We start from the raw sequence: 56,677 nt of genomic DNA, 5'->3' as shown, positions 1-56,677 counted from the left end.
AATCTTACGGGAAAGTACTGTCGTAGCATCCAAGTGAGCGAACGTTGTCGCTGGAGCCGGGTCAGTCAAGTCATCCGCAGGTACGTAAACGGCCTGTACAGATGTAATGGAACCACGTTTAGTAGACGTGATACGCTCTTGCATGGCACCCATCTCTGTTGCCAGCGTTGGCTGGTAACCTACCGCTGATGGCATACGACCAAGAAGGGCCGATACCTCAGAACCCGCCTGTGTGAAGCGGAAGATATTGTCGATAAAGAACAGGATATCACGACCAGCACCGGTACCGTCACCATCACGGAAGTTTTCAGCGATTGTAAGACCAGACAGGGCCACACGTGCACGCGCCCCAGGAGGCTCGTTCATCTGACCGAACACAAGCGTTGCCTGCGATTTCTCCAGCTCAGCCATGTCCACTTTTGTCAGGTCCCATCCGCCAGCTTCCATAGAGTGCTTAAACTCTTCACCGTAACGGATAATGTCAGATTCTAAGAATTCACGAAGCAAGTCATTTCCTTCGCGGGTACGCTCACCTACACCGGCAAACACAGACAGACCAGAATAGGCCTTGGCAATGTTGTTTACCAGCTCCATGATCAATACCGTTTTACCTACACCGGCACCACCGAAAAGACCAATCTTACCACCTTTTACATAAGGGGCCAGCAGGTCAATTACTTTGATACCAGTATAAAGGATTTCAGAAGAAGTAGCCAGGTCTTCAAAACGTGGCGCTGCACGGTGAATTGGCAGACGCGTAGTCGCAACAGGCTGTGGAATACCATCAATCGCTTCGCCAATTACGTTGAAGAGACGACCGTTGATAGAATTGCCAGTAGGCATCGTGATTGGGCCGCCCAGGTCGTTTACCTGTGCACCACGGGTAAGGCCTTCGCTGGAGTCCATCGCAATGGTACGTACACGATCTTCGCCGAGGTGCTGCTGCACTTCCAGCACGATACGCTGGCCATTTTCTTTAATTACCTCAAGCGCATCGAGGATGTTTGGTAATTTTGCGTTTTCACCCGCAAAGCTAACGTCCACAACCGGACCGATAACCTGGGTAATTCTGCCAATATTCGCCATTTGACTTTTTATATTGATTAACTGTATAACGGAGTTATTTCAAGGCGCAAAACTAAGGTATATTGAGGACAATTCCACGCAACACTCTAAAAAGTTTTAACTTACTCAAAATCAAACCTTAGCCTCCTCTTCCTGAGACTCCTTTTTAGTAAGGCCGCTGTTACACACAAAAAATGCACAGCACTGCGCTAAACACTAAACTGAGCCCTCAACTGGTCGCTCTCCAGAAAGTTACTCGCACCAGCTGGTCTGTAATCGGGACTGACTTAATTGCGCTCTAACACCAGCCGTACTTCCTTGGTTTTGCTGGTTTTGTCCTTATGGCTTGGCAGTGGGGTCACGTCCAGCAGTCTTATTTTATAAGGTATAGCGCCTACCATTACCTGCGCTACATCATCAGATTGGCTGCCGCCGGCGCAACCGCCCAGGCATATCGTAGTGGTATCTCCTATACCTTCTCCTGTTTCCAGCCTGAGCGTCACCTCTACCCTGCCATAGGCAACGCACACCACATCGCTCGGGCACCTGCTGTCTCTCACATCCTCTATCTTCAACCTGACAAGGCGCACGGCGTCAGATTCGCTATTATTATACAAAGCCGCTTGCCTTTTTTAAGCTTTATTTCCTGCCCCAGGTATGCATTAACTGGATCGAGGTCAGCTTTTGAGCAGGAAAGGAGAAGGCAGCAGAATGCAGCGACAAACAGAATGTTCTTCATGGAATAGCGCTATTTTTATTATTTGACCCTAAATTGCGGCAAAGTGTTGCATACGCGATACTTTGTGCTCCTTTACCAGCCTGCTTACTCTCCTGATATTGTATGCTGAAAATAGCTATATTTTATAATTACACTATTTAAACTTTTCAGTTTTTTGTCAGTCTATACCTACCGAGCGGCTTATACCTGTTCACCTGATCTATTCAACCAAACTAACCTTTTCATGAAGAAAATTTACCTTCTCGCTATGCTGCTGATAGCGGGCATCAGTGTACAGGCGCAGCCGTCTGGCACGCCGACTAAGGGGAATTACCAGCTGGCTTCCCGCTTCTCACCTAAAAAGCTGGAGAAACTTATTTTTACCACTAACCTCGATCCGCACTGGCTTAAAAACTCCGACCGCTTCTGGTACGAGTACGAAACCAGTAATGGCAAGAACTGGTACATCGTGGACCCGGCTACCAAATCCAAAAAGCAGATCTTTGACAATGCCAAGGTAGCCTCTGCCGTGACCATGATTGTGCAGGATCCTTTTGATGCGCAAAACCTGCCTATCCAGAATCTGAAATTCACTGAAGACGAAAAGAGCGTACAGTTCGAGATCAAGAGCTCGATCGACCAGGTGAAGAAAGACCGCCTGGACAAAAAAGCCGCTGACTCACTTGAAAAAAAGACATTCTTCTTCCGCTACAACCTCTCTACGGGTCAGGTAGTGGAGCTGAAAGATTTCGAAAAGCCGAAGTCTAAGCCGCGCTGGGCCTCAATTTCCCCGGATCAGCAGGTGGTGATATTTGCCAAAGAGCATAACCTCTACTGGATGGACAAGGCCAATTACGAGAAGGCTTTGAAGAATGAGAAAGACTCAACCATTGTAGAGCACCAGCTCACCAAAGACGGTGTGGAATACTATACCTACGGCGACTCGCGCGGCGAAACTAATGTGGAGCGTGCGAAGAACAAGAAAAACCGCAAGCCTGCTTTTGTCCTTTGGTCACCGGACTCCAAGCAGTTTGCCATGGTTCGCACCGACGAGCGCAAAGTGAAAGACCTGTGGGTACTGCACCATACGGCCAATGGTCGTCCTGCACTGGAAACCTACAAATACCAGATGCCAGGCGAGAAAGAAGCGCCAAAAAGAGAGTTGATGATCTTCGACTTTGCCAACAAGACACACCGCAGAATCAACACAGCTGCTTTCAAAGATCAGGAATTGTCACTTTGGTCTGCGCCAGCCCTGCAAACGCAACGCGACGATGAGCACCGCCCTAACCTGTGGCATGGCACCAAAGACAAGCTATACTTTACCCGCACGAGCCGCGACCTGAAAAAGATCGATGTATGCGAACTGGACATCGCTTCGGGCAAGGTAACTCCTGTTATCGAAGAGCGCTTCAACACCTACATCGATATCAACCGTATTGGTCTGGTGAAAGGTGGCAACGAAATTATCCACTGGTCTGAGCGCGATGGCTGGGGCCACTTCTACCTGTACGACGGCAAAGGCAACCTGAAAAACCGCATCACTAGCGGCTCTTTCCATGCCGAAGACCTGGTAGGTATAGACGAGAAAAACCGTGTGCTTTACTTCACAGCCAATGGCCGCGAAAATGGCGAGGACCCATACCTGATGCACCTCTACCGCGTAAACTTTGATGGTAGCGGCCTGGCCCTGCTGAACAAAGGCAACTTCGACCACCGCGTGAGCCTGAACGACAACAATACGTACTTCGTGAACACGGCATCGCGCGTAAACACTGTACCGGTATCGGCGCTCTACGACGTGAAAGGTCGCAAAGTGATGGACTTGGAAAAAGCTGACCTGGACCGTTTGATGACGACCGGCTATAAATTCCCGGAGCCGTTTACAGTAAAAGCAGACGATGGCATCACCGATCTCTATGGCGTGATGTACAAACCATTCGACTTTGACTCTACCAAGACCTACCCGATCATTGCTTATGTATACCCAGGTCCGCAGACCGAGGCAGTTAACAAGTCTTTCGGCCGCAGCATGGACCGTATCGACCGTCTGGCGCAGCTGGGCTTTGTGGTAGTAACGGTTGGTAACCGCGGTGGCCACCCTGCCCGCTCCAAATGGTACCATACCTACGGCTACGGCAACCTGCGCGATTATGGCCTGGCTGACAAGAAAGCTGCCATTGAGCAACTGGCCGACCGTCACCGCTTCATCGATGCCGACCGTGTAGGTATAACCGGTCACTCCGGAGGTGGCTTTATGTCTACGGCTGCCATGCTCGTATACCCTGACTTCTTTAAAGTAGCCGTGTCAGGTGCAGGCAACCACGAAAACAACATTTACAACCGCTGGTGGAGCGAGAAACACCACGGTGTGAAAGAAGTGGTAACGCCTAAAGGAGACACTACTTTTGTGTATGCCATTGAGAAAAATCCGGATCTGGCGCGTAACCTGAAAGGCCACCTGATGTTGGCAACCGGTGACGTGGACAACAACGTGCACCCTGCCGGCACCATCCGCATGGCCAATGCACTGATCAAAGCCAACAAGCGTTTCGATTTTGTGATGCTGCCTGGCCAGCGCCACGCCTTCGGCGACATGACAGAGTATTTCTTCTGGATGATGGGCGACTATTTTGTGAAACACCTGCTCGGTGACTTCTCGCAGCCAGTTGACATCAAGGAGATAAACCGCGAAATAGAAAACGTGGGCAGCAAACGACGGTCTGGCATTATAGCTGCTCCGGATGAGGAATAAGGTATAAAACCAGCAATTTTAAAATGCAGAACAGCCGCAGCAAGAGTAATCTTGCTGCGGCTGTTCTGCATTTAGGGCTATACCTGTTGGGTGCTATACCTGCATAAAGCATAAAGCTATACTTGGCTAAAGATCAACCTTAAGCACCAGCGCCCTTTCCTTTATATTAAAGCTTATTCCACAATCAACAATGGCTGTCACTTAAAAAAACAATCTCTGCCATGCACAGCTCATTTAAAAACAGTGCATGGCAGAGATTGCCTGTTATTTTAGAAGTGGTTCTTAAAATTAAAGTATCTGAGCCCAGATGGCCCGGAATAAGCGGAAGGCTAAAAATTTAAACATAATTGTAAGCGTAATCTTATTAAAAATGTGCGTGCAGGAAACCCCGTATTCGAGAGTTGTGCTATAAATGTTTCAGCATTTCGATCTGCTCGTCGTTCAGCAGGATGTAGCGGTTGTTAAAAGGGTTGGCAAAGAACTTCTCAGCTATCACATACTCGCCGGTATCCATTTTGTGGATGTTATAACTAAAGAGGCTGTTGGAGCGCTCAATAATCAGTTCCGTGCGACTCAGGTCGAGCTCACGACCGCAAGTAGTCGTAATGATGTCAGTGTTGACCGTCATGTTAGATACATACATAATTGGAAGATTTAGCATGGTTCTTTACGCAGACCCTGCCAGTTGGTGACATGTAATGACCATAAAATCAGTTAAACTTATCCACATCACCTCCGAGAGCCTTTGGTTTATACCTTATACCTCAGCACAAAAGTCGATTTGGTCGCGATCAACCAGGAAAAGTGCACACTAAATGAACAAGCTGCTTTACCAGATTTGCGGGGGGCCGACGCACCAATCCTCGTTGTTTCCTCTACCCTTTCCGAAAAAAAACGAAGTCAGGCACATTTTTTTATATACAATGCCAAGGCTTTCTTGTGGTTTCTACTGAACCGGGAAAGGAGCCGGATTTTGAAAAATAACAACAGAATAAGGTCATGAATTTCACTTAATTAGGCATAGCAAAGGGCCCTTATACTCATCATCAGAGATAGGTTTTGGAGTGGGTTCCTACCACAAAAAAGCACGAGGACACGGCGCTAAAGCAGATTTTGGACTACTATTTTCAAAAAAATTTTGAAACAAATGTTTGCAGTTTAAAATAGCCTGCCTATCTTTGCATCACTGAACGACGAAGGGGCTTCCACCCTGAAATCTAGTAGGTAGCTTGTCCGATGGTGTAACTGGCAACACGTCTGATTTTGGTTCAGAAGAGTCCAGGTTCGAAACCTGGTCGGACAACTTAAAAAGGCAACCCACAGCAATGCGGGTTGCCTTTTTTGCTATTCACCCTCCCTCCTAACTAATTAAAAATCAGAAATATCAGGTAGCATATTTGTGGAATTTCGTAGCTTTGCAGGCATAATAAACTAAACCAAACCCTACTAACATTTAGCATTATTATGCCACAGGTAAAAATTTTCGCTGGCTCCGCCTCCAAGTACTTAGCCGAAAAAATTGCTACTGCATACGGTACGCAACTCGGTGACCTTGAGCTTTTACGTTTTAGCGACGGGGAGATGGCACCACACTTCAACGAATCTGTTCGCGGTGCAGAGGTATTTCTGGTGCAGTCCACGTTTCCGCCAGCCGACAACCTGATGGAGCTGATGCTGATGGTAGACGCCGCCAAGCGCGCCTCAGCCCACAAAGTAATTGTGGTTATGCCCTACTACGGCTACGCCCGCCAGGACCGCAAAGACAAGCCACGTGTTTCCATCGGCTCTAAAGTGGTGGCCAACGCCATCCAGTCAGTAGGCGCTGACCGCCTCATGACCTGCGACCTGCACGCTGGCCAGATCCAGGGCTTCTTTGACATTCCGGTAGATCACCTGGATGGTTCGGCCATTTTCGTACCATACCTGCGCAGCCTCAACCTGGGCAACGACCTGATCTTCGCTTCTCCTGACGTAGGGGGTGTGGTAAGAACAAGAGCCTTCGCCAAAAACTTCGGTGCTGAAATGGTTGTCTGCGACAAACATCGCAAACGGGCTAACGAGATTGCCTCGATGCAGGTGATCGGTGACGTGGAAGGTATGGACGTGGTGCTCGTGGATGACATGGTAGATACGGCTGGAACGATTACGCAGGCCGCTAAGCTTTTGAAAGACAAAGGTGCCAAAACCGTTCGCGCCATTGCAACGCACCCAGTGCTGTCTGGTCCGGCTTATGAGCGCATCGAAAATTCCGTGCTGGAAGAGCTGGTGGTTTCTGACACCATTCCGTTGCGCCAGGACTGCTCCAAGATCAAGGTGCTTTCGTTCTCTGAGCTTTTCGCCCGTGCCATCAACAACGTAGTGACACACGAGTCTATCAGCTCGCTGTTTATATAAAGTAAATTGTTAAATGGCTGAATGGTTAAACTGTTGATTCTCTTGAAGAAATAAATCTCAACAATTAAGCAATTTAGCCTTCAACAATTAAAATAAAAGGCATACCTTTGCTGCCTGAAAATTTTAACAAAATTCATTTTATGAAAACTTTAGAGATTATAGGGTTTAAAAGAGCAAATCTCGGTAAAGCACAGACGAAAGAGCTGCGCAATGAGTCTTTTGTACCAGGTGTATTGTATGGCGGTGCTGAGCAGATTCACTTCTACGCCCCAGCTATCCTGTTCAGAGACTTGGTTTATTCTCCAGAAGTATACGAAGTTGATCTGAATATCGAAGGCACGCACCACAGAGCAATCCTTCAGGACGTACAGTTCCACCCAGTAAACGAAATGCTGTTGCACGTTGACTTCCTGCAGCTAGACGAAAGCAAAGAAGTGAAGATCGACGTTCCGGTTAAGTTTGTTGGCAACTCTCCAGGCGTAATGGCTGGTGGTAAACTGGTGACTAAACTGCGTAAGCTGAAAATCAAAGCGCTTCCTGCTAACCTGCCAGACTACATCGAGGTGAACATCTCTGATCTGGAACTTGGTAAGTCTATCAAAGTAAGCAAAATTGTGAAAGGAAACTACGATATCCTGACCAACCCGCTTGCTCCTGTAGCAACCGTTACAATTCCACGTGCTCTTAAGAGTGCACAGACAGAAGAAGCTCGCGGCAAGAAATAATTTTTGCTGCTTCAATAGCAACAAGATCCTGTCCTGCTCCGAGCAGGACAGGATTTTTTGTTTCTTCTAAATAGCCGAATTGCTAAATTGTTGATTGGCAGATCAGGTAGACCGCCAGCATTCCGCATGCTATACCTTATGCCATAAATCAAAGTATGTTTTTCAACAATTTCACCTTAAGTCATTTAACCATTTAGCTTTGAGCGATTCGACCTTTAATAAAATAAAACACTGGCTGGGTCTTACGCAAAAGACGGAAGCCCCAACTGAAGACACAAGTATGAAATACCTGATCGTGGGCCTAGGCAATATTGGCCCGGAATACGCGGAGACGCGCCACAACATCGGTTTTATGGTGCTCGACTACCTGGCAAATAAGTTTGATGCGAAGTTCGACACAGGCCGTCACTCCTTCGTGACCGAGATCAAAAGCAAGGGCCGTACCTATGTGCTCGTGAAACCCACTACTTACATGAACCTGAGCGGTAAAGCTGTGAGCCACTGGTTGAGCAGCTTGAAGCTGACGCCCGACCAGATGTTGGTGATTACCGATGACATTGCCTTGCCTTTCGGTAAAATCCGGATTCGTGCCAAAGGAAGTGCCGGCGGACACAACGGCCTGAAGCACATCGAGCAGACGCTGGGCCATAACAACTACCCGCGCCTGCGCTTCGGAGTTGGCGATACCTTCCATAAAGGCAAGCAGGTAGATTACGTGCTCAGCAATTTCAGCGACGACGAAAAGATCGATCTGCAGGGCATCATCGAAAAAGCAGCGGAGTCCGTTATTGCTTTTGGCAGCATCGGGCTGGAGCGCACCATGAACCAGTTCAACACCAAGTAAGTAGCTGCTATGGTCAACTTCCTGCTCAGCCGCAAGACAGACTTCTTCTTCTGGACAGGTATAGCTTTGGGTATAGCTACAACGGCAAATTTCGGAGCTGCCTATACAGAGGTCGACTACATGCAAGGCCTCTTCCCATTGGTGTCTGTTCTCCTGTTCTTGCTTTCCGGCATGTTGGCAACCTTCTTTTTTGGAGCCAAAACAGAGTCGCTGGCAAGCTGGAGAGCGGCTGCTTTGGAGGTATAGCTACTATAATTGTGCTGTTCAACTTCAGTTATAATCTGTTTTTAGTGATTGCTGCGCTGTAGCGTTGTACTGTAAATCAATTCATACTATCAGGGGCAAATAATGAAACGCCTGTTCCTCTTATACCGCAATGCCTTTGGCGGACTTTCCCGTCCTGCCTGGATGCTTTCACTGGTTATGTTCATTAACCGAAGCGGCGCGATGGTGATCCCTTTCCTGGGCGTATACCTGACCGAGTCGCTTGGGTTTACTATGAGGGAGGCAGGCATCATCCTGAGCATTTACGGGCTTGGAGCGGTGTGTGGCGGCTTTCTGGGTGGATGGCTTACCGATAAGATCGGGCATTTTAAAGTGCAGTCCTTCAGCCTTACGGTTGGTGGCAGCCTCTACTTTATGTTTCTGTTCCTAGAGAAGTTCGAGCATATTGCGGCGGGTGTGTTTATCCTGAGTCTGGTAAACGACATGCTGCGGCCTGCCAACTCAGCTTCCATTGCGCATTATGCCAAACCCGAGAACGTTACCAGAGCCTTTTCGCTGAACCGAATGGCCCTGAACCTGGGCTTCTCTATCGGACCTGCCCTGGGCGGTATGGTGGCGGCTATCTCTTACAAATTCCTTTTCATTGGCGATGCACTGGGTTGCATGATGGCTGGGGTGTTCTTTTACATTTACTTCCGGAAAAGGCAGGGGCACAGAACTCAACCAAAAGCTAAAACAGAGACAATCGCGCAGGAAGCAAATTCCGGCAGCACTGAAAAAGTCCGCTCTCCTTATAAGGATAAGTTATACCTGGCTTTCGTTGTGCTGAATTCAGGCTTTGCGATACTGTTCTTTCAGCTGCTTTCTACCCTGCCGCTCTATTACCGCCAGGTATACGCACTGCCGGAGCAGGGCATCGGCGGGCTGCTTGCCCTGAACGGTTTTATCGTATTTATGCTGGAGATGATTTTTGTATACCTGATCGGAGATAAAATAAAAAAATCGTGGCTGATAACGGTGGGCGTTCTGGTCTTGGGCCTTTCTTTTGTGACCCTGAACCTGGGCCAGCATCTTTTTCTGCTCTATATTGCCATGACGCTGCTTAGCTTTTCTGAGATTCTGGTGATGCCTTTTATGGCGACCATTTCGGTAGAGCGTTCCAATAACAGCAACCGCGGCTCCTACATGGGCCTGTATACCATATCATATGCTGCAGCACACGTAGTGGCCCCTTATATGGGCACCACCATAGCTGCACGCTACGGTTTTGACACCCTATGGTGGGGACTCGGCGCTTTTGCCATTGTGGTAAGCGTGGGGCTGTACTTTGTGGTCAGAAAAATAGACACGGCCTTGCCGAAAGCAGCAATAGCAGCTGGAGAGGCAGAGGGAATTGCTGCGGCATAAGTCCAAAACCGCTCTAAAGACCCATGCGGCCTGTAAGGTTGGTGGGATATCTGCCTTAAAACATAAAGCCCCGCCTGCCAGACGACAGACGGGGCTTTGCTATACCTGTCGGTACAAGCTTAGCTTACAGTACCCCCATTTCTAACAGCCTTGCTCGGCTGCACAAAAGCAAGTGAACCGTCCGCATTTTCGGCCATCAGGATCATACCTTGGCTGGTAATACCTTTGATCTCACGCGGCGCCAGGTTCACCAAAATGCTTACCTGCTGACCTACGATCTCCTCCGGATTGAAAAACTCAGCTATACCGCTCACCACCGTGCGCTGGTCTATACCTGTGTCGACCTTCAACTTCAGCAGTTTTTTGGTTTTAGCCACTTTCTCGGCTTCTATGATCGTACCGATCCGGATGTCCATCTTCGAGAAATCCTCAAACGAGATGTTTTCCTTGGCTGGCTCTACGACGGCATTGGCCGCTTCATTAGCTTTTTTGGTATCGAGTAGTTTCTGTACCTGCGCTTCTACGGCAGCATCTTCAATCTTTTCGAACATCAGCTCCGGGGTACCGATCACATGGCCAGTAGCCAGTAAATCTGCTGAACCGGCAGCCTTCCAATTGCCAAGCGGCTGGTTGAGCATGTTGCCTAGCTTTTGTGCTGATGTTGGCAGGAACGGTTCCATCAGGATGCTCAGGCTGGCAGAGATCTGCAACGCAATATTCATGATGGTTTTCACGCGCTCCTCGTCTGTCTTGATCAGCTTCCAGGGCTCAGTGTCAGCCAGGTATTTGTTACCCAGACGGGCCAGGTTCATCAGTTCGCTCAGGGCATCGCGGAAGCGGTAGCGCTCGATGTAGGTGGCAATCACCATCGGCATACCTTCCAGCACACCCAGCACTTCTTTATCATAGTCCTGCAGCTCACCGCGGGCCGGTACTTCGCCGTTGTAGTACTTTTGAGTAAGCACTACGGCGCGGTTGATAAAGTTGCCCAGAATGGCTAATAACTCGTTGTTGTTGCGCGCCTGGTAATCCTTCCACGTGAAATCGTTGTCTTTGCTCTCCGGTGCGTTGGCGCACAAGGTATAGCGCAGCACATCGCCTTTGCCCGGGAACTCCTCCAGGTACTCGTGCAGCCACACTGCCCAGTTGCGGGACGTGGATATTTTGTCGCCTTCCAGGTTGAGGAACTCATTGGCCGGCACGTTGTCGGGAAGCACGTAGTCACCGTGGGCCTTGAGCATGCTCGGGAAAATAATGCAGTGGAACACGATATTATCTTTCCCAATAAAGTGCACCAGTTTCGACTCCGGATCTTTCCAGTAAGTTTCCCAATCCGGGGTGAGGTCTTTGGTAGCTGAAATGTAGCCGATCGGCGCATCAAACCACACGTAGAGCACCTTGCCCTCTGCTCCAGCTACCGGTACAGGCACACCCCAGTCGAGGTCGCGGGTAACGGCGCGCGGCTGCAGTCCCTGGTCGATCCAGCTTTTGCACTGACCATACACGTTCGGTTTCCAGTCGCCTTTGTGGCCCTCCACGATCCACTCGCGCAGCCATGGCTCGTACTCGTTCAGCGGCAGGTACCAGTGTTTGGTCTCACGCATTACAGGCACAGCGCCGCTCAGCGTGCTTTTCGGGTTGATCAGGTCGGTGGCATTCAAGGAAGTTCCGCAGCTCTCACACTGGTCACCATAAGCGTTTTCATTACCACACTTCGGGCAGGTACCCACGATGTAGCGGTCAGCCAGGAATTGCTGCGCCTTCTCGTCAAAATACTGCTGCGTAGTCTGTTCAATGAACTTACCGTCGTCGTAGAGCTTCAGGAAAAAATCAGAAGCTGTTTCGTGGTGCGTCTGGGAAGAGGTGCGGGAGTAGATGTCAAAGGACACCTTGAAGTCCTCAAACGACTTTTTAATCAGTTCGTGGTACTTGTCCACGGCCTGCTGCGGTGTGATGCCTTCTTTCTTGGCCCGGATCGTGATTGGTACGCCATGCTCATCGGAGCCGCAGATGAACTTCACATCCCTGCCCTGCGAGCGCAGGTAGCGCACATAAATGTCGGCAGGCAGGTATACGCCCGCTAGGTGACCAATGTGCACCGGACCGTTAGCGTAAGGCAGGGCCGCCGTTACTGTATATCGTTTATAGTTTTCAGCCATAGTTCTCGTAAAAACGCAAATATACAAATACCGGTCGGATTGAATGGCTACACACGCCCCATTCAGAAAAAATGGCAGGTATAAACTGACCAGTGCGCCACTTTTCCGTAAATGGTAAACCAAACGATCAGGAACCCCATCATCCAAAGTATATGAAGAACCAAGATAATTTTCACGAGAAGAAGCGTGACAGCGGCCACCTGGGAAAAGAAAGCGACAAGAAGAAAATCAGCGACAAACCTGCTCCCAAAAGTGCCGACCGCGAGTCAGAAACCACCTCACCCGACAACGAAGTATACGTAAATCTGGAACCGGATGAGCTGCACATCGGCGACGAAGAGATTGACATTGAGGACGTAAGTGACCTAAGTGACAAAGACGAAAGAAAAAATAAGAAGAAAAAATAAACAAGAAGCGCTGCCCGGTGAGGCAGCGCTTCTTGTTTATACCTTAGTTGTTTCCAACTGGCGGTTTGGTGGGGAGTATGCGCAGGATGTGGTGTCGTGTAGAGTCTACAGGGGCATTGGGCAATTGCTGAGGTCGTATTTCGGGCGGCAGATTAACCGGCGCATTGCGATCGTATACTTCCATACTGCGCTTGCGGTTAATGTCGCTTGCCTGCTCATACATTTGTTTACGCACCGGATCTCCCTCGCTATACCTGACACGCTGTGAGTGGTTCGGATCAGGAGGCAATGTACCTCCGCCTCCTTCCGAGAGCGAAGTGCAGCCCATGGCCCCCACCAGCATAATCCCTCCTATCCAGCTTCTATACCTTTTCATCTCGTTTCAACTTAAAATAGTAAAATAAGGACACCGATTAAAATGCCCTATACTAGGTATACGGATGAAAAAGTATAAAAGAACGTGATCTTAGTTAGTATCCTTCAGGTTTTCCTGCCCCACTTGTGTGAGCATCAGTCCTTCAGGTGCCGGTGTTACCCAGGCTAGCTTAGCTAGGTGGTGCTCAGCTTCCTTCTGCACATCTTTATACTTCGGGTAGCGCTCCTGCAGGTATGGGTATAGCTCCTGGTAAGACAACACGCTGCCCGCTTCTATACTATGCTCTCTGAAGGCACCCATGATGCACTGTGCCACATTTTCTATATTATCCGCTTCGGAGTGTAGTTCATTCATCTCTATTTTCTCGTTAGTGTTGGATAGAAAATACGGGGTATGGGAGTTTAGAGTTGAAATTAGAGTAATTGTTGAATTGCTAAATGGTTAAATTGTTGAAAAGGGTTTTGTAGGGACAGGTCGCGCTCTGTCCGAATCGTTCAACAATTAAGCAATTTAATTCCCTTTCTTAAACCCAAGCGCAGCTGAGTTCAGGCAGTAACGCAGACCGGTTGGCTTCGGGCCGTCGTCGAATACGTGCCCCAGGTGCCCGCCGCATTTGCCGCACACGACTTCGGTTCGCACCATACCCATGCTGCGGTCAGTGATCTCTTTCACATTGTTGCCGGAGATCGGTTTAAAGTAGCTGGGCCAGCCGGTGCCGGAGTCAAATTTGGTGTCGGAACTAAAAACCTCGTTGCCACAGGCGGCACAGGTATAGACACCCTTTTCGTGGTGATCATTAAACTTGCCGCTGAAGGCAGGCTCGGTTCCTTTCTGGCGGAGTACAAAATACTGTTCCGGCGTGAGCTGCTTTTTCCACTCGGCATCCGTTTTATTGATCTCGAAAGTCTGCTTAGATTTTTTGGAGCTGCCGTTTTGTGTGGCTTCTGCCTCAGCTGAGGCGACGAGAACAGCTTCAGAATCGGTAATGGGTTGGTCCTGTTGGCCGCAAGCAGGTAGGCTTAGCAGCAACAGTAAGGTATAGACATAAAACGTTTTCATACAGTTGTTTACGAAATTCCAGAGCAAAAAGCAGGCCCCTTTTGATTATTTTATACCTCATTGAACAAAGGAAGCCTGCATAATGTTTGCTCCTTAATAATAGCCATCGTGCTGAAAGAGAAGATTTAATAATTACCTAACCTGTTTATTTCGAGCGGACTACTAAAAATACGAAGGCTTTTACATACCTTTGCACCTCGAAAAATCTATTCAATGCAAAATATTCGAAATATCGCGATTATCGCACACGTAGACCACGGCAAGACGACGCTCGTGGACAAAATCATCCACGCTTCAAAGCTATTCGCTGATCACCAGCACTTTGACGACCTCATTCTGGACAACAATGACCTGGAGCGCGAGCGCGGTATCACGATCGTTTCCAAGAACGTATCGGTTCGTTACAAAGGCGTTAAAATTAACGTTATCGACACGCCTGGTCACGCTGACTTCGGTGGTGAGGTAGAACGTGTACTTAAAATGGCTGACGGTGTACTCCTTCTGGTAGATGCCTTTGAAGGTGCCATGCCACAGACACGTTTCGTGTTGGGCAAAGCCATTCAGCTGGGCTTGAAGCCGATTGTAGTTGTAAACAAAGTAGACAAAGAAAACTGCCGTCCTGATGAAGTGCACGAGCAGGTGTTCGACCTGATGTTCAACCTTGAGGCAACTGAAGACCAACTGGACTTCACGACGCTGTACGGCTCTTCTAAGCAGGGTTGGATGAGCACTGACTGGACACAGCCAACAACTGACATCACACCTCTACTGGATGCCATCATTGATGTGATCCCTGCAGCGCCTTATCGTGAAGGTACGCCGCAAATGCAGATCACCTCACTTGACTACTCTTCATTCGTAGGTCGTATCGCTATTGGTCGTGTACATCGTGGTACCCTGAAAGAAGGTATGCCAATCAATTTGATGAAAGCAGACGGCTCTATCAAGAAAGGTCGTATCAAAGAACTGCAGGTATTTGAAGGCTTGGGTAGAAAATCAGTGGAGGAAGTATCTGCCGGCGAAATCTGCGCTGTGACAGGTATAGAAGGCTTCGACATTGGCGATACCATTGCTGATGCAGAGAATCCGGAGGCACTTCCACGTATCTCGATTGACGAGCCAACCATGAACATGCTTTTCACAATCAACAACTCTCCTTTCTTCGGTAAAGAGGGCAAGTTTGTGACATCACGCCACCTGCGTGACCGCCTGTTCAAAGAAACAGAAAAAAACTTGGCCCTGCGCGTACAGGAAACCGACCGTGAGGATTCCTTCCTGGTATTTGGTCGCGGTATCCTTCACTTGTCAGTACTGATCGAGACGATGCGTCGTGAAGGTTACGAACTGCAGGTAGGTCAGCCACAGGTAATCTATAAAGAAGTTGACGGCCAGCGCCACGAGCCAATCGAGCAACTGGTAGTAGATGTTCCGGAAGAGACAGCTGGTAAGGTAATTGAGTTGGTATCGATGCGTAAAGGTGAGCTGAACATCATGGAGCCCAAAGGCGACCTGCAGCACCTGGAGTTTACGATTCCTTCGCGTGGTCTGATTGGTCTGCGTAACAACGTGCTGACAGCCACTGCAGGTGAGGCTATCATGAACCACCGCTTCCTGGCTTACGAGCCTTACAAAGGCACTATACCTGGCCGTAACAACGGTTCTATCATTTCGATGGAAACAGGCCCGGGCACAGCTTACTCAATTGATAAGCTGCAGGACAGAGGTACTTTCTTCGTTGATCCGGGTGTAGACGTATACATGGGTCAGGTAATTGGCGAGCACAACCGCCAGAACGATATCACAGTGAACATCCAAAAGGGCAAGAAGCTGACCAACATGCGTGCTTCAGGTTCTGATGACAACGCCAAGATCGCTCCGGCCAAGAACTTCTCGCTGGAAGAAGCCATGGAATACATCCAGAAGGATGAGTACCTGGAAGTAACGCCAAAGAGCCTGCGCATGCGCAAAATTTACCTCGACGAGAACGAGCGTAACCGCATGAGCAAGAAAGAAGAAGTAGCGTAGGTATAGCCTGCTCTCAATAACAAAGCCCCGGCTGGTGAAAACTGGCCGGGGCTTTTTGTTTGTGTTTAACCTTGATCCGTTATTTTTAGCTTGTTATTTGACTAATAATTTCAGTTTTATAAGTATTATCTCATCCCGTTATTGTTTATCAATAAATAACATATATTTGTTATCGATAAACAATAACGGGATGAATAAACACTTCTACCTAGCAAAGGGGCTGTATGGATTTTTTCAGTTGCATTCTGGCTCATGATCATCTTTAGTATATTTCAAATAGCCGTTGAAGTTTTCACTAAAGATGGTAAGTTATGGAAAACAACGAGTACCCATCATTCAAGCGGATTTCTTGTTCCAGTCACAGTGCAGGTAAATATTCCTGACTCCGTAGTTACACTTACAGGTAACAACTTTTCACAAGCTGCCCATTATTCAAAATCTTATAAAATCAATGAATCAACTCAACGTAAAATTGATAGCCTGGCGAATCTACCTCATATAAATAAGGAGGTCGTAAAAGGCCGTATAGAGGTTATTCCGGCTTCCACTGGCACAAGTTCAGAGAGTTTACTGCAGGCTAACACATCTATTATAGCTTCAGATGGCTTTGTTAAAGTTAAATCTTCTGATACCTTTTTGATTATTCTGCATTATATAAAATCCTATATAAGCGTGATGGTGAGTATTTTGGCTTTTTATCTCCTCAAAAGTATATTCTTCCAACTTAGCAAAAGCCACTCGTTTAGCCATAACATTGCACAAAAAGTAAAATGGATTGGCCTTATTGTAATTATAGCAGAGTTAATTACAGTGGTCATCAATTTTATATATTCCCAATATTTTGGTATTATGATTATCACAGCATTAAAAAATGGTGCAAGAGAGACATTACAAGTAACGATGAATCCGCGGTTGGATTTAAACTTTACATTATTACTTGTTGGACTTTCTCTAGTCGTGCTAAGTTCTCTCCTTAAGTTAGGAAACACACTTGAAAAGGAGCATCAACTGACTGTTTAGGAAATGCCTATCCTTATTAACCTTGATAGAATGCTAGCAAAAAAAGGGATGAAAAGCACAGAGTTGGCTGATGCTATAGGTATAACTACTGCAAATCTTTCTATTCTGAAAACAGGCAAAGCAAAAGCTATCAGGTTCTCCACTCTGGAAGCCATTTGCCAAGCGTTAGAGTGCCAGCCTGGTGATATTTTAGAATATGAACCATAGCAAAAGATCGCTACAAAACGCTGTCCAAAGGTATCTTTTAGTCTGATTGAACCTACACCCAATTATTCTAAATTGCACCAAATACAGAAGCAAACCTAACTCCTGAAGATTTTAAAACCAGTAAAAACACGTTGCTTCAAGACGCAATCGATAGCGCAGAAAAGAAAATAAAAGCCATTACTGGCTTTAACTGACTGATATTCACCCTTACTCACAGCACATCTACTCCTGAGACGAATACATTTACTAATAATATAACTATACACATTTAAATTATAATTATATACCATACCTTTCTCATAGTACTATACCTGTTGTATTATGAAAACACATGCTTTTTTCACCGGACTTCTTGCACTGGTTTTTCTTTGTTTTACACCAGCTGCAGCCCAACTGAACGTGGGCAAAAACCTCAAAAATAAAATCAACAACAAAATCAATCAGAAAGTAGACCAACAGATTGATAAGTCAATAGATGAAACGCTGGAAGGCAAAAAAGAAGCTCCGGCTGAGAAAAGCGACTCCAAGCGCAGTGCCGCCAAAGCGGGCGAGACTGGGTCAGAGGAAGTGAAGATGAAAGCCTGGAGCAAGTATGATTTCGTGTCGGGCGATAAAGTGCTGTTTTCGGACAACCTCGCAGGCGAGGAAAATGGGGAGTTCCCCTCACGCTGGGACTTGAACAAGGGCAATGCCGAAGTAGCCGATTTTGGAGGCGAACCGGTCATCAACCTGGTTGCTACAGGAACAAGTATCAAACCGCTCATGAAACGTGAAAACTGGCTCCCCGAAACATTTACGATCGAGATGGACCTCTACTTTGACAGCGACAACCCCAACGTAGCCTATGATATATTTCTGGTAGATGACCTGGAAAATTATAAAGAACCAATAAACGGGCACTTCTGGGACCCGATCGATGTGCGGGCAAACAGCGTCAGGTTTAAATCTTATGGTTCTGAGTCAGAGGAGTTAAAAGAAAAAGGCGTGAATAATCAGTGGCGACACCTGTCCATCGCTTTTAACAAGCGCAGCATGAAGGTATACCTGGACGAAGAGCGCCTGATCAACATCCCGAATGTAACAGGTACACCAACCGGCCTGCGCATAGAAATAGACAAGCGCATTGATGCGAACACGATGGTTAAAAACGTACTGATTGCTGAAGGCGGCAAGAAACTATACGACCAGATGGCTGCAGATGGCAAAATAGTCACCTATGGCATTAAGTTCGATGTGAACAAGGCAGATATTCGTCCGGAGTCGGCAGGTACGCTCCACAGCATCGCCAAACTTATGGAAGAACAGCCCAACCTAAAGTTCAGCGTAGAAGGCCATACGGACAGCGACGGTGACGACAATGCGAACATGAAACTCAGCCAGCAGCGGGCAGAGTCTGTCAGAACATACCTGATCGGGCAGGGCATTACATCCGAACGGTTAGAGGCCAAAGGCTGGGGCGAATCTAAACCAATTGACAAGAATGCGACAGCCGAAGCGAAATCAAACAACAGGCGGGTGGAGTTTGTAAAAAAGTAGAATACCGGCTATACCTGCCATACACAAAGAGGTTGTCTGAACAAGGCAGCCTCTTTGTGGTTTTAAAGCAGGTGTAGTTTCACTTTAAACCCGCCCTCTCTATACTTTAAATTGTCGCTTTGTCAGCAGCATTAAGTGCCCTGTAACGAAAAAAAATCCTATACAACGGCTCGTCTGTAAACATTAGCGCTGATTTACGTTAGATAGGCAGATAAAATGAATAACCTACTTTGCATGAAAAGCTACCACCTGCACGTTCTCTCACTCGCGTGCATTCTCCTTTTTTCCTCAGGCTGTGCCCGCAGGAATTTCTTCGCTAAAACACCTGTCATTGACCAGGCTCATTATCAACAACTTAAAACCGCTTCTCCAGCGGATGTAGACAGTGTCACCGTAATGGCTGGCCAGCATTATAAACGCACGGGGTTCCATAATTTCTTTTGGGGCAAGCATTACCGAGAGGTATGGACCACGCCTGTGACAGTCAGTGTTTTCGACATGAAAACGGCCAAGGGCGGCTTGTCCATAGAGAAGCTCGGAGGCGGTATGCAGACCACCAGCCTTACCCTGATCGATGACAGCGGCTTCACCTATGCACTCCGCTCACTGGACAAAGACCCGGCCGGCATCCTGCCCAAGTTTTGGCGCAACACCTTTGTAGCGGATGTGCTCCGCGATCAGACCTCGGCCATCAATCCGTATGCAGCCTTTGTACTACCCACCATGGCAGAAGCAGCTGGTATACCGCACTCAAAACCGGAACTGGTCTACGTACTTCCTTCCGATACCACTTTTGGAGAGTATAGCGACAGGTTTCAGGACCGTGTGTTCATGATCGAGGAAAAATACAACGACGAACGCACCCTTACCCCCATGCTCGGTAACGCCGTGGATATTGCCAGTTCTAAAAAGATGCTCAAGAAGCGTTTCGGCGATGATGACCACTTTATAGATCAGCGTGAATTTGCCCGTGCCCGCCTCTTCGATCTGTTCATCAACGACTGGGATCGGCATGAAGGCCAGTGGGAATGGGCGGTATACGACGATGGCAATAACAAGCACTACCGCGCTATACCTAAAGACCGCGACAATACCTTTTTTAAGTTTGATGATGGGGTCATTACCTGGCTTTTCAGCCGCAAGTGGGCTATCCGGAAGTTTGAGACCTTCGGTCCTGAGTACAGAGATGTGTATGCCCTGATGATGAACGCCAGCTTTATTGACCAGCGCGCCCTGACCGAACTGACCGCCGAAGACTACCAGCAGATCGCCACTGAACTGCAGACTTCCCTGACAGATGAGGTCATTGAACGGGCCATCCGGCAGTTTCCGCCCAAGGTATACGAGCACTTAGGTGAGGAAACAATAAGCATACTGAAAAGCCGCCGTGATTTGCTGCCTCAGGCTGCACATGCGTTTTACCTGCACCTGGCTGAGAATCCTTTGGTAATCGGGACTGATACGGAAGAACGGTTTGAAGTTGAGCGCTTGAACGACGAAGAGACTGCCGTCAAGGTAATTCGATTATCGGACGACCAGCAGGTATACCACCGGGTTTTCAAACGCAGCGAAACCAAGCAGATTACTCTGCACGGCCTGGCCGAGGACGATGAATTTGAAGTAAGCGGTGATGTAAACAAAGGAATACGCGTCGTGATAGTGGGCGGACGCGGTGAAGACGAAATCAAAGACAAGTCAAGCGTAAAAGGCTGGCGTCGTAAGACCATTGTGTATGACACGAAGCGGGGCAACGAAATCGAATTCGGACCCGAAACCGTCGACAAAACCACCAGTAACGTAAAAGTACACGCTTTTGACAGGGAGGGCCACTGAGTAACCCTCAACCATAGAATCGGACACCAATACCAAACGGTTTGATACGGAGAGTTAATGCTACGTTACTACCTGGATTAGAAAACCAATAACACAAAAAGAGAGCCGACTGCTAAGCCGGCTCTCTTTTCTTATACTACAAGTTAATCTTGTTTTCCTGTTTCATTTTGGGCTCCTTGTCCGCCACCGCTGCTGTTTCGGCTGCCAGTACGGTTGTCTTTGTCTTTGACTGCCCAGGCTCCCTGTCCCTGCTGTTGGCTGGCCGTAGCTTTTGTACCTTCCGTTCCGAGATCTGTTGCGCCTTTGTGGTTCGCTTCATTGGAATACTTATCCGGCATTGGCTGCGAATTTGCGTTGCTCTCTGGTTTCTGTCTGTTCTGGTTATCTTTATTATTAGCCATATCTTTTCTGTTTTTCTTCAACTTGGGTCCGCAACTCTTACGGACTTTCTCCCTGTAGGTACGATCGCCCGCTAGGGTGGGTTGTTGAAGAAAAAGGTTACAGCTGTTTGTTCACCACAGTGGAGGATGCCTGCGCAGCTGGCAAAATCATCACCTCCGCAATGTTCACGTGGGCCGGGCGCGTCACCATAAAGGTAATCAGATCAGCTATATCTTCTGCACGCAGCGGCTCATAACCCTGGTATACACTGGCAGCACGTTCCTTGTCACCTTTAAAGCGCACCTCCGAAAATTCTGTCTCCACCAGGCCAGGGTTCACCTCCGATACCTTTATACCTTCCTGCACGAGGTCGATACGCATACCTTTGGAAATGGCGTCTACTGCAAACTTGGAGGCACAATACACATTACCATTGGCGTATACCTCTTTGCCGGCAATGGAACCGATGTTGATAATGTGGCCTTTCTTGCGGTTGAGCATGAGGGGAAGCACAGCATGGGTCACATAAAGCAGCCCCTTTACATTGATGTCGAGCATCGCGTCCCAATCGTTCAGGTTGCCGCTCTGCACCGGCGCCAGGCCATGGGCATTGCCGGCATTGTTCACCAGCACATCTACACCTTTCCAATCGTCAGGCAAGTTGCTGATGGCCTCCTGCACAGCCTCTCGGTCACGCACATCAAAAGTCAGCGTGTGCACCGGCACCTCCGTGATCTGCTGCTGCAGCTCCTCCAAGCGCTCTGCTCTGCGACCTGTTGCGATGATATGAAAGCCCGCTTTGGCCAAAGCAAATGCCGTGGCGCGGCCTATACCTGATGTAGCTCCTGTTACAAGTGCAATGCGTGCCATACTATTCGAAGTGAAAGATTAGTGATACGTTTCGGGTAGTCATTTTGTCGATCAACGGACTATACTCCCCACCGGCATTACTTTTCTGATTCATGAGTCCGTGGGAGAAGCGCAGCTCGGGTGCAAACTTAAAGTATGGGTAGAAAATATCCAGACCTACACCATATTCTATCGACAGGTCATTGCGATTTATACGGAGCAGGTCGCGGTTCTGTGTATGCGTGGTATTGCCCAACACACGGCTCGCCTTCACACCGCCCACCATGTACATCCTGAAGTTGCCGCGACGCTTTGCTCTATACTTGAGTAGCACCGGCAATTCGATCACCGGGGAGGCAAAGGTTGTGTTATCAAAGTTACCGCCTTCTTCGCCTTCAACACTGCCTCTTTCAAAATCGATGCTGCGGCCATAGAAGCCTACACCAGGTACAAAGCGGGCATCCAGGTATTCGAGCAGACGCACGTTCAACACCAGGCCAGGATAAAAACCCAGGCTGTTCATGGTATTCACTTGCGTACCTGTGGCTACTTGATCTGCATAAGCCTGAGAGTGCTCAATGTAGTACTTCGAATACGACATCCCCAGGTAGAAACCATAGTGAATGCGTTTTTCGTCGTAGCCTGGTTTATTTTCGCCTTTTACTTTCTGGTTCTGGGCCTGTACCTGCGTAGCACCTGCCAGGAAAACGAAGAAAAATACCGCAAAGCTTATTTTTTGCCGGTGTAGATGGAGCTGATGCCAAATGTGAGTGAATGCCATTTTGTTTGTTTAAAGCCAACTTCTTCAAAGATGTTCAGGAAGCCCTTGCCATCCGGGAATGCCTGCACCGATTCGGGCAGGTAGGTATAGGCGGCACGGTCCTTAGAAACGAATTTACCTACCATCGGTAGTATATTCTTAAAATAAAATTGATACAGCTGCTTCATCGGGAAGCTTTGCGGCTTGGAGAACTCCAGCACCACAGCTGTGCCGCCCGGCTTGAGCACGCGGCGCATCTCCGACAGGCCCTGCTTCAGGTTTTCAAAGTTACGCACTCCAAAAGCGACTGTAATCGCATCGAAGCTATTGTCTTCAAACGGCAGGTTCTCGGAGTCACCATACTTCAGTTCGATCTTATTCGTCAGTCCTTTGCGCTTCAGTTTTTCACGTCCCACAGCCAGCATACCTTCCGAAATATCAACGCCTGTGATTTTATCTGGATTGAGCGCCAGCGCTTCGATTGCAAAGTCGGCTGTGCCAGTGGCAATGTCCAGCATTTGCTTCGGTTTTTCGGTTTTAAGCAGGCTCACCGCCTTCTTGCGCCAAATGATATCGATGCCAGCACTCAGGAAATGATTCAGAAAGTCGTATTTGCCTGCAATGTTGTCGAACATCTGCGCAACTTGCGATTTCTTGTCGTTATTCTGGTCTTTGTAGGGTACTACCGCCATGGGTTATGCTTCTTGTAATAAAAGAACAAAAATACTCTACCTGTAACTATTATGCACAGTATATATTCCATTATTATAAAAAAAACAGGCTGAGCGAATGCCCAGCCTGTTTTTTATTTATACAATGTAATCAGGCAACTTAGTTAACAGGCACTTCCTGCTGCGTATCCTGACGCTGAATGATCTTGAACTCAGTTCTTCTGTTCAACTGCATGTTTGAAGAAGAGTTGTTAGTAGCAACCGGACGACGCTCACCGTAGCTTACTGTCACGAGTCTGCGTGCAGAGATCCCCTGCTGTACCAGATAATCGAAGGCAGCATTCGCACGGTTCTCACCAAGTGTCATGTTATACTGCTCGCTTGCGCGTGAGTCAGTGTGACCTTCGATGCTCACGTTCACGTTAGGGTTAGCTTTCATGAAAGCGGCAACTGCATCCAGCTCACGAATAGACTCGGCACGAAGGTCGTACTTGTCAGTGTCGTAGTAGATGTTTTTGAACTCCATGGTCGCAATGGCATCCTTACCGGCCAACGTAGGAGCACCTGGGCCTACACGAGTAGAATCATCACCGAAGTCGATGTAGAAGTTCTGCTCAATGGCAGTCGTGTCGTTAAGTACCATTGGCATTTCAAAAGACTCAGTTGTCAATACTTCACCGTCTTTTGTGATCTCAACCTGGTAAGTACGGCCAGAAAGGATTTTCAGGTCATACAGACCGTCTTCCTGCTTTGTCACGTCTCGATAAGAGATCGGGCGCTTGTCAGCCTGCTGTCCGTTAAATACCAGCTCCAGACCAGGTATAGCCAGGCTGTCGTTGGTGGCATACACACGGCCAGTTACGCGGGCAGCACGGATGTAGTTGATGGTATAGATATCTTTTTCGCCGTAACCGCCAATGCGGTAAGAAGACAGGTAAGCATAGCTTCCGTCCGGGCTCAGGCGGTAGTAAGTATCATCGTCTGGTGTGTTTACCGGGTAACCCAGGTTCTCAGGACGGGCAAATCGCTTGGCTACAGAGTCGTACCTGGCTACGAAGATGTCATAACCACCCATGGTATTATGACCACGTGAAGCGAAGTATAAAGAACCGTCAGTTGCCATGTACGGGCTATCGTCATCAAACTTTGTGTTGATGGCAGCACCTACACTGCGCGGCTTGCCCCACTCACCGTTGCGCTGACGCTGCGATACGTAAATATCCAGGTCGCCGTCTTCAGAGTAGTGGCTGGTAGAGAAGTATAGACGCTGGTTGTCCGGCGTAATAAAGGCATCAGACTCAAAGTCAGCTGTGTTGATGTTAGAACCAATGCTTTTGGCATCGCCCCACGATCCGTCCGCCTGACGCTCTGCGTACATGATGTCGCCGTTGTTTACAGAACGGTACAGCAGCATTTTGGTATCGTTGTCGAACAGCTGGATAGAAGCGTCGTGGCCTGAGCTCTTCAGGTTACCGGCGATAGAGCGTGGCTGCTCCCACTCGTCACCCTGAATACGGCGTGTTTCGTAGATGTCTTCGAAGTACTCACCGTCAGCAGCTTTAGAACCACTCTGGTTGTTACCCGCACTACGCGAGGTGAACAGCAGGTAGTTGTCGTCAGAAGAGATAACTGGGCTGTGCTCAGAGTACTCAGAGTTTACCACACCACCTAAGTTCTTCACGAAGATATCTTTCGGGTTAGCTACTTCCTTCTGCGCGTTGCGGCTCTGCTGGATCAGCATGGCCACCTCTTCACGGCGCCAGTCATCACGCTTACGCACATTCGGAATATAAGCCTGGTAGTGCTTAATGGCATCGTCAAAACGATAGTTGATGTGATTGATACGGCCCAGCCAGTACTCAATATCACGATCTACATTAGGCTTAACAGACTGTGCTTTGTTGATATACTCTGCCGCTTTCTCCTTATCGAAAGTCATGTAGCTGATACCTGCAAAATACAGGGCTTCAGCGTTATTTGGGTCATTGGCCAGCACTTGCTCATAATAAGGCAAGGCAGCGCGGTAGTTTTCACGGTCAAAAAATTTGTTTCCAGTCCGTACCAGCTTTCTGTTGCTCTGTGCATCTACCGTGTAGGCACTCACACAGGTAACCGCAAGCGCTAATGAAAGCCGTGAAAATAATTTGGCTAAATTATTCATGCTGTAAAGGGTTTGTTATACTTATTGTTTGTATGGAAATTTATATAATTTTTCTCTTGAAGAATGCTTCAGAGGCCTGCCCCCTTAGCTGATCACCTTACCAACGGCTCCACTCCTGCATTCTTATTGTATTTTTTCACTTCTTCCCCACACCCAACAACATCCCCCTTACGCTACTAAAGGTATAATAGATACACTAATATCTATTTTTATATACTAACGCAGTAACCCAATTCCAGATCAGAGAGCAAATATATTAAAATATAAATATAAACTATATAGGTTTCTGGATTATTTAGTAAAACGAATTTTGATTTTAACTTTACTTACTCCCACTATACCTGACTCACCCGTTCTGCTGCTTAACCGAGACATGTTTGCCAAAATAATAGTAATTTTGACAAATCCGTGCTATACCTGTCATCTAAGGCACAGCGCGGACCATAAATTATAAATGCCACATCAGCAAGCCAGCTACCGGCTTGGCTGCTTAAGCAAGCAATAGCATGGTTATCAAAGAAGCTAAATTCTTAATAAGTAATACACGGGTTGACCAATGCCCGGAACCCAACAAACCGGAGTATGCCTTTATTGGCCGCTCCAATGTAGGCAAGTCCTCGCTCATTAACATGATCACGGAGCAAAAAGGGTTAGCAAAAACTTCCCAGTCTCCGGGTAAAACACAGCTCATCAACCATTTCGTGATCAACGATAAGTGGTACTTGGTCGATTTGCCGGGCTATGGCTATGCCAAAGTGAGTAGGGAGTCCCGGGAGCAGTGGCGCAAGATGATCAACTACTACCTGCAGAAGCGCGAAAACCTGACCTGTGTGTTTGTCCTCATCGATTCCCGTCACGAGCCGATGAAGGTCGACCTTGACTTTATACACTATCTGGGCAACCTTGGCGTTCCTTTTGTGATCGTATTTACCAAAACCGACAAGCAGTCTGCCACCAAGACCGACTCAACCATAGCCGCCTACGCCCGTAAGATGCAGGAAACATGGGATGAACTTCCCCGCATGTTCAAAACCTCAGCTGTTGACAGAGCCGGGCGCGACGAGATCCTCAATTTTATAGATGAGGTGAACGCACAGGTGCAGTACTGACAGGTATGGGGTATGCGCTAACTTAAATTGTTTACCCTTATGAAAAGTAAAATCTCAATTTTGTTTCTTTTATTTGCCTTTATGACCTTTGCCGCTGCTGCTCAGTCAGCCGATACAGCTAAAGAGAAAGAGGTATGGATACCATCGAAGTCTATCGTTGTGACGGAGTACTACAAAGGTGGCCAGGAGGCAATGTACCAGTTCATCGACAAGCAGATAAAGTACCCGGCTATGGCACGTAAAAACCGCGTGCAGGGCGAGTGTATCATCAGCTTTACGCTGAACGAGGACGGCTCCACGTCGGGATTTAAAGTCCTGAAAAATGCGGGCGCAGGCACTGGCGAGGAGGCCTTGCGTATCGCCAAATTACTGAAATTCAAGGCACCCGGCCCCGGCTTTGGCATGGTGGCCAGTGTGCCCATAATGTTCAAACTATAACCAACAGTTTTTATACCTGATTATGCCTATTGATTTAAGACAAGTTTCAGCCATTGCCGGCATGAGCGGACTTTACCGCATTGTAAAGCCTACACGCAATGGCGTGATTGTGGAGAGCCTTTCTGACAAGCCAACCCGTATGGTAGCCCAGGCACGTCACCGCATGTCGCTGCTGGACGAGATCTCGATCTACACCAACGACGAAGAAGCAACTGTGCCGCTGGCCGATGTGATGGACCGCATCCACCAGAAGTATAACGGTGAGCTGCCTTTCGGCGAGAAACCTTCTGACGAGGAACTGAAAAGCTTTATGTCGGACGTGCTGCCAGACTATGACGAAGACCGTGTGTATATATCTGATATGCGGAAACTGGCCACCTGGTATGGCATCGTAAACAAGCACGTTGGCTTTAGTGCAGACGAAGCGCCTGCCTCAGATGAGAAAGCAGAAGAAGGCAAAGAAGAAAAGGCCGAATCGAAGGCAAAGAAGGCCAAGAAATAAGAACCTGCCCCACAAAAAAGCCCTCCGGACAGGAGGGCTTTTTTTATCGCTATACCTTACGCTTACAGTCATGACCTACTCTCCTGCTCTCATTGCCAGCGCCGCTCGTCAGCTCCAGCGGGTTTTCGAATCGGAGCACCAACTGCCTTCCCAGGAAAGCGAGCTGGTACAGGAAGTAGCCCGCCTGGTTCTATACCTGCTGCGCCATAACCTGAACCAGTTGCTCAACATACTGTACCGCATTGATGTGGAAGAGCGCAACGTCAAACGGGCTATGCTCGCGGCCTCCGAAGAAGAAGTAGCCGAAAACATAGCCCGTTTAATTGTGGAGCGAGAGCTGCTCAAGGCGCAGATCCGCTTCCGGTATAGCCAGAATTAGTTTGCTGTAACTACCTCTTTTTTTTCAACTTCAGCTCTCAAAAATTCTTCTACTTTGTCCACCATCTCGGAAGATCCGATGATCAGGGGCGAGCGCTGGTGCAATTCGGTTGGCTCTACTTCCATAATGCGGCATTTGCCGTTAGAAGCCTTTCCACCTGCCTGCTCTACAATAAAGGCCAGTGCGTTGCACTCGTACAACAGGCGCAGTTTGCCATTCGGCGCTTTCGCAGTAGACGGATAAATGTATACCCCACCCTTGATTAGGTTGCGGTGGAAATCAGACACCAGCGAGCCAATGTAACGACCCGAGTAACCGTTCTCTTTGCAATAGCTCAGGTAATTTTTGATGCCTTCCGGGAAGCTGTTATAGCCGCCTTCGTTGCAAGAATAAATCGTACCTGTCTCTGGCGTGCGCATGTTAGGGTGAGAAAGGAAAAACTCGCCCAGCGATGGCTCATAGGTAAAGCCGTTCACGCTATGACCAGTGGTGTACACCAGCATGGTTGACGAGCCATAAACCACATAGCCGGCCGCAATCTGGTTGACACCTTTCTGTATACAGTCTTCCATCGTACCTTCATTGCCTGCTTCTGATACACGACGATAAATAGAGAAGATGGTACCGATCGAAACGTTCACATCGATGTTGGAAGAGCCATCCAGCGGGTCGATGGCCACAATGTACTTTCCTTTGAGGTTGCCTGTCTGAATGATTTCGTCTTCCTCCTCTGAAATGATGGCACACACCTCGCCGCCATTACGAAGGGCGCGTATGAAGCGAATGTTGGCGATCACGTCGAGTTTCTGTTGTTCTTCTCCCTGCACGTTCTGCTGGCCGTAGGCTCCGGTCACGTCTATCAGTCCGGCACGGTTAATTTCGCGGTTCACGATCTTGGCTGCCAGGGCAATGTCGCGCAGCAGCTGCGATAGTTCTCCGGTTGCAAAAGGGAAGTCCTCCTGCTTTCTCATGATAAACCTGTCAAGCGTGGTGCCGACAGGAAGCGCTAGTTTGTCATTCATTATGGTGAATTTTAAATATATAGCTACAAAAATATGACATTTTGAAACATAACCGAAGGATACTTACATTTACGCAGTAATAGTCTCAATTGATGAAAGTATTTAAGTTTGGCGGCGCCTCCGTAAAAGACGCCCGCGCATTGCAAAATCTGGCCCAGATCGTATCCGCACAGGGTGGCAAAGAAGAATTGCTCCTGGTGGTGTCAGCTATGGGCAAAACGACCAATGCCTTGGAGCAGGTATACGACCTGACCACCGCCGGGAAAGATTTCGGTGACGCGCTCGATCAGAGCCGTCAGTATCATTTAGCTATTGTTAATGAGCTTTTCCCGAACAGGGAACACCCTGTATACGGACGCCTCGAACATCTGTTCGCTCAATTGCAGCAAGTACTACAAGCCTCTAAAGGACAATCAGTTACTAATCACGACAAAGGCTATGACCAGGTCGTGAGTTTTGGTGAGCTACTGTCTTCTGTTATCGTGCACTATTTTATGCAGGATCAAGGTATAGCCAATGCCTGGGTGGACAGCCGAAAATACATTCAGACGGATAGTAGCTGGCGCGAAGCCCGTGTAGACTGGGCCTGGACCGAACGAGTGATCAAACGAGATCTGCCTGCTATACTTTCACAGCAGCTTATCGTGACGCAGGGCTTTTTGGGCGGCACCAACAACGGCCTCACCACCACACTTGGCCGTGAGGGCTCTGACTTCAGCGCCGCCATTTTTGCTTACTGCCTCGATGCCGAAGGCCTTTATATCTGGAAGGACGTAGCTGGCCTGCTCAACGCCGACCCAAAACGCTTTGCCCACACCGTGCGCTACCGCGAGCTTGACTACCAGGAAACAGTGGAAATGGCTTATTATGGCGCCTCGGTCATTCACCCCAAAACGATCAAGCCACTGGCTAACAAGTCGATTCCGCTGTATGTAAAATCCTTTTTGGACCCAACGGCTGAAGGTACCAAAATCTGCGATTGTCGCTTTGAAAAGCTGGCTCCGGCGTATATAGTGAAGGATAACCAGTGTCTGGTGTCGTTCAGCGCCAAGGATTTTACTTTTATCAGCGAGAAGAATCTCGGTACCATTTTCAATGCTTTGTCAGAATTGCGGCTTAAGATCAACCTGATGCAGAACTCTGCGATCTCTTTTTCGATCTGTACTGATTATAATGAAGAACGCCTCCACAAGTTACTTGATACCTTAACGGACCAGTTCACGATTCACTACAACACCAGGCTGCAGCTTTTTACAATCAAAAACTACGACAACGAAAGTATACAGGAGATCACGAAAGGCAAGGAAATACTGATGGAACAGCGAACCAGAACGACGTTTCAGGTGGTGTGCCGATAAATTACTACCTGCAGGAAATTACCCTCACTCGCAAAAACTGCGATAATCTCCTGTTGTCTGTGTTCGAAGCGCTGTTTTCAGCAACCGTAAGCTCAAAAATTCAACTGACGCAATTATCCTGATTCATGATAGGTATAACTAGGTATAAAGTTGAGTCTGTTGCGCAACAGGTTTGCAATGCCCGACTTTGGCGCTATACCTATACCTATACCTATACCTGTCAGGTGCTCTGCGCCTGAATAGTCGTATACCTAACGCTATACCTTAGCACAAAATTAATTCCTGTCCCGGTTTTGACTGGCTGCACCATATATCATAGAGTCGCCTTTCCCCTATCCTCTAAAAGCCGTAACTTAGTCCGAACAAAAAAGAACTTAGTCCGAACAAAAAAGACTAAACTATGGAATTTATACTTGTCACCCCACAGGCCCGTCCGCATGTGGCCCTGATCCAACTCAACCGTCCGAAAGAACTTAACGCCCTGAACCTGCAGCTGATGGGCGAAATGCGCGATGCTCTGAAGGAACTTGACGAGAACGACGAGGTGCGCGCCATCATCATCACAGGCAACGAACGCGCTTTTGCTGCCGGTGCCGACATCAAGCAAATGGCTGGCAAAACGGCCATTGACATGCTCAACATCGACCAGTTCTCCACTTGGGATCAGATCCGCAAAACCAAAAAACCGATCATCGCGGCCGTATCAGGTTTTGCGCTGGGAGGTGGTTGCGAACTGGCCATGACCTGCGATATGATTGTGGCTTCGGAAACAGCACAGTTTGGTCAGCCGGAAATAAAAATAGGGGTAATGCCAGGTGCGGGCGGTACACAGCGCCTGACTAAAGCTATTGGCAAAGCCAAAGCTATGGAAATGGTGCTGACCGGTAAATTTATCAGCGCCGACGAAGCCGAGAAACACGGTCTGATCAACCGCGTGGTGCCGGTGGAGCTATACCTGGAAGAGGCCTTTAAATTGGCAGGAGAAGTTGCCCAGATGTCGCCGGTAGCGGCCAAACTTGCCAAGGAATCCGTAAACCGCTCTTTCGAAGCCAACCTCGACGAAGGCCTGCACTTTGAGCGCAAAAACTTCTACCTCTGCTTTGCTTCCGAAGACCAGACTGAAGGCATGAACGCCTTTGTGGAAAAACGTAAGCCGGAGTTTAAGGGAAGGTAATTTGAGTTAGAAAGCAAAGGTGTAAGAACATCTTCTTTACTGTCATTTCGAACGGAGTGAGGAATCTGATTGGTGATCAAAACCCAGCTTTCTCCTTGCGGTCGAAATGACAGGTATGATTGAGTTCTTAACTCAAAACTTTTACCCTTGAAGTTCCCCCATCTACGAACAACTTTTAACGCTTCACTTTTAACTTTTAATAATAAGGCCTACCTTTACGGAACTATTCCTAGTTAAGAATCATTCTTATCTCAGTATGCAACACCTGACCCGAGACGAAATACGACAAAGCCTGACTGAATGTGGCCTGAAGGCTACACAGCAGCGCATTGTGGTGCTCGAAGCGGTAACAGAACTGCATGGGTCGCACCCAACCGCAGAGGATGTTTTCCAGCGACTACGGCCTGCAAACCCGACGATTTCGCTCGGTACAGTCTACAAAACGCTGGATACTTTTACTGAGACAGGTATGCTGCGGCGGGTAGTTTCAGAAGGTGGCAGCAAGCGTTACGATTCGAATACGATGACGCACAGCCACATCTACTGCAGCAAGACCAAGGAAATTGTTGATTTTGAGGACAAAGAACTGGAGCAGCTGCTGATCAGATTTTTCAGTGAACGCCAGGTGGAGAACTTCGAAATTAAGGGCTTTTCTATTCAGCTGACAGGCTGTAAGGTAGAGCCCGACAAAAAGATAAGCATTACAAAAGTTTCTAAATAGATTATTTCAAAACCCAATAAAAACAAAACAAAATGGCAGTATTAGTAGGTAAAAAAGCACCTTCTTTCAAGGCAACAGCAGTAGTAAACGGCGAGTTCGTAGAAGACTTCTCTCTTGACCAGTACATCGGCAAGAAGCACGTGGTATTCTATTTTTACCCAATGGACTTCACTTTCGTTTGCCCGACTGAGATCATCGCGTTCCAGGACAGAATGGAAGAGTTCGATCGCAAGAATGTTGCCGTAGTTGGTTGCTCTACCGACACGCATTTTTCTCACTTCGCATGGTTGAACACTCCACGTAACCAAGGTGGTATCGAAGGTGTTGAGTATCCACTTGTTGCTGATGCAGCTAAGACGATCGCTCAGAACTTCGACGTGCTGGCTGGTCATTACGACTACAACGAAGAAGGCGAAGCGATCTTTGTAGGTGAGCCGGTTGCTTACCGCGGTCTGTTCCTGATCGACAAAGAAGGTGTTGTTCGTCACCAGGTTGTGAACGACCTTCCGCTTGGCCGCTCTATCGACGAGGCCCTGCGTATGGTAGACGCCCTGCAGTATTTCGAGCAGAAAGGCGAAGTTTGCCCAGCCAACTGGTCTGAAGGCAAAGAAGCCATGAGCGCTACAAAAGAAGGCGTATCTAACTACCTTGCAAAGCACTAAGCTTCACAAAGTTTGAATAAACAAAAAGCCCCGGCAATCGCCGGGGTTTTTTGTTTATAACTAGGAACCTGTTTAGGGTTTTTCTAATTTCTTTATTTTTCTGATAAACAGCACTGTAAAAGCCAGAAAATGGAGCGCCATCCAGTTGCTGGCTTTTGTTTCAAAGCGCACCAGCAGGGCTTTGAAGCTGTCGAGCCAGGCACAGGCCTGCTCCACAGTGTTTCTTCTTTTGTAGAGCTCTGGGTCAAAGTACACATAGTCTTCTGAAGCCGCCCCATTTCTGGGGTTGAACGCGATATTGGCCTCTATTTTAAGTGAGGAGCAGCGCCTTCTGAACTCATCTGAATCAAAGCCTGCGTCGGCATTCAAAAACAAGCCGTTTATTTCCAGGCCAGCTTCCGAGAGCAATTCGGTCAGCTGGCCGAATACCCTCTCAATCTCAAACAGGTCGTGATGGTTTCCTGCCGTTGGCCCCGAGCAGGCCAATAGCAGGCCCGTGTCATCGGAGAGAAACAGGCTGTTGCAAGTCCTGGCCGCCTTGCGGGCCTGAAAGCCCACCCACTCGCCGCCCCTTTTGCAAATCGTCTGGCTGCCGTCCGCTGCCCAGCGTTGAAAATGGTAAAACACTGCCTGCCAGCCCAGGCTCCCTTCGCCAAGCAGCTCTTTTACAGGGAGCAGGCGCCACTGGCACCCTGTTTTAAGCTTGTAGAGTATGGCGCCTACTATTTTACTGGCTGCCACATGGAGCCTGGGACCGCGTTTGCCAACACTTAGTTGTGGCACGATCCATTTATTTATGCTATCTTCACTTAAGGCTTCCATTGGATTAGGACTTGGTGAGCAAATGTTTTCGCAAACACTTTTACCAACCTAATTCTTTGGAGGTTCTTAAAACCCTAAACAGCTTCTAGGTATAAGCTTAAAATTCACTCCACAGTGCACCGTTCTTAGAAGCATACTTTCCGACCTTACCCTCTTCGTTTAGCTTCTGCAGATGGTCTTCCGCCTCGCTGGTTTTCATACCTGAGAGTACGGCAAATTCTTTTGTAGTAAGTGTGCTATACCTGGCAAAAAGTGAGGTATAGGCTGTGTCATACGCCTGCTTAGTAGCCTCTGGGTAAAGTTGCAGCAGCGCCTGCTCGTATTGCGCGTAAGGGCGGGAACCGTATACCAGGATGCGGTTATCGTTTTTATCTGTCACGAAAATGGTTGGAAAGCCCCGCACGCCTAGTTGGCGCGCCAGTGCCAGGTCCTGCTGAAACAACCCTACTGCTTTGCCTTCGAAATCAGTCTTCAACTGTGCCACATCCAAACCCGTTTGCTCGGCGGCCAACGCCAGGTTTTCCCAGCGTGCTATGTTCTTCTTCTCCAGGAAAATCATTTCCTTTATCCTTCTCAAAAACTTCACTGCTTTGTCTTCGCCCTGCAGTTGTGCCGCCTTAAAGGCAATGGAAGGCGGATAAGAGGATGGCAGCGGATCTTCGAGCCACAGGTTGCCGTCTATCGGCATCTCGTAATGAGCTCCGGCCTCTTCCCAGTGCTGGGCCACGCTGGTGGGTCCGTTTACATCACGGCCACCGTAGGATTCCCAACTCTGCAGCAGGCCACCCATGCGGTATTCTACTTCAAAGTATGGCCCGTACTCAAACGCCAGTTTCTTCAGTTGTGGATCGATTCCCCAGCACGAGGAGCAGATTGGGTCGGTAAAGTACAGCAGCTTGATCGGTTTCTGAGCTGCGGCAATGTTGGTTTCTTCTGTATTTATCTGTGTTGCCGGAATCTCGCAGATGCCCGTCTCTATATCGCAATGCAACGTTGGTTTTGTCTCCATGTTCTGTTATCTTGTTTAAACTTAATCTGAATCAGCGGGATAGTCAGTTATTAAATGGCCACGCTGAGCTACTGTTACAAAGGTCGGGCTAAACCTTTGGAGAGTCAATTAGTCAAAAAAACATGACCACCAACAATTTACCACAAGAGGACGCGAGTTGCCCTGCCGAGGGTATTCTGAAACAGTTATCCGGCAAATGGAAGCCACAGATTTTCAGGCTTGCCCTGGAGGGCCCGGTGCGTTTTAACAGTTTACTGCGACAATTACCAGGCTCCAACAAGCAGTCGGTGTCGACGGCGCTCAAAGAAATGGAGGAAGCGGAAATCCTAGTGAAAACTGTGGTGCAGGAGAAACCGCTGCACATAGAGTATACCTTGTCGGAGAAAGGAATGGCGATGATCTCAATATTCAGAAGTATGGAAGGATTCCTGCGCTGAGGCCTAGGCCAGTTTTACCAGCCACATCCCGGCAAAAGTTGCCAGCAAGCCCAGCAGTACGCTGGCCAAAATATAAAGTATAGCCTGCCCGTACTGCTCTGTCTGCAGCATGTAAACTGACTCCAGGGAGAAGGCTGAGAAGGTAGTAAAACCTCCCAGTATACCTGTTGCCAGAAACAGGCGCCACTCCTCGGACAGATTGCCTTTGGCAGCAAAGCCGAATACCAGTCCAATCAGGAAACAGCCAACTATGTTTACGACCAGCGTACCTACCGGAAATTGGGTCAGGTTTTTTGTTTGTATAAACTGCGACAGCAGGTAACGCCCGACGCCTCCTATAAAACTGCCTGCCCCAATTGCCAATAGTATTTTCATCTTAAACTGTGGTTCTGCTTAGTGCTTTTGCTCGTAATGGTAGTTTACCATCCACTGGATACCGAATTTGTCAGTGAACATGCCGTACAGCGCGCCCCAGAAAGTTTTGTTAAGTGCCATCGTTACCTTGCCTCCTTCTGATAAACCATCGAAGAGACGCTTTGCTTCGTCTTCGTTCTCCGCGTTGATGGAAATAGAGAAGTTGTTGCCCATTACGGTCGCCTGGCCGAATGCTTCTGAAGAATCACAGCCCATCAAAGTAGTTTCCTTGCTGATCGGCAGAGAGATGTGCATGATCTTGTTTCCTTCGGCTTCCGGGAGCGGGTTTTCGTAAGGCATTTCCTTAAATCGACCTACGTATGGGAAATCGCCGCCGAATACGGATTTGTAAAAGCTAAATGCTTCTTCGCAGTTACCCGCAAAGGTGAGGTAAGGGTTGATGGCTGCCATTTTTCTGTTTTTTGATTTATACAAGGCAATTTACCCTTAATATACCATAATCAGCATATAATTCATTAGAGGCCCGCAAATTTTAAGATCGGTTGCAGCCAGGTATGGCAAACTCATTTTTCATAGTTGACCAGCCTCCCGCTGTCCTTCACCAGCCACGCCTTTTCAGCGTGATCCAGTATGTCTTCTTTGGCATCCGAAAAAGCTTCTACGATCTGGTAAGGTTTGCCTTTAAAATGCGTGTCGAGACGCTTTATCTTTTCTTCGTCTTTGCAGGCCTTTCCTTCCACGATGTAAGTTTCGCCGTTATACCTGGTTTTTGTTCCAAAGAACGCATCGATCGGGTATAGCTCAAATAGCGGCTTCACGTATACCTCCAGTGCACCTGTGGCGCAGATCACCTGCACACCTTCCTGCCTATACCTGTCCAGCTTGGCTTTTATTTCTTTGTTAAACTCACCAGAGAACTCCTTTTTCCAGAACTCACGTGCATATTTTTCTACCTGCTCAGGCGGGATGTTGTCGAGGTAGTTGAAGAAATTCTCTTTGAACTCGGTCATCCGGATCTGGTTCATTTTAAGGAGCGCCTTGTAGTACACCATCTGGAAATAATAGGCCAGTTTGTGTGGTTTCTTCTTGCTGATAAACTTGAAAAACTCCTCCTTGGAGCTCTTGTTATAGAAAGTGCCGTTCAGGTCGAACACCACGACTTTAATGTTGTCTTGTTTATTTTCCGTCATGCGAAGGTGCGTTTATACCTGCCGGGGCAGGTATGCGGTTTACGGAAAACAGGTGGATGGGGGTAATTAAGTCGAATAGGCAATTAGGGAACGCACAGCCCTTTGGTTCCTTGAGCGCGCTTTTCTGGCCCATTACAGTACATAATTCGAGGCTTTCGTGTTGCTTGGAAAAGATAGGATAGTAAGGCTATACCTTCTGCAAGAGTAAGGTCAGGATACGGGGTATACCTGTTTTTTCGTGGTCATCAAAATACTCATTCAGGTCGACCAGTTTCAAGCCGTGGGATTTAGCCGCCAGCACAAACTCGGATATGTGGTGGGTATAGCACTCGACTTCCCGACGCCCCTCTTCCGTATCGAAGCGGGCTCTGATGCCGCTGAATTGCTTAAAAGGATGCAGTTCACCGATGTATACATACCCTCCGGTTTTCAGTACTGCTGCTGTCTGCTCAAAAATAAAATGCAGGTTTTGGATGTGCTCCAGCACCAGGCTGAAGGTAACAAGGTCGTATACCTGCTGTGTGGAAAAGTACCAGGGTTGTGTAATATCGGCCTGCAAAAAACTCACTTTATTGGAACTCACTTTCTTCTGAGCCCGCTTCAGCATCTCAGCAGACAAATCCACTGCTGTAACGTGCAGCGCCTTGCGCACCAGCCACTCCGTATTTTTGCCGGTGCCGCAACCTATCTCCAGACAGGTCTCGAAAGGTATAGCTGCCAGTGTCGTGCGTAAGGCCACAGCTTCCAGGTCGCGAGTGCGGTTTTTGTTGGTGTCGTACTGCGCGGCCCAATCATTATAAGCGTCTTCTACGGTCATAGTTCTTTCAGCATCCAGATATTGCAGGAAAAGTGGCCCGAGTTTCCCAACGCATGCGGCAATGGCCTGAAACCTGCTTTCTCATACATAGATACGGCTTTGGCCAGTTCGGGGAACGACTCCAGGTATAGTTGTTTGTACCCAAGCACACGGGCGGTTGCTATACTTTGCTGCATCAGTTTATTGCCAATTCCTTTGCCTCTGGCTTCGGCGGCCAGGTAGAATTTTACCAATTCCGCACAGCCAGCGGGCAGGCCTTCGGTAGGGTATACGCCGCAGCCACCCAGGATGGTACCGTTTTCTTCGGCCACAATGTAGGCGCTGCCGGATTGTTGGAAGAGTTCGTACAAGGCGTCAGTGGTCGGGTCCGTATACACTGTTCCTGGCTTGTCTATCTTAAACTCGCGGAAAACCTTTCGAATTAAAGTGGCCAATGGCTCGTTATCGGAGGGTTGAATGGGGCGGATAGTGAGGGGCATGTTAGCGGTGTTTTTTAGTTTCGTCAATCTCCTCTCTTATTCTTTTGTTGATGTCTACTTTAGCTCCTATAAAAGTAAAAATGGCAGTCCGGTATTCCCTTGCAAATGGATTTGTGATGGAGTCTGACACGAAAGAAGTTTGAAAATACGGACTGGTTTCCTCTAACTCACTGTCCTTACCCGTATAGGTTTTAACCCTGATCAGGTGGTCGTATTGTTGGTCCAGGTTAAACCAATTAATGTAGTCTGCATTGAAAGAGACAGCTTTGATTTTGTTATTCGTGTAGTAGTTTATCGCTCCGGCCTGGCCATAATTATCGCAGAGCACCAGTGTTTTATCTGATTCAGGAAGCTTCGAATATACGGTATCCACTTTGTAGGCCAGTTCTTTCCACCCAAGCATATCGGCATAATCCTGAGGCAAAGCATGGTCTTTCCCGTCTTCCCACCGAAGCATTCCCAGCTCCTTGTACCGCTTTTCATGTTTCACAATGTATTCGGGACTCTTGTTGGGAAAAGCAAAATTGTACATCGGAATGAAAAACAAAACCGGAATGGCAATGGCAACAGGTTGCAAATACCTTTTCCAACCGTTCTTCAACAGGTTTGCAAGGAAAGCAGAACCAAAAGCAATGTAAATGGGATACAGCCCAATGGCGTAATAGTCCTTGGCCTTGAAATAAACAAAAACAGCAAGCGTAAAAATGATCGCCCAGAAAAAGGCTTTGTACTCACTGAAGGGTTTGTGAAACAATAAAGCATACAGGGCTGCCATGATGACGAACAAAGAGCCCACATAAAACAACAGTTGTGACTTCAAAAACCCCCACGTGTCCACATTTACCAGTTGGGTCTCAGCCAGTTCATTCAGATGATGTATAACCGGGAATCCGTTCAGGTATTGCCATAGAAGGTTTGGCAGGATAAGCAGCAGCCCCAGTAGCATGGCCCGGTATAGCTGTTTCTTTGCCAGTACTTCACGTTGATTGGTCATTAAGATTGCCGGAAATAAGCCTATCAGCAGGAAGACGATGTTGTACTTATTCAAAAAGCCGATGACAAATACAATTGCCCCGACATACAGCCACTTTGGTTTTTGAGTATTTATGTATTTAATAACAACAAAGTAAAGCGTCGTCCAGCAGAGAACGTCTAATGAGTTAGGTTGGTAGAGTGTATTGAGTCTTAACAGAGCGGAAAACAGAACCCCGGTAGCCCCTAAAATCAAGGCAAATAAGTTGTCGTTCAGTTCTTCAATCGCTTTCCAAACTACAACAATGGTCAGGGCACCAAAAAGGGCAGGAAAAAACTTAACCCAAAACACGCCATTGCCCAAAAGCTTGATGAGGTAGGATATCCAGGCAGTCATGGGTGGAATGGATATATAACCCCACGCCAAATGGTTTGCCTGGTCAAGATGGAGGTATTCATCACGTTGCAAATCGTACTCCGGACTGATCAGGATGTACTGCAACAGGAATTTTAAAATGATAAAGCCTGCTAAGATTATCCCTTTTCTTGCCATTCGGTGCTGTATCTTTTAAAACTGCTAGTAGTTTAGTATGCGGCGTCGGTCGAGGTGGCATCTACGCTTTGTTAGTAAATGCTTTTCCTTTAAAAAGTTTGAATGTCAATGTAAAAGCTAAAACAGTTACAACAACTCCAATTTGAGCTACAAAATACCCGAAGTCGGTGTGGTTGAAACTAAATAGGATCAATAGGAATATCATTAGGATAGCTTTTTCAATTTTATTTAAGTCTTTCCAATTGATTATTCCACAAACAATCGCTGCAATCCAAAAACCCCAGGAAATCAATCCTGCAGAGGCAATCGGCCGATTTAATTCGTCATTATGATTGATTAAAGTAAACAATAAACCACCCAGTAAAGCTGAAATTGAAATTATAGAAACAAGGTTTTTCTTATGCGTTCTTTTCTCAATAATATATCCTGCTGGTAAGATTATTAATGCAATTCTTATCCAGCCAAATAAACCTACACTTTCGAACGGATAAGTCAAAAATCTATACCATTGTAAAGGTTGAGATAAATTTCCCGGATAAAGAATTAGGTATTCGCTGATTTCCTGTTCAAATAGCACTCCTATTGTTCTGATTAAGATTGTACTAATCAGAAGCATCATCAAAAATTTTATAGTGAAAATTGGTTTTTCGCTTCTCAAAATTATTTTTGGTTTTGGTTAACTCCCAGAGCTCACGTTCATATCTGCACTTTTCCAACCAAATATAGTAGATAATAGCAACTATCAAAGTAATTATACTTTCACACCTACAAACTATACTTCCCTTACAAACTATCCCTTTGCAACCTACTATATTTGCAGTATAACTATACTTCACAGTGTTGGAGCATGTCACCTATGACAGACCTGTGGATATATGAATAAGTACGAATTTGAAACTACTCTACGACATCGGACTGAAAGCTTACCAGACGGCTATTGCCTTGGCGGCACCTTTTCACCAGAAGGCGAAGATGATGCAAGAAGGACGTGCGGGGCAGTTTGAGCGGATGCAGCAACAGCTGCAGGGCAACACAGCGCCTGTGGTATGGTTTCATTGTGCTTCGCTGGGGGAGTTTGAGCAGGGCCGACCTGTGATCGAGGCGTTTCGGGAGGAGTTTCCAGGGTATAAGGTGGTGCTGACGTTCTTCTCACCTTCGGGCTACGAGGTGCGCAAAAACTACGCGGCTGCCAATTACATCTTTTACTTGCCACTCGACAGCCACAGCAATGCCAAGCGTTTTCTGGACATTGTAAAGCCGAAGCTGGCGGTATTTGTGAAGTATGAATTCTGGCACTACTACCTGCAGGCTATGCAAGAACGAGCTATACCTGTGCTGTCCATTTCGGCAATTTTCCGCTCCGACCAAGTGTTCTTCAAACCTTATGGCGGCTTCAACCGCAGCATGCTGCAGCGCTTCACGCATATCTATACCCAAAACGAGGCTTCGCTGAAGCTGCTCCAAGGTATAGGTATAGCCAAAGCCAGCATTGCTGGTGACACCCGTTTTGACCGCGTGCTGCAAACAGCTGCCAGCGTGAAAGCTATACCTGTGGTGAAGGCTTTTGCGCAGGGCAAGGAAGTGTTTATGGTAGGAAGTAGCTGGCCTGCTGATATCGAGGTGTTATTGCCGCTGATTCAAAAGCACCGACACGATATACAGTTCATCATCGCGCCGCACGAGATTCATGAAAGCGGTATCAGTCAGCTCATGCAACAGCTCGGCGAGGGTGCTGTGCACTTTTCGCAGGCCACGGAGGCGGGCGCGGGCAGGTATAACGTGCTGGTGATTGACAACATCGGCATGCTCTCATCGCTTTACAGCTACGGCACTTACGCCTACATCGGCGGAGCTTTCGGCAAAGGGCTGCACAATACACTGGAAGCAGCCGTATTTGGGTTGCCACTGTTCTTCGGGCCGAGGTTCGACAAGTTTCAGGAGGCGAAAGATTTGGTGGCCTTGGGCTGCGCCTTCCCGATAAATAGTGCAGAGGAGTTGTTGCAGGCTTTTGAGCGGGTACACACAACATCGGGGATGCGCCAGGGTATAACCGACAAAGAAAAAACTTACGTACACGAACAGTCAGGTGCCACAGCCAAAATCATGGCTGATGTGCGCCAGCTGCTGAAATAATCTGAATGAAAGGAGTTGTAGTAAAATCGACGGGATCGTGGTATCTGGTACGTGATGCGGAGGGTAAGCTGCACCGGGCGCGTCTCCGCGGCAAGTTCAAGCTCAAAGCCATGAAGGTGAGCAATCCCCTAGCAGTTGGCGACCGCGTGGAGTTCGACGTGGAAACAACCGGCGAAGACACCGCCGTGATTCATAAAATCGAAGACCGCGAGAACTACATCATCCGAAGATCCACACACAAAGCCGAGCATGCCCACATCATTGCAGCCAACCTCGATCAGGCCTTGCTCATTGCCACGCTAGTGTCGCCACGTACCTCCTTCGGCTTCATCGACCGCTTTCTGGTGACAGCCGAGGCCTACAGTATACCTACCGTGATCGTCTACAACAAAACAGACCTCTACGACGAGGATATGCAGGAGTACCAGCGGCAGATCGCATACTTGTATGAGCGCATCGGCTACAAAGTTATGGGCGTTTCTGCCCATGCTGACCAAGGTATAGACGAGCTCAAGGAGTTACTACACGGCAAAACCACCCTTTTCTCCGGACACTCCGGCGTAGGCAAGTCCACGCTCATCAACCTCATTGTTCCCGACCTCGACCTGAAAACCTCCGAAATCTCCGACTTCTCCGATAAAGGCGTGCACACCACTACCTTCGCCGAGATGTTCGAAATCGACCCGGAGACTTTCATCATCGATACACCGGGCATCAAAGAGCTCGGCATCGTCGACATCCCCAAACAGGAACTCGGCCACTTCTTCCCCGAAATGCGCGAGCGCCTCAACCAGTGTCGTTTCAACAACTGCACCCACTTCAACGAACCCGGCTGCGCCATAGTAGAAGCAGTCCGCCACAACGAAATCGCCCTGACCAGATATGAGAGCTACCTGAGCATGATGCACGGTGAAGATAATCGAAAGTAATTTGAGTTTAAGAGTTTGAGCGTTGAGGAGTTTGAGAGGTAAACTTATAGGGACAGGTCGCAACCTGTCCGAATCGTGCATAATTTATTTCGTCTGAATCAGGATTTACAGGATTGAGCTACCTCTTCCCATCATGGCGTAAAACACTGGAAGGAACCGTGCACGATTAACATCCCCCTACCCCCTTCGGAGGTATCCCAGCTACTGCCTGTTCTAAGGTATAAACCTCGTTGATGTTAAACACCCCTTGCAGGTATAGTAAGAGTAACTTGCCCCTTAAGCTATAAAACAGATTGCTTTGCCAAGTGCATCAACTGACTACCCACTGTTTGAGCGTTCAGCGAGTGGGGGTAGGGGCCCTCGATTTGGGGAGTCTTGACTTTTTTGCCTACTGGGGGTAGGGCCCTCTATTTTTTTGTCAAGAAAAAAAGTAGGGGCCCGCCGCACAGGCGAAGCTACAAAGCAACACAGGTCGCTATACCTGCAAAAGGCAAAAGCTACAAAGCTATACCCGGGCCAGAGACCCCACTATAGCAGACACAAGCTAGGTCGCTCACGCCATCCACCAGCCCCGCCGGCCAGGCGAAAAGCCCCCTGCAGCCTCAACTACAACCTCCCCTCTCACGTTACAAAACACAAACTACTAACAACTATGAAAATCGAAAACGCAAACATCCTGATCACAGGTGGCACCCTCGGCATTGGCTACGCTACGGCTAGACTACTCATTGAGCATGGAGCTAACGTTGCCATAACTGGTCGTGACGAGAAACGAACCCACAAGGCGGCACGGGAACTTGGGGCAATGCCCATCACAGCAGATGTGGCGAATCCGGAGGATGTGAAGCGGACCTTTAAGATGTTTATGAACGAATATGGCCGGCTCGATGCGCTCATCAACAATGCAGGTATAGGCATTTCCAAAAAACTGGGAAGTGTACAATTAGAAGATTTTCAGCAGGTATACAACGTCAATGTGTTTGGTGCGGCCATGATGGGCAAGCATGCTGCAGAGATTTTCAAAAAGCAGAACTACGGCAATATCATCAATATTGGCTCTACGGCCGCGACCAAAGGCTATGAAGGCGGTTCGGTATATGTATCGTCTAAATTTGCCCTGCGCGGTATGACGCAGTGTTGGCAGGCTGAACTGCGCAGGTATAATGTGCGGATTATGTTACTCAATCCCAGCGAAGTGACCACCGCTTTTGGCCGTGAAGACAGAGAAGAACGCGATAGTCAGCCGAATAAACTACGCGGCCGTGAGATTGCGCGGGCGATTAAAGGAGCACTGGAATTAGACGACCGGGGCTTTATACCTGAGCTGGCAGTGTGGGCGACTAATCCGTTTTAGGCTTACAGGGCTGTTTCTTCCTGAGGCACCAGTACTTTGTTAATTGTGTGTAGCACACCATTGCTACTCATATCGTCAGGCTTTTCCATCTGTGCATTGTCGATCTGAACAGTGTCGTTGTGCTTTGTCACTTTAAGCTGGTGTCCGGCCACTGTTTTCAAAAGAGCACCATCCTGTAAATCACTCGTGGTCAGTTTGCCCGCAATGATATGATTATTTAGCAGTTGCTGTACCAGTTCGCGGTGCTGCGGACTTTCCAGGTTATCGCGCAGGCTGTCTGGTAGTTCCAGAAAAGCGTCTTCAGTCGGGGCAAATACTGTGTATGGGCCCGTTCCACTCAAGTTTTTAGCAACGCCTGCTTTGCGCAACAGTGAGCTGAAAGTACTCAGGTCGCTGTTGTCGGCTATATTGTCCAGGAGGTTGCGGGAAGATAGACGGGCTGCCTCCGTCTTACCGGGAATCTGGCTGGCAGTGGCAGCTTGTTGCTCAACAGGTCCGTTCGACTTCAGGGCATTAGGCGCCTCCTGCAGGGCAGATTCGTTTCCGGTTTGGGAATCTGTGGTTTGGTTGCAGGCAGTGAGCAGCAGCAGGACCAGTCCAGATAAGATGAGTATGTAAGGAATTGCTTTCATAGAAGACTCCGGTTTTAATCAAATTCAGGTGGCGTGCTATAGTACAATTACTGTTTTAGAGCGCTACAAGTTTTGGCAAATATTGGGCCAGTAGCCTATTTGGCCAAATTGCAGGTTCGGCACCTGGCTCTCCATTAATATTTTGCGTACTTTTGTACTTGTCAGTATTACATTATTTCAAACGAATAGAATTATGAAAACCGCAGAAATCCATACCGCCAAAGGCGTCATGAAAGTTGAATTTTATGAAAATGACGCTCCTAAGACGGTAGACAACTTTATAAAACTAGCCAAAGAAGGCTTTTATGATGGTCTCACTTTCCACCGTGTTATTCCGGACTTCGTGATACAGGGCGGCTGCCCGAACTCACGCGAAGGCGCCAAGGGCGTACCGGGTACAGGCGGACCGGGCTACAAGATCGATTGCGAACTGACCGGCGAAAACCAATTTCATGACCGTGGTGTGCTGAGCATGGCGCACGCCGGCCGCAACACCGGTGGCTCCCAGTTCTTCATTGTGCACAGCCGCAAAAACACCGCACACCTCGACCGTAACCATACCTGCTTTGGCAAGGTGGTAGAAGGTATAGACGTAATCGACCAGATCCGCGCCAACGACAGGATCGAAAAAATTGTGGTGAACGAGGAGTAATCCGCTAACCCCCAGTACTAAAAGGAAGGCCGCAGCATGCGGCTTTCCTCATTTATGGGCTTCTCTTTTTGCCAGATTAAATTCCCTATTTCTCCTATTGGCCCTTATTCTTAAGGAATTATTCTTAATTTTACCTGAACGGAAAGTCTGGTTCCGGGCAGATGATGCCTTTATTGATACTGTATCTGCCCTTTTCCGTAGTTTCCTGAATCTTATACCTATTCACCGGCGGGCACCTACTAATATCCTGCCATTACCCTGTATATGAAGAAACTAGCTTTACACTGGCAAATCCTCATCGGTATGGCGCTAGGGGTAGCCTGGGGTATCACAGCCAGCTCCTTAGGTCTTATTGAGTTCACTACCGACTGGATCAAGCCTTTCGGCACTATCTTTATCAACCTTCTCAAACTGATTGCTGTTCCGCTCGTGCTGGTGTCCCTGATTACGGGCGTGGCCAGCCTCAGCGACATCAGCAAGCTCTCCCGCATCGGTACCAAAACGATCGGCTTATACCTCATGACCACACTGTTCGCTGTGGTGTTGGGGCTTGTCATCGTGAACATAGCAGAACCTGGAAAAGCATTTTCTCCTGAAAAACGCGAGGAGTTTAAAGCCCAATACGCCACCACTACCATCGACAAGTCTTCAGACGCTCAGGCGGTGAGTGAGCAAGGCCCCCTGCAAGCACTCATCGACATCGTGCCCGACAACATTTTCGGTGCCATGACCAATAACACGGATATGCTGCAGGTAATCTTCTTTGCCCTGCTTTTTGGCATCGCCCTTATCCTTATACCTAAAGACAAAGCAAGTCCTGTCAATATTTTCTTCGACGGCGTTAACCTCGTCATCCTCAAGATGGTGGACATCATTATGATGGCTGCACCTTACGGTGTATTCGCCCTGCTGGCAGGTCTGGTAGTGGAGTTTGCCGGCGACGATCCTTCCGCTGCTGCTGAGTTGCTGCTGGTGCTTGGCTATTACTGTATTGTCGTAACCATTGGCCTGGCCATCATGATCTTTGTGGTATACCCACTTCTTATCAAATTTTTAGGAAAGAGCAGTTACGCAGATTTTTTCAAGGGCATTTTCCCGGCCCAGATGCTGGCATTGTCTACCTCCTCCAGCGCAGCAACGCTTCCGGTCACCATGGAGCGTTGCGAAGAAAGACTGGGCATTAACCGCGAAATCACCAGTTTTGTGCTGCCACTTGGCGCTACCATTAACATGGACGGCACAAGTCTTTACCAATCAGTGGCGGCCGTATTTATCGCGCAGGCTTATGGTATGGACCTGTCGCTGGCAGCGCAGGCCGGCATTGTACTCACAGCTACACTGGCTTCAATAGGCGCAGCAGCCGTACCCGGCGCAGGCGTAGTGATGCTCGTGATCGTGCTGCAGCAGGCAGGTATACCAATCGAAGGCATCGCCCTGATTCTGGCTCCTGACCGTTTGCTCGACATGCTGCGGACTGCCGTGAACGTGACCGGCGATGCCTCCGTGGCCATGATTGTGGCGCACTCCGAAGGGCAGCTGCATCCACCTGTGCTCGAAGACGTTGGCCTTCACGACTAAGTAATTCTGACGATCTATCATTAACACAAGACTGCTCTCCTGCGGTCTTGTGTTTTTTTATGTACCTTGGTTAACTATACCTCACCTCAACGGGTATACAGAGGCACACAACTTAGCCCAGGTATGAAGCAAAAAGACATGCAGCTATTCCGGCTATACCCGCTTGGCGACAGCGCCATCACGGTACAGTTCGGCGATAACATCGACAAAGCGACCCATACCAGAGTACGCGCTTTCAGCTCCTATCTGGAGCGTCACCCCTTTATTGGCTTTGTAGAACAGGTACCTGCCTATACTACCGTTACGGTATACTACAATCCCTGGGAAGCGAGCGAACAAGGATTCCACAACCCTTATACCCGCGTAACCGAGCAACTGCAGCATATCCTCAAAGTGGCCCGTGAAAACGACAAAGCTGCAGCGCCCCGTGTAGTGGAAATTCCGGTGTGCTACAATGGCTCCTTCGGACCTGACCTGGAGTATGTGGCACGCCATACCAGACTTACCCCGCAGGAAGTAATAGCCAGCCACCTACGCTGCAAGTACCGGGTATACATGATCGGCTTTGCACCCGGCTTCCCTTACCTGGGCGGCATGGCCAAAAAGCTAACCACACCCCGCAAGCAAAACCCCAAACCACATATCCCTGCCGGATCGGTGGGTATAGCAGGCGGCCAGACGGGCATCTACCCCATTGAAACGCCGGGAGGCTGGCAATTGATCGGCCGGACACCGCTCCTGCTTTTTGATCCAAACCGGGAGCAGCCCAGTCTGCTGCAGGCCGGTGACGAGGTAAAGTTTGTAGCAATTTCTGAAGACGAGTTCTGGCAGCGAAAGGAGCGGGCACATGGGTCTTGAGATCTTAAAACCAGGTATGCTCACCACCCTACAGGATAAAGGCAGGTATGGGTATCAGAAAGAGGGCATCATTACAAGTGGCGCCATGGATACGTTTGCCTGCAGAGTAGCCAACATGCTGGCCGGCAATGCGGAGGACGAAGCAGTGTTGGAGATCACCCTCATCGGACCCACCATCCGCTTCACTGAAGACCAGCTAATCGCTTTGACTGGGGCTGACCTCTCTCCTGAACTCAATGGGGAACAAGTAGCAATGTGGCGGCCACTTTTGGTGAAGAAGGGTAGTGTTTTATCTTTTGGAGCGCCTGTATCCGGCTGCAGAGCATACCTGGCCGTGTCGGGTGGCTTTACTATACCTAAACTGATGGGCAGCTACGCGACCTACCTGCAGGCAGGTATAGGTGGCTACCAGGGGCGGGCACTGCAAGCCGGAGACCTTATAGCTTGCCACAGTCCAACTCCGGCAGGTATAGCCCTATTCCCTCAGGCAACAGACGCCACCGACGTGCCCGATTATATAGCAGCCAGCTGGACACCTGACCCGCAGTTCTACCCTGACTATACCCCAAACCCAACGCTCCGCGTCATCAAAGGTCCCGAGTATGAGCTCTTTTCTGGAAACAGCCAAGAGCAGATCTGGTCGGAGCGCTTCCAGGTTTCGGCACAGTCAGACCGGATGGGCTACCGGTTGCAGGGCGCTTCGCTATACCTGTGCGAGGAAGCGGAGCTTATCTCTACTGCCGTTACATTTGGCACAGTGCAGGTGCCACCCCATGGCAATCCGATCGTGCTGATGGCCGACCACCAGACCACAGGCGGTTACCCGCGTATCCTGCAGGTTGTTCGCGTCGATTTACCTATATTAGCACAGGTCGCGCCGGGCCAGACCATTGAATTTGAGGAAGTATCTTTGGAAGAGGCCCAGCAACTTTATATCCGACGGGAGCAAAACCTGACCCAACTGGCACGCGCCATCCAACTAAAGCACAACTTATGAACAAACCCCTCACCGTTGACCTGAACTGCGACCTGGGCGAGAGTTTTGGCGCCTACCGTATCGGCAGCGACGAACTGATTCTACCCTTCGTCACTTCGGCTAACATTGCCTGTGGTTTCCATGCCGGCGACCCGGGTGTGATGCGCAAAACCGTACAGCTATGTCTGCAGCATAACGTCGCCATCGGTGCTCACCCCGGCCTGCCCGACCTGGTAGGTTTTGGCCGACGCAACATGGCCGTATCAGCGGAGGAGGTATATGACATGGTGGTCTATCAGATGGGAGCGTTGCAGGCTTTTATTCAGGCTGAGGGCGGAACGCTGCACCATGTCAAACCGCATGGTGCCCTCTACAACATGGCCGCTACCGACACCAAACTGGCCGAAGCCATTGCCGAAGCTGTGTACAAGGTGAACCCCGAAGCGTTACTGTATGGCCTGGCCGGAAGTGAACTGATAAACGCAGGTATGAGGCTGAGTTTGCAAATTGCCAACGAAGTATTTGCCGACCGCACCTATCAACAGGATGGCACACTCACCTCCCGTCGTCAGCACGATGCCCTGATCACTGACCGAGACAAAGCTACCCGTCAGGTGCTACGCATGGTGCAGGAAGGCAAGGTGCAGTCTCAGCAGGGAGTGGATGCAGGTATACAGGCCGATACGGTTTGCATACACGGCGATGGCACGCATGCACTGGAGTTCGCACGCCATATTCATGAAACATTGCAGCGCGAAGGTATAGCGCTTGCCAGTCCAACCGTGCAGCGCCCATGAAGCAGAAACGCAACTGGAGCGTCCTGCTCGGTGCCGCTTTCCTGATGGCTACTTCTGCCGTAGGACCTGGTTTCCTCACGCAAACCACCGTTTTTACACAATCGCTTGCTGCCAGCTTCGGCTTTGTCATTCTGGTCTCTATCATACTCGATATCGGTGTTCAGCTCAATATATGGCGGGTGATTGCCGTGTCAGAGAAACGGGCGCAAGACATTGCTAACATGCTTTTGCCGGGCCTTGGCTTGTTTGTGGCAGTGCTGATTGTGCTCGGTGGCTTTGCCTTTAATATTGGCAACGTGGGTGGTGCCGGGCTGGGCTTTAACGTGCTCTTCGGGATTTCTCCAGAATTGGGAGCCATCATTGCCGCAGGTATAGCCATTGGCATTTTCCTGGTGCGCGAAGCTAAAAAAGTGATGGACCGATTTGCTCAGGTCATGGGCCTGCTGATGATCCTGCTGATCGTGTATGTGGCCATCACCTCCTCTCCTCCCCTTGCCGAGGCTGCTGTTAAGACTTTCGTACCTGACCAGATCGACTTTATTGCTATCATCACATTGGTGGGCGGCACGGTGGGCGGCTATATCACTTTTGCTGGCGGTCACCGTCTGCTCGATGCCGGTGTGAAGGGTGAAGCGGCTTTGCCTGAGGTGAACACCAGCGCTGTGTCAGGTATAACGGTCGCTTCCATCATCCGCATTTTTCTTTTCCTGGCGGCGTTGGGAGTCGTAAGCAAAGGATTAATACTGGACAAGAGCAATCCACCGGCATCCGTGTTTCAGTTGGCGGCTGGCAATGTAGGGTATAAGCTTTTCGGCATCGTCATGGTCTCGGCAGCTATTACTTCAGTGATCGGATCGGCCTATACCTCAGTTTCTTTTATCAAGTCTTTCCATAGGAGCATCGAGCACTACGAAAACTGGTTCATCATTGGTTTCATTGTGGTTTCCACTGCTATTTTCTTCACCATCGGCCGTCCGGTGCATTTGCTCATTCTGGCGGGTGCTTTAAACGGGCTTATCTTACCTATTACACTCGGCACTATTCTCATCGCTGCTCACAAGACCGAGGTCATCGGCAGGTATAAGCACCCGCTATGGTTGACGGTTTTCGGGATTTTGGTGGTGTTGGTGATGGCCTGGATGGGCGGCTATACCTTAGTGAAGCAGCTGCCGACTTTGTTTGGGTAACATCATCATTTGCAACAGGCTTTTAACTCGCATATTAACTACTTTCAAAATATGAAAATATTACTAGTTCTCCTTCTAACCCTTTCTACAGCATTTTCTTACTCTCAAACCACAGGCAATTACCAGATAGAAATCACATCTACTGCATCAGCCAGCCATTCAGAGTTTAAGATTCATCTCTTAAAAAATGGAGACAAAACGAAAGTTATTTATCTTAAAAGAAAGCAGGAGGATTTAAAACCCACGAAGCAAGACAGTTTAGAAATACAGGAATTATTAAAAACCTTTGAGAACGATTTGGAGGCGCGAAAGCGGCTCACCCAAATACTTAAGAAGTATAAGCGCTATGAGAAAGATAGTTTAATAATTTCATCAAATCACCCTTTGCTTCGCATCAGCGATTCATTATTGCAAGAAAGAACTCTTAAAGTAGATGAAAGTGACAGAAGAATAATCTTAGATGGCACACGAGCAACCATAAAAGTACGTCATGAAAATGGGTCCGCCTATGAACTGTATGCGTCCTCACCTCGAAATGATACGCATCCCTTACTCTACCAATTTATGACAAGCGCCCTGGATCTTTACAGAAGTAAGGTAGAAAAGCCAATCCTAAATAAGAGCGATACACAGGGATATTAAACTATAACAGTTATTCACCTGTGCTTCAGCTATACAAATCCGGCACTGATTAGTAAACACTCGACATACAAACTTCTTAAAACTGACATCTCAAACATGAAACACTTTTTACTCACCCTCCTTATCCTGGTATCTGTTAAAACTATAAGTTTCGGGCAGGAGCTCGCTATTATTCAGGATACTGTAAAAAATTACCAGATTGGAGTTCCTGTTGGCTGGAAGTATGGAGTTCCTGCTGACAAATCATTAGACCTTATCGCATTCAGACAGAAACAGAGTGAGGAAGATGTGCCTAGAGAGAATTTTAATATTAACATTCTGCATCGTGACGAAACAAGCCTGGATGCAACTTACAGTGAATTCTTAAAGAGCATTGGAACGGTCGAAGGGTTTACAATTATTGAACAGGGTGACACCGTGATCAATGATAGAAAGTATAAATACCTGATTGAATCGCATAAAAACAAATACAGTAAAGAGGACATGCACAACTATGTTCTGTTTACAAATAAGGACGGAGCCATACTCATCTTAACTATAGTGACGACATCTCCTAATTTTGAAACTTACAGAACACTTTTCGACAAAATTGCAGGGAGCCTACACTTCTAAAGCTGATACGTCTCTATGTAATAAACTTTTCCTATGAACCTGTCCACCTTCAAAGCCAGCCTTACCGCTCCCACGCCTCCCCCAGAGGCGTCGGTATACCTGCAGGCGCTGTGGTATGACGCGAAAGGTGACTGGGACAAAGCACATGTTCTGATTCAAGACCTACCCGACAAAACCGCTGCCTGGATTCACGCTTACCTGCACCGCAAAGAGGGCGACACCTGGAACGCAGATTATTGGTATAGCCGGGGAGGCCGCAAAAGACCAGCAACCACGCTTGTGGAAGAATGGGAAAGCATCGCTACCGCCTTGCTTCAGGTATAGGTATTTTTCTCTGGAAGTCTGAATAAGACAACTCAATATCAGCACCAAAAAAGCCAGAAGCAGTACCTGTACCGCTTCTGGCTTTCACGCTTAGATTCCTAAACTTCTAAAAATCGTCCTCGTCTTCTTCTTCACCAAAGCTTGGCATAGTGAACATACCGCTGAGCAGGTCCTTGAACTGCAGACCGGTACTGAGTCGGTTTTTGCTGAGTTGACTGTGTTCTGCTAAGCCGTGCAGGGCAAATTCCATCATGAAAAGCTTCTCGTCACCCTTCGCATCTGATCGATATTTCTCTACCAGTTCGCTCAGGCCAGGTATAGCTTGCAGGGATTTCTTATATTCCGAGGCAGTCGCATCATTCAAAATATCCACTGTATTGCCGTCGCCAAACCAATCGGTTATTTTCTTGTACGGATTTCCTTCCTTAGACTTCTTGGCTTTATCCGGGTCAGGGAAGTAATTGAGAAATTGCGTGCGGATAGCCTTGCCCATGAGCACCTGCGCCACATGCCCCGCACCTTCCTGCTCGCCTTCGTATACGAGTTCTACTTTTCCAGTCACGGCAGGTATGGTATTCAGAAAATCCGACAAACGCACATAAGTTTTGCTTTCGCCATTGAGCAAAGCACGGCGCTCAGCTGCGCTCAGCAAACTCTCAAAAGCCGAAATAGTCAGACGGGCCGACACACCACTTTTGGCATCAACATATTCACTCTCACGGGCCTCAAACGCCACCTGCTCTATCAGATCACTGATGATGTCGTTGGTAGTGACCAGTTGCTCCTGTTCTTTTTTTATATGGGCCTCCTGTTGCGTGATTTTTTTGCCAATCTCGATGGATTTTGGATAGTGCGTAATGATCTGCGAGTCGATGCGGTCTTTGAGTGGAGTCACGATGGAGCCACGGTTAGTATAGTCTTCGGGGTTTGCCGTGAATACAAATTGAATGTCGAGTGGCAGGCGCACCTTGAAACCTCGAATCTGGATATCGCCTTCCTGCAGGATATTGAACAGTGATACCTGAATACGAGCCTGCAAATCAGGCAACTCATTGATCACGAAAATACCACGATGCGAACGCGGAATCAGGCCGAAATGGATCACCCGCTCATCAGAGTAAGGTAGCTTGAGCGTGGCTGCTTTAATCGGGTCGGCATCACCGATCAGGTCAGCCACCGATACGTCGGGCGTAGCGAGCTTCTCAGTATATCGGTCAGAGCGGTGCATCCAGCCGATGGGCGTATCGTCGCCGTGCTCGTGCACCTGGTCTTTGGCAAAACGCGAAAGTGGCTGCAGCGGGTCGTCATTTAGCTCAGAGCCCTGCACAACCGGTATGTACTCGTCGAGCAGGTCCACCATCAGGCGGGCGATGCGCGTCTTGGCCTGTCCGCGCAGACCGAGCAGGTTGATATGGTGCATGGAAAGGATAGCCCGCTGCAGGTCCGGCACCACGGTTTCTTCGTACCCCCAAATGCCCGGGAACACTTCTTCTTTGCGCTGCAGCTTGCTGATTAAGTTACGACGCAGCTCCTGTTTTACGGTTTGCGGCTCATACCCGGTGGCACGCAGCTGGCCAAGGGTTTTTATCTTCAGTAAATTCTCTGCTTTTATGTCTTTGTATTGCATGTAGCTTTATCAGTTTTAAAACATTTATCAGATTCCACTTCACAGAATAAAGTGTATCTTCATTACATGAAAAGAATTCCGCGTTATAAAATTTTGGAGATGATTGGCTTATTGATCTTTGTCATCGCTTTCGTCTCAAGAATCTATTTTCATATGAACAGCCTTGTTTACTATGGTATACTCGGTGCACTGATCCTACTTTTTCTATATGCAAACCAGCTCAAGAAAAAGCATTCTTAACAGTTTGATTTCTTAAGTGCACGACTTGGACAGTTTACGACCTGACCCTACGGATTAACCTCTCAAAATCTAAAAGCTCTTCTTCCGGTTACGCCCGTAATCGCGGAACACCAGGTGCCCTAAACCTTTCAATGAGCTATAATATGCCTGCCCGTTGTTCACTTTGGTAAACTCGTCTACGAATTGCTGCAGGTATGGGTCCGATGCAATCATAAAGGTGGTGATTGGAATCTTGATGCGGCGGCACTGGGCTGCCAGGTTCAGGGTCTTGTTCACAACTTTGCGATCGAGGCCAAAGCTGTTTTTGTAATAGTGTAGCCCTTCTTTCAGACAGGTTGGTTTGCCATCCGTGATCATGAAGATCTGCTTATTTGGTGTTTTACGCTTCCGCAGAATATCCATCGCCAGCTCGAGTCCGGCTACGGTGTTGGTATGGTATGGCCCCACTTCCAGGTATGGCAGGTCTTTGATTTCGATCTGCCAGGCGTCGTTGCCAAACACGATCACATCCAAGGTATCTTTCGGGTACTTCTGCTTCACCAGTTCGGCCAGTGCCATCGCCACTTTTTTGGCCGGCGTGATCCGGTCTTCCCCGTACAGAATCATGGAGTGTGAAATATCGATCATCAGCACGGTAGACGATTGCGTTTTGTGCTCTGTCTCCATGATCTCGAGATCCTGCTCGGTCAGCCGGAAGTCGGACAGGCCGTGGTTGATCTGGGCATTCCGGATGGAGTCGGTCATGGAAATCTGCTCAATCGCATCTCCGAAGCGGTACTCACGACGGTCGGTGCTGGCCTCGTCTCCTATACCTGTCTGGGGTGTGGCATGGCTCCCTTTGCCGCCTTTCTTCAGCTTACCAAAAATCTCCTCGAGCGCACTCTTCCGGATGTTCTGCTCACTTTTGGCAGTCAGTTTCAGTACGCCTTCTTCCTGCGGATTTTCGTCGATATAGCCATTCTTTTTGAGATCTTCAATAAAGTCGCCTATGCCATAATCATCACTGGTCAGGCCGTACTGTTTGTCCAGCGAACTAAGCCACGACAGCGCTTCGGCCACATCGCCGGAAGTGATCATGACCAGCTGCAGAAAGATCTTCAGCAGCGACTCGAAGCCCTGCTTATCGTCCTGCGGTGGTATATACTCTCCAAATCTATACCCTATGCTCATATATTCTCTCCTGATTTATACTCTAACAACGCTACACAGCCGAATGTTCGTGCGCACCGGTCCTTATACGTAAAATCCCCTGTTTAGCCCCAACTGCTTTGCCTGCTTGTGTAGGCAATAGTTTTAGAAAAGGAGTTAATGTAGTTATACCTTTTGTCAGAATCAGGATTTTGGGCATTAAAAAGGATTAACAGGATTCACATGCACAATTAACATCTACCTGCCCCCTTCAAAGGGCAGGGCCGTTAGGTTCTAAAATTCGTAAGCTATTGTATTTAGCATTATGATTTAGGGCGATGGAAGTAGCGAGATTTGATTAGTTTTCTGCGGGAGGTGGCCGATCCGCGGCGGCAGGCGGGGCTGCGTCACGCGCTGGCCGAGACCCTGTGCATGGTGGTGATGGGCATGATGAGCGGCTGCTGCGCCTACCGCGAGCTGGGGCGCTTTGTGCACCACAACCGCCAGGAGCTGGTGGCCTTCCTGGGCCTGGCCAAGGCGCGGGTGCCCAGCTACGTGCCCCTGCGCGACATCCTGCAGCGGCTGGACTTTGAGGCCCTGAGCCGCGCCTTCTCCCGGTGGAGCGGGCAGTACGTGGACTGGTCGGGCCGGTGGCTGAGCGTGGAGGGCAAGAGCCTGCGCTCGACGGTGAGCAGTCCAGCTACTACATCAGCATCCAGTGACCCGGCTGCACTGGCAGAAGGACGTCACGTTCGGGGAGGACAAGTGCCGCATCCGTAAGGGGCCGAGAACCGCTCCCTGCTGCTCAACGTGGCTATCAACCTGATGCGCAGCTGCGGCTTTGGGTCCTTGAAGGAGGCAACCATTGCCCTGGCTAATAAAATTGGCAAAATGAACCAGATAACTAGAACGTAACAGCCCTGCCTTCAAAGGGGAGTTTTAGCCGCTACCAGTTGTTAGGTATAGCTTCGTAGTAAACTACCCCTGAAAGGTTTAGAAAGACTAACTTTCGCCGAAACTACGAAGCTATAGCAATAGCCCGGTGCAACATTACGACAATCCACTGTTTGAGCGGCCAGCGAGTGGGGGTAGGGGCCCTCGATTTGGAGGGTCTTGACCTTTTTGCTAACTTTTTGTGTCAAGACAAAAAGTGAGTGCCCGCCGCACAGGCGAAGCTATAAAATAATACGCTTTGCTCTACCTGCAAAAGGTAAAAGCTAAAAAGCAAAGTTTCTATACCTGGGCCAGAGCCCCCACGATAGTAGTCACGAGCGTCCTTGCCTTTTCATGTCCCCTAAGTTTTCTGTAACGCGAGTTGATAGCCCCGGCACCTGCTCGAGCAGATATTCCATCCTCTCCCAATGATTTTCTCTCCTGGCAACGGCTGCTTTTTGGAAGGCGTAAAGCCAGCC

At 48.6% G+C, this 56,677-nt stretch carries 59 protein-coding genes and 1 tRNA gene (1 of these 60 cut by a window edge); 35 read left to right on the top strand and 25 right to left on the bottom strand.

What is annotated here, in order from left to right; all coding sequences use genetic code 11:
* Both atpD and K3G39_RS07555 read right to left on the bottom strand, forming a co-directional pair.
* Positions 1–1,086, bottom strand: partial view of a F0F1 ATP synthase subunit beta gene (atpD, locus tag K3G39_RS07560; RefSeq protein WP_220625582.1) — the 5' portion only. Its footprint begins 420 nt before the window's first position; 1,086 of the gene's 1,506 nt are visible here — the first part of the coding sequence; its start codon is at positions 1,084–1,086; its stop codon lies off the left edge, out of view.
* A gap of 266 nt (positions 1,087–1,352) precedes the next feature.
* On the bottom strand, positions 1,353–1,682 hold the full coding sequence (locus tag K3G39_RS07555; protein ID WP_220625581.1) for a hypothetical protein: 330 nt from the start codon (positions 1,680–1,682) through the stop codon (positions 1,353–1,355).
* A gap of 345 nt (positions 1,683–2,027) precedes the next feature.
* Between K3G39_RS07555 and K3G39_RS07550 the strand changes: the two genes are divergently transcribed.
* The gene (locus K3G39_RS07550) at positions 2,028–4,538 is read left to right on the top strand and encodes a DPP IV N-terminal domain-containing protein (protein WP_220625580.1); all 2,511 of its coding nucleotides are present in this window, start codon (positions 2,028–2,030) and stop codon (positions 4,536–4,538) included.
* A 406-nt stretch (positions 4,539–4,944) separates the two neighbouring features.
* Here the strand turns inward: K3G39_RS07550 and K3G39_RS07545 are convergent, their stop codons facing one another.
* Positions 4,945–5,199, bottom strand: a complete 255-nt coding sequence (locus K3G39_RS07545) for a hypothetical protein (protein WP_220625579.1) — start codon at positions 5,197–5,199, stop codon at positions 4,945–4,947.
* A 569-nt stretch (positions 5,200–5,768) separates the two neighbouring features.
* Between K3G39_RS07545 and K3G39_RS07540 the strand changes: the two genes are divergently transcribed.
* The 6 genes from K3G39_RS07540 (at position 5,769) to K3G39_RS07515 (ending at position 10,133) form a co-directional block, all read left to right on the top strand.
* A tRNA-Gln gene (locus tag K3G39_RS07540) sits at positions 5,769–5,841 on the top strand.
* 161 nt (positions 5,842–6,002) lie between these two features.
* Positions 6,003–6,932 (top strand): ribose-phosphate pyrophosphokinase, encoded by a 930-nt coding sequence (locus K3G39_RS07535; protein WP_220625578.1) that lies wholly within the window; start codon positions 6,003–6,005, stop codon positions 6,930–6,932.
* A gap of 140 nt (positions 6,933–7,072) precedes the next feature.
* On the top strand, positions 7,073–7,657 hold the full coding sequence (locus tag K3G39_RS07530) for a 50S ribosomal protein L25/general stress protein Ctc (protein ID WP_220625577.1): 585 nt from the start codon (positions 7,073–7,075) through the stop codon (positions 7,655–7,657).
* A 280-nt stretch (positions 7,658–7,937) separates the two neighbouring features.
* Positions 7,938–8,501, top strand: a complete 564-nt coding sequence (pth, locus tag K3G39_RS07525) for an aminoacyl-tRNA hydrolase (RefSeq protein WP_220625718.1) — start codon at positions 7,938–7,940, stop codon at positions 8,499–8,501.
* Positions 8,502–8,510: 9 nt separating this feature from the next.
* Positions 8,511–8,747: a hypothetical protein gene (locus K3G39_RS07520; RefSeq protein WP_220625576.1), complete on the top strand. Its 237-nt coding sequence runs from the start codon at positions 8,511–8,513 to the stop codon at positions 8,745–8,747.
* Positions 8,748–8,849: 102 nt separating this feature from the next.
* Positions 8,850–10,133 (top strand): MFS transporter, encoded by a 1,284-nt coding sequence (locus tag K3G39_RS07515; RefSeq protein ID WP_220625575.1) that lies wholly within the window; start codon positions 8,850–8,852, stop codon positions 10,131–10,133.
* Positions 10,134–10,252: 119 nt separating this feature from the next.
* Here the strand turns inward: K3G39_RS07515 and metG are convergent, their stop codons facing one another.
* Positions 10,253–12,292, bottom strand: coding sequence for a methionine--tRNA ligase (gene metG, locus K3G39_RS07510; protein ID WP_220625574.1), 2,040 nt, complete (start codon positions 12,290–12,292; stop codon positions 10,253–10,255).
* A 152-nt stretch (positions 12,293–12,444) separates the two neighbouring features.
* Between metG and K3G39_RS07505 the strand changes: the two genes are divergently transcribed.
* Positions 12,445–12,699 carry a hypothetical protein gene (locus tag K3G39_RS07505; protein ID WP_220625573.1) on the top strand — a complete coding sequence of 85 codons (255 nt, stop codon included), beginning with the start codon at positions 12,445–12,447 and terminating at the stop codon, positions 12,697–12,699.
* Positions 12,700–12,742: 43 nt separating this feature from the next.
* Here the strand turns inward: K3G39_RS07505 and K3G39_RS07500 are convergent, their stop codons facing one another.
* The 3 genes from K3G39_RS07500 to msrB form a co-directional block, all read right to left on the bottom strand.
* Positions 12,743–13,075, bottom strand: coding sequence for a hypothetical protein (locus K3G39_RS07500; protein WP_220625572.1), 333 nt, complete (start codon positions 13,073–13,075; stop codon positions 12,743–12,745).
* A 90-nt stretch (positions 13,076–13,165) separates the two neighbouring features.
* Complete coding sequence (locus tag K3G39_RS07495; protein WP_255594107.1) at positions 13,166–13,429, bottom strand: hypothetical protein; 264 nt, start codon at positions 13,427–13,429, stop codon at positions 13,166–13,168.
* A gap of 156 nt (positions 13,430–13,585) precedes the next feature.
* The gene (msrB, locus tag K3G39_RS07490) at positions 13,586–14,134 is read right to left on the bottom strand and encodes a peptide-methionine (R)-S-oxide reductase MsrB (protein ID WP_220625571.1); all 549 of its coding nucleotides are present in this window, start codon (positions 14,132–14,134) and stop codon (positions 13,586–13,588) included.
* Positions 14,135–14,347: 213 nt separating this feature from the next.
* Here msrB and typA point away from each other — a divergent pair, with 213 nt between their 5' ends.
* From typA to K3G39_RS07465, 5 genes are all read left to right on the top strand, one after another.
* Entirely contained in the window at positions 14,348–16,159 is a 1,812-nt protein-coding gene (gene typA, locus K3G39_RS07485) for a translational GTPase TypA (RefSeq protein WP_220625570.1), read from the top strand.
* Between the two features lie 252 nt (positions 16,160–16,411).
* Positions 16,412–17,179, top strand: a complete 768-nt coding sequence (locus tag K3G39_RS07480) for a DUF2975 domain-containing protein (protein WP_220625569.1) — start codon at positions 16,412–16,414, stop codon at positions 17,177–17,179.
* Positions 17,180–17,182: 3 nt separating this feature from the next.
* A complete protein-coding gene (locus tag K3G39_RS07475; RefSeq protein WP_220625568.1) occupies positions 17,183–17,386 on the top strand; it encodes a helix-turn-helix transcriptional regulator in 204 nt (67 codons plus the stop codon).
* Between the two features lie 321 nt (positions 17,387–17,707).
* Positions 17,708–18,922 (top strand): OmpA family protein, encoded by a 1,215-nt coding sequence (locus K3G39_RS07470; protein ID WP_220625567.1) that lies wholly within the window; start codon positions 17,708–17,710, stop codon positions 18,920–18,922.
* 234 nt (positions 18,923–19,156) lie between these two features.
* Positions 19,157–20,755, top strand: coding sequence for a hypothetical protein (locus K3G39_RS07465; RefSeq protein ID WP_220625566.1), 1,599 nt, complete (start codon positions 19,157–19,159; stop codon positions 20,753–20,755).
* 143 nt (positions 20,756–20,898) lie between these two features.
* On the opposite strand, the gene K3G39_RS07460 is transcribed toward K3G39_RS07465, so the two are convergent.
* From K3G39_RS07460 to K3G39_RS07440, 5 genes are all read right to left on the bottom strand, one after another.
* Entirely contained in the window at positions 20,899–21,156 is a 258-nt protein-coding gene (locus tag K3G39_RS07460; RefSeq protein WP_220625565.1) for a hypothetical protein, read from the bottom strand.
* A gap of 97 nt (positions 21,157–21,253) precedes the next feature.
* Complete coding sequence (locus K3G39_RS07455; protein ID WP_220625564.1) at positions 21,254–22,006, bottom strand: SDR family NAD(P)-dependent oxidoreductase; 753 nt, start codon at positions 22,004–22,006, stop codon at positions 21,254–21,256.
* Position 22,007: 1 nt separating this feature from the next.
* Positions 22,008–22,766 (bottom strand): porin family protein, encoded by a 759-nt coding sequence (locus tag K3G39_RS07450; RefSeq protein ID WP_255594106.1) that lies wholly within the window; start codon positions 22,764–22,766, stop codon positions 22,008–22,010.
* Positions 22,715–23,437: a bifunctional demethylmenaquinone methyltransferase/2-methoxy-6-polyprenyl-1,4-benzoquinol methylase UbiE gene (ubiE, locus tag K3G39_RS07445; protein ID WP_220625563.1), complete on the bottom strand. Its 723-nt coding sequence runs from the start codon at positions 23,435–23,437 to the stop codon at positions 22,715–22,717. Before ubiE ends, K3G39_RS07450 begins: the two co-directional genes overlap by 52 nt.
* A 139-nt stretch (positions 23,438–23,576) precedes the next feature.
* On the bottom strand, positions 23,577–25,577 hold the full coding sequence (locus K3G39_RS07440) for an OmpA family protein (protein ID WP_220625562.1): 2,001 nt from the start codon (positions 25,575–25,577) through the stop codon (positions 23,577–23,579).
* 506 nt (positions 25,578–26,083) lie between these two features.
* Between K3G39_RS07440 and yihA the strand changes: the two genes are divergently transcribed.
* The 4 genes from yihA to K3G39_RS07420 all read left to right on the top strand — a co-directional run bounded on the left by yihA (position 26,084) and on the right by K3G39_RS07420 (position 28,005).
* Positions 26,084–26,686 (top strand): ribosome biogenesis GTP-binding protein YihA/YsxC, encoded by a 603-nt coding sequence (yihA, locus tag K3G39_RS07435; RefSeq protein ID WP_220625561.1) that lies wholly within the window; start codon positions 26,084–26,086, stop codon positions 26,684–26,686.
* Between the two features lie 39 nt (positions 26,687–26,725).
* A complete protein-coding gene (locus tag K3G39_RS07430) occupies positions 26,726–27,124 on the top strand; it encodes an energy transducer TonB (protein WP_220625560.1) in 399 nt (132 codons plus the stop codon).
* 22 nt (positions 27,125–27,146) lie between these two features.
* Positions 27,147–27,626 (top strand): DUF5606 domain-containing protein, encoded by a 480-nt coding sequence (locus K3G39_RS07425; RefSeq protein ID WP_220625559.1) that lies wholly within the window; start codon positions 27,147–27,149, stop codon positions 27,624–27,626.
* Positions 27,627–27,696: 70 nt separating this feature from the next.
* On the top strand, positions 27,697–28,005 hold the full coding sequence (locus tag K3G39_RS07420) for a hypothetical protein (RefSeq protein WP_220625558.1): 309 nt from the start codon (positions 27,697–27,699) through the stop codon (positions 28,003–28,005).
* On the opposite strand, the gene fbp is transcribed toward K3G39_RS07420, so the two are convergent.
* Entirely contained in the window at positions 28,002–29,027 is a 1,026-nt protein-coding gene (gene fbp, locus K3G39_RS07415; RefSeq protein WP_220625557.1) for a class 1 fructose-bisphosphatase, read from the bottom strand. The genes K3G39_RS07420 and fbp overlap by 4 nt on opposite strands.
* Before the next feature lie 92 nt (positions 29,028–29,119).
* Here fbp and K3G39_RS07410 point away from each other — a divergent pair, with 92 nt between their 5' ends.
* The 4 genes from K3G39_RS07410 (at position 29,120) to K3G39_RS07395 (ending at position 32,942) form a co-directional block, all read left to right on the top strand.
* The gene (locus K3G39_RS07410; RefSeq protein ID WP_220625556.1) at positions 29,120–30,385 is read left to right on the top strand and encodes an aspartate kinase; all 1,266 of its coding nucleotides are present in this window, start codon (positions 29,120–29,122) and stop codon (positions 30,383–30,385) included.
* A gap of 400 nt (positions 30,386–30,785) precedes the next feature.
* The gene (locus tag K3G39_RS07405; protein WP_220625555.1) at positions 30,786–31,559 is read left to right on the top strand and encodes an enoyl-CoA hydratase-related protein; all 774 of its coding nucleotides are present in this window, start codon (positions 30,786–30,788) and stop codon (positions 31,557–31,559) included.
* 256 nt (positions 31,560–31,815) lie between these two features.
* Complete coding sequence (locus K3G39_RS07400) at positions 31,816–32,280, top strand: Fur family transcriptional regulator (protein WP_220625554.1); 465 nt, start codon at positions 31,816–31,818, stop codon at positions 32,278–32,280.
* 32 nt (positions 32,281–32,312) lie between these two features.
* On the top strand, positions 32,313–32,942 hold the full coding sequence (locus K3G39_RS07395) for a peroxiredoxin (RefSeq protein WP_220625553.1): 630 nt from the start codon (positions 32,313–32,315) through the stop codon (positions 32,940–32,942).
* A gap of 72 nt (positions 32,943–33,014) precedes the next feature.
* Here the strand turns inward: K3G39_RS07395 and K3G39_RS07390 are convergent, their stop codons facing one another.
* Both K3G39_RS07390 and K3G39_RS07385 read right to left on the bottom strand, forming a co-directional pair.
* A complete protein-coding gene (locus K3G39_RS07390) occupies positions 33,015–33,764 on the bottom strand; it encodes a transposase (protein ID WP_220625552.1) in 750 nt (249 codons plus the stop codon).
* Between the two features lie 97 nt (positions 33,765–33,861).
* Positions 33,862–34,773, bottom strand: a complete 912-nt coding sequence (locus tag K3G39_RS07385) for a ClpXP adapter SpxH family protein (RefSeq protein ID WP_220625551.1) — start codon at positions 34,771–34,773, stop codon at positions 33,862–33,864.
* Positions 34,774–34,895: 122 nt separating this feature from the next.
* Between K3G39_RS07385 and K3G39_RS07380 the strand changes: the two genes are divergently transcribed.
* Positions 34,896–35,210, top strand: a complete 315-nt coding sequence (locus K3G39_RS07380; RefSeq protein ID WP_220625550.1) for a helix-turn-helix domain-containing protein — start codon at positions 34,896–34,898, stop codon at positions 35,208–35,210.
* Positions 35,211–35,213: 3 nt separating this feature from the next.
* Here the strand turns inward: K3G39_RS07380 and crcB are convergent, their stop codons facing one another.
* The 7 genes from crcB to K3G39_RS07345 all read right to left on the bottom strand — a co-directional run bounded on the left by crcB (position 35,214) and on the right by K3G39_RS07345 (position 40,254).
* Entirely contained in the window at positions 35,214–35,585 is a 372-nt protein-coding gene (gene crcB, locus K3G39_RS07375) for a fluoride efflux transporter CrcB (RefSeq protein ID WP_220625549.1), read from the bottom strand.
* A gap of 18 nt (positions 35,586–35,603) precedes the next feature.
* Positions 35,604–36,035, bottom strand: coding sequence for a VOC family protein (locus tag K3G39_RS07370; RefSeq protein WP_220625548.1), 432 nt, complete (start codon positions 36,033–36,035; stop codon positions 35,604–35,606).
* Between the two features lie 113 nt (positions 36,036–36,148).
* On the bottom strand, positions 36,149–36,775 hold the full coding sequence (locus K3G39_RS07365) for an HAD family hydrolase (protein ID WP_220625547.1): 627 nt from the start codon (positions 36,773–36,775) through the stop codon (positions 36,149–36,151).
* A 187-nt stretch (positions 36,776–36,962) separates the two neighbouring features.
* Positions 36,963–37,592 carry a class I SAM-dependent methyltransferase gene (locus tag K3G39_RS07360; protein WP_220625546.1) on the bottom strand — a complete coding sequence of 210 codons (630 nt, stop codon included), beginning with the start codon at positions 37,590–37,592 and terminating at the stop codon, positions 36,963–36,965.
* Positions 37,589–38,071, bottom strand: coding sequence for a GNAT family N-acetyltransferase (locus tag K3G39_RS07355; protein ID WP_220625545.1), 483 nt, complete (start codon positions 38,069–38,071; stop codon positions 37,589–37,591). The genes K3G39_RS07360 and K3G39_RS07355 overlap by 4 nt, the downstream gene beginning before the upstream one ends.
* A gap of 1 nt (position 38,072) precedes the next feature.
* Positions 38,073–39,512, bottom strand: coding sequence for an ArnT family glycosyltransferase (locus K3G39_RS07350; protein ID WP_370627212.1), 1,440 nt, complete (start codon positions 39,510–39,512; stop codon positions 38,073–38,075).
* A gap of 145 nt (positions 39,513–39,657) precedes the next feature.
* Entirely contained in the window at positions 39,658–40,254 is a 597-nt protein-coding gene (locus tag K3G39_RS07345) for a hypothetical protein (protein WP_220625543.1), read from the bottom strand.
* 233 nt (positions 40,255–40,487) lie between these two features.
* Here K3G39_RS07345 and K3G39_RS07340 point away from each other — a divergent pair, with 233 nt between their 5' ends.
* The 3 genes from K3G39_RS07340 to K3G39_RS07330 all read left to right on the top strand — a co-directional run bounded on the left by K3G39_RS07340 (position 40,488) and on the right by K3G39_RS07330 (position 44,012).
* Positions 40,488–41,729: a 3-deoxy-D-manno-octulosonic acid transferase gene (locus K3G39_RS07340; RefSeq protein WP_220625542.1), complete on the top strand. Its 1,242-nt coding sequence runs from the start codon at positions 40,488–40,490 to the stop codon at positions 41,727–41,729.
* Positions 41,730–41,734: 5 nt separating this feature from the next.
* A complete protein-coding gene (gene rsgA, locus K3G39_RS07335) occupies positions 41,735–42,658 on the top strand; it encodes a ribosome small subunit-dependent GTPase A (RefSeq protein WP_220625541.1) in 924 nt (307 codons plus the stop codon).
* A gap of 652 nt (positions 42,659–43,310) precedes the next feature.
* A complete protein-coding gene (locus K3G39_RS07330) occupies positions 43,311–44,012 on the top strand; it encodes an SDR family oxidoreductase (protein WP_220625540.1) in 702 nt (233 codons plus the stop codon).
* 2 nt (positions 44,013–44,014) lie between these two features.
* Here the strand turns inward: K3G39_RS07330 and K3G39_RS07325 are convergent, their stop codons facing one another.
* A complete protein-coding gene (locus K3G39_RS07325; protein ID WP_220625539.1) occupies positions 44,015–44,644 on the bottom strand; it encodes a fasciclin domain-containing protein in 630 nt (209 codons plus the stop codon).
* A gap of 193 nt (positions 44,645–44,837) precedes the next feature.
* Between K3G39_RS07325 and K3G39_RS07320 the strand changes: the two genes are divergently transcribed.
* The 9 genes from K3G39_RS07320 to K3G39_RS07280 all read left to right on the top strand — a co-directional run bounded on the left by K3G39_RS07320 (position 44,838) and on the right by K3G39_RS07280 (position 52,270).
* A complete protein-coding gene (locus tag K3G39_RS07320) occupies positions 44,838–45,296 on the top strand; it encodes a peptidylprolyl isomerase (RefSeq protein ID WP_220625538.1) in 459 nt (152 codons plus the stop codon).
* A 264-nt stretch (positions 45,297–45,560) separates the two neighbouring features.
* On the top strand, positions 45,561–46,874 hold the full coding sequence (locus K3G39_RS07315) for a dicarboxylate/amino acid:cation symporter (RefSeq protein WP_220625537.1): 1,314 nt from the start codon (positions 45,561–45,563) through the stop codon (positions 46,872–46,874).
* Positions 46,875–46,997: 123 nt separating this feature from the next.
* The gene (gene pxpB, locus K3G39_RS07310; protein ID WP_255594105.1) at positions 46,998–47,732 is read left to right on the top strand and encodes a 5-oxoprolinase subunit PxpB; all 735 of its coding nucleotides are present in this window, start codon (positions 46,998–47,000) and stop codon (positions 47,730–47,732) included.
* Positions 47,722–48,729, top strand: coding sequence for a biotin-dependent carboxyltransferase family protein (locus K3G39_RS07305; protein ID WP_220625536.1), 1,008 nt, complete (start codon positions 47,722–47,724; stop codon positions 48,727–48,729). The genes pxpB and K3G39_RS07305 overlap by 11 nt, the downstream gene beginning before the upstream one ends.
* A complete protein-coding gene (gene pxpA, locus K3G39_RS07300; RefSeq protein WP_220625535.1) occupies positions 48,726–49,505 on the top strand; it encodes a 5-oxoprolinase subunit PxpA in 780 nt (259 codons plus the stop codon). Before K3G39_RS07305 ends, pxpA begins: the two co-directional genes overlap by 4 nt.
* Positions 49,502–50,692, top strand: a complete 1,191-nt coding sequence (locus tag K3G39_RS07295; protein ID WP_220625534.1) for an NRAMP family divalent metal transporter — start codon at positions 49,502–49,504, stop codon at positions 50,690–50,692. Before pxpA ends, K3G39_RS07295 begins: the two co-directional genes overlap by 4 nt.
* A 51-nt stretch (positions 50,693–50,743) precedes the next feature.
* On the top strand, positions 50,744–51,334 hold the full coding sequence (locus tag K3G39_RS07290; protein ID WP_220625533.1) for a hypothetical protein: 591 nt from the start codon (positions 50,744–50,746) through the stop codon (positions 51,332–51,334).
* A 96-nt stretch (positions 51,335–51,430) separates the two neighbouring features.
* Positions 51,431–51,946 (top strand): hypothetical protein, encoded by a 516-nt coding sequence (locus K3G39_RS07285; protein WP_220625532.1) that lies wholly within the window; start codon positions 51,431–51,433, stop codon positions 51,944–51,946.
* A 33-nt stretch (positions 51,947–51,979) separates the two neighbouring features.
* Positions 51,980–52,270, top strand: coding sequence for a hypothetical protein (locus K3G39_RS07280; RefSeq protein WP_220625531.1), 291 nt, complete (start codon positions 51,980–51,982; stop codon positions 52,268–52,270).
* A 106-nt stretch (positions 52,271–52,376) separates the two neighbouring features.
* Here the strand turns inward: K3G39_RS07280 and K3G39_RS07275 are convergent, their stop codons facing one another.
* Together K3G39_RS07275 and K3G39_RS07270 are read right to left on the bottom strand one after the other, a co-directional pair.
* Positions 52,377–53,897 carry a sigma 54-interacting transcriptional regulator gene (locus K3G39_RS07275; RefSeq protein WP_220625530.1) on the bottom strand — a complete coding sequence of 507 codons (1,521 nt, stop codon included), beginning with the start codon at positions 53,895–53,897 and terminating at the stop codon, positions 52,377–52,379.
* 309 nt (positions 53,898–54,206) lie between these two features.
* A complete protein-coding gene (locus K3G39_RS07270) occupies positions 54,207–55,307 on the bottom strand; it encodes a VWA domain-containing protein (RefSeq protein ID WP_220625529.1) in 1,101 nt (366 codons plus the stop codon).
* Between the two features lie 312 nt (positions 55,308–55,619).
* Between K3G39_RS07270 and K3G39_RS07265 the strand changes: the two genes are divergently transcribed.
* Positions 55,620–56,045, top strand: a complete 426-nt coding sequence (locus tag K3G39_RS07265) for a transposase family protein (RefSeq protein WP_220625528.1) — start codon at positions 55,620–55,622, stop codon at positions 56,043–56,045.
* Positions 56,046–56,677: the final 632 nt, after the last annotated feature.

It is taken from the genome of Pontibacter sp. HSC-14F20, from assembly GCF_019599265.1.
Classification (GTDB): domain Bacteria; phylum Bacteroidota; class Bacteroidia; order Cytophagales; family Hymenobacteraceae; genus Pontibacter.
This window is presented reverse-complemented; position numbering and strand designations above follow the sequence as displayed.

Bases quoted from the DNA above. Each gene is read 5' to 3' on its own strand.
- K3G39_RS07550 (WP_220625580.1), top strand. From the start codon at position 2,028: ATGAAGAAAATTTACCTTCTCGCTATGCTGCTGATAGCGGGCATCAGT.
- K3G39_RS07545 (WP_220625579.1), bottom strand. From the start codon at position 5,199: ATGCTAAATCTTCCAATTATGTATGTATCTAACATGACGGTCAACACT.
- K3G39_RS07535 (WP_220625578.1), top strand. From the start codon at position 6,003: ATGCCACAGGTAAAAATTTTCGCTGGCTCCGCCTCCAAGTACTTAGCC.
- K3G39_RS07530 (WP_220625577.1), top strand. From the start codon at position 7,073: ATGAAAACTTTAGAGATTATAGGGTTTAAAAGAGCAAATCTCGGTAAA.
- pth (WP_220625718.1), top strand. From the start codon at position 7,938: ATGAAATACCTGATCGTGGGCCTAGGCAATATTGGCCCGGAATACGCG.
- K3G39_RS07520 (WP_220625576.1), top strand. From the start codon at position 8,511: ATGGTCAACTTCCTGCTCAGCCGCAAGACAGACTTCTTCTTCTGGACA.
- K3G39_RS07515 (WP_220625575.1), top strand. From the start codon at position 8,850: ATGAAACGCCTGTTCCTCTTATACCGCAATGCCTTTGGCGGACTTTCC.
- metG (WP_220625574.1), bottom strand. From the start codon at position 12,292: ATGGCTGAAAACTATAAACGATATACAGTAACGGCGGCCCTGCCTTAC.
- K3G39_RS07505 (WP_220625573.1), top strand. From the start codon at position 12,445: ATGAAGAACCAAGATAATTTTCACGAGAAGAAGCGTGACAGCGGCCAC.
- K3G39_RS07500 (WP_220625572.1), bottom strand. From the start codon at position 13,075: ATGAAAAGGTATAGAAGCTGGATAGGAGGGATTATGCTGGTGGGGGCC.
- K3G39_RS07495 (WP_255594107.1), bottom strand. From the start codon at position 13,429: ATGAATGAACTACACTCCGAAGCGGATAATATAGAAAATGTGGCACAG.
- msrB (WP_220625571.1), bottom strand. From the start codon at position 14,134: ATGAAAACGTTTTATGTCTATACCTTACTGTTGCTGCTAAGCCTACCT.
- typA (WP_220625570.1), top strand. From the start codon at position 14,348: ATGCAAAATATTCGAAATATCGCGATTATCGCACACGTAGACCACGGC.
- K3G39_RS07480 (WP_220625569.1), top strand. From the start codon at position 16,412: ATGATCATCTTTAGTATATTTCAAATAGCCGTTGAAGTTTTCACTAAA.
- K3G39_RS07475 (WP_220625568.1), top strand. From the start codon at position 17,183: ATGCCTATCCTTATTAACCTTGATAGAATGCTAGCAAAAAAAGGGATG.
- K3G39_RS07470 (WP_220625567.1), top strand. From the start codon at position 17,708: ATGAAAACACATGCTTTTTTCACCGGACTTCTTGCACTGGTTTTTCTT.
- K3G39_RS07465 (WP_220625566.1), top strand. From the start codon at position 19,157: ATGAAAAGCTACCACCTGCACGTTCTCTCACTCGCGTGCATTCTCCTT.
- K3G39_RS07460 (WP_220625565.1), bottom strand. From the start codon at position 21,156: ATGGCTAATAATAAAGATAACCAGAACAGACAGAAACCAGAGAGCAAC.
- K3G39_RS07455 (WP_220625564.1), bottom strand. From the start codon at position 22,006: ATGGCACGCATTGCACTTGTAACAGGAGCTACATCAGGTATAGGCCGC.
- K3G39_RS07450 (WP_255594106.1), bottom strand. From the start codon at position 22,766: ATGGCATTCACTCACATTTGGCATCAGCTCCATCTACACCGGCAAAAA.
- ubiE (WP_220625563.1), bottom strand. From the start codon at position 23,437: ATGGCGGTAGTACCCTACAAAGACCAGAATAACGACAAGAAATCGCAA.
- K3G39_RS07440 (WP_220625562.1), bottom strand. From the start codon at position 25,577: ATGAATAATTTAGCCAAATTATTTTCACGGCTTTCATTAGCGCTTGCG.
- yihA (WP_220625561.1), top strand. From the start codon at position 26,084: ATGGTTATCAAAGAAGCTAAATTCTTAATAAGTAATACACGGGTTGAC.
- K3G39_RS07430 (WP_220625560.1), top strand. From the start codon at position 26,726: ATGAAAAGTAAAATCTCAATTTTGTTTCTTTTATTTGCCTTTATGACC.
- K3G39_RS07425 (WP_220625559.1), top strand. From the start codon at position 27,147: ATGCCTATTGATTTAAGACAAGTTTCAGCCATTGCCGGCATGAGCGGA.
- K3G39_RS07420 (WP_220625558.1), top strand. From the start codon at position 27,697: ATGACCTACTCTCCTGCTCTCATTGCCAGCGCCGCTCGTCAGCTCCAG.
- fbp (WP_220625557.1), bottom strand. From the start codon at position 29,027: ATGAATGACAAACTAGCGCTTCCTGTCGGCACCACGCTTGACAGGTTT.
- K3G39_RS07410 (WP_220625556.1), top strand. From the start codon at position 29,120: ATGAAAGTATTTAAGTTTGGCGGCGCCTCCGTAAAAGACGCCCGCGCA.
- K3G39_RS07405 (WP_220625555.1), top strand. From the start codon at position 30,786: ATGGAATTTATACTTGTCACCCCACAGGCCCGTCCGCATGTGGCCCTG.
- K3G39_RS07400 (WP_220625554.1), top strand. From the start codon at position 31,816: ATGCAACACCTGACCCGAGACGAAATACGACAAAGCCTGACTGAATGT.
- K3G39_RS07395 (WP_220625553.1), top strand. From the start codon at position 32,313: ATGGCAGTATTAGTAGGTAAAAAAGCACCTTCTTTCAAGGCAACAGCA.
- K3G39_RS07390 (WP_220625552.1), bottom strand. From the start codon at position 33,764: ATGGAAGCCTTAAGTGAAGATAGCATAAATAAATGGATCGTGCCACAA.
- K3G39_RS07385 (WP_220625551.1), bottom strand. From the start codon at position 34,773: ATGGAGACAAAACCAACGTTGCATTGCGATATAGAGACGGGCATCTGC.
- K3G39_RS07380 (WP_220625550.1), top strand. From the start codon at position 34,896: ATGACCACCAACAATTTACCACAAGAGGACGCGAGTTGCCCTGCCGAG.
- crcB (WP_220625549.1), bottom strand. From the start codon at position 35,585: ATGAAAATACTATTGGCAATTGGGGCAGGCAGTTTTATAGGAGGCGTC.
- K3G39_RS07370 (WP_220625548.1), bottom strand. From the start codon at position 36,035: ATGGCAGCCATCAACCCTTACCTCACCTTTGCGGGTAACTGCGAAGAA.
- K3G39_RS07365 (WP_220625547.1), bottom strand. From the start codon at position 36,775: ATGACGGAAAATAAACAAGACAACATTAAAGTCGTGGTGTTCGACCTG.
- K3G39_RS07360 (WP_220625546.1), bottom strand. From the start codon at position 37,592: ATGACCGTAGAAGACGCTTATAATGATTGGGCCGCGCAGTACGACACC.
- K3G39_RS07355 (WP_220625545.1), bottom strand. From the start codon at position 38,071: ATGCCCCTCACTATCCGCCCCATTCAACCCTCCGATAACGAGCCATTG.
- rsgA (WP_220625541.1), top strand. From the start codon at position 41,735: ATGAAAGGAGTTGTAGTAAAATCGACGGGATCGTGGTATCTGGTACGT.
- K3G39_RS07330 (WP_220625540.1), top strand. From the start codon at position 43,311: ATGAAAATCGAAAACGCAAACATCCTGATCACAGGTGGCACCCTCGGC.
- K3G39_RS07325 (WP_220625539.1), bottom strand. From the start codon at position 44,644: ATGAAAGCAATTCCTTACATACTCATCTTATCTGGACTGGTCCTGCTG.
- K3G39_RS07320 (WP_220625538.1), top strand. From the start codon at position 44,838: ATGAAAACCGCAGAAATCCATACCGCCAAAGGCGTCATGAAAGTTGAA.
- K3G39_RS07315 (WP_220625537.1), top strand. From the start codon at position 45,561: ATGAAGAAACTAGCTTTACACTGGCAAATCCTCATCGGTATGGCGCTA.
- pxpB (WP_255594105.1), top strand. From the start codon at position 46,998: ATGAAGCAAAAAGACATGCAGCTATTCCGGCTATACCCGCTTGGCGAC.
- K3G39_RS07305 (WP_220625536.1), top strand. From the start codon at position 47,722: ATGGGTCTTGAGATCTTAAAACCAGGTATGCTCACCACCCTACAGGAT.
- pxpA (WP_220625535.1), top strand. From the start codon at position 48,726: ATGAACAAACCCCTCACCGTTGACCTGAACTGCGACCTGGGCGAGAGT.
- K3G39_RS07295 (WP_220625534.1), top strand. From the start codon at position 49,502: ATGAAGCAGAAACGCAACTGGAGCGTCCTGCTCGGTGCCGCTTTCCTG.
- K3G39_RS07290 (WP_220625533.1), top strand. From the start codon at position 50,744: ATGAAAATATTACTAGTTCTCCTTCTAACCCTTTCTACAGCATTTTCT.
- K3G39_RS07285 (WP_220625532.1), top strand. From the start codon at position 51,431: ATGAAACACTTTTTACTCACCCTCCTTATCCTGGTATCTGTTAAAACT.
- K3G39_RS07280 (WP_220625531.1), top strand. From the start codon at position 51,980: ATGAACCTGTCCACCTTCAAAGCCAGCCTTACCGCTCCCACGCCTCCC.
- K3G39_RS07275 (WP_220625530.1), bottom strand. From the start codon at position 53,897: ATGCAATACAAAGACATAAAAGCAGAGAATTTACTGAAGATAAAAACC.
- K3G39_RS07270 (WP_220625529.1), bottom strand. From the start codon at position 55,307: ATGAGCATAGGGTATAGATTTGGAGAGTATATACCACCGCAGGACGAT.